Source organism: Allomuricauda sp. F6463D, assembly GCF_023015965.1.
Taxonomy (GTDB): domain Bacteria; phylum Bacteroidota; class Bacteroidia; order Flavobacteriales; family Flavobacteriaceae; genus Flagellimonas.
On sequence record NZ_JALKAN010000004.1, the window covers coordinates 1 to 57,671 of the forward strand.

Annotated in this window: 56 protein-coding genes and 1 rRNA gene (1 of these 57 running past the window's edge); 26 read left to right on the forward strand and 31 right to left on the reverse strand. The window is 39.3% G+C overall.

Translation table 11 applies throughout. The annotated features are described in order from the left end of the window. The first annotated feature begins 14 nt into the window (after positions 1–14). Both rrf and trhA read left to right on the forward strand, forming a co-directional pair. A 5S ribosomal RNA gene (rrf, locus tag MWU56_RS15010) occupies positions 15–126 on the forward strand. A gap of 75 nt (positions 127–201) precedes the next feature. Next, positions 202–840, forward strand: coding sequence for a PAQR family membrane homeostasis protein TrhA (gene trhA, locus MWU56_RS15015; RefSeq protein WP_247045764.1), 639 nt, complete (start codon positions 202–204; stop codon positions 838–840). 48 nt (positions 841–888) lie between these two features. Here the strand turns inward: trhA and MWU56_RS15020 are convergent, their stop codons facing one another. Continuing rightward, on the reverse strand, positions 889–1,575 hold the full coding sequence (locus MWU56_RS15020; RefSeq protein WP_247045766.1) for a ZIP family metal transporter: 687 nt from the start codon (positions 1,573–1,575) through the stop codon (positions 889–891). Between the two features lie 55 nt (positions 1,576–1,630). Between MWU56_RS15020 and MWU56_RS15025 the strand changes: the two genes are divergently transcribed. Next, positions 1,631–2,800, forward strand: coding sequence for a class I SAM-dependent RNA methyltransferase (locus MWU56_RS15025; RefSeq protein WP_247045768.1), 1,170 nt, complete (start codon positions 1,631–1,633; stop codon positions 2,798–2,800). A gap of 140 nt (positions 2,801–2,940) precedes the next feature. Here the strand turns inward: MWU56_RS15025 and MWU56_RS15030 are convergent, their stop codons facing one another. From MWU56_RS15030 to rlmD, 5 genes are read right to left on the reverse strand one after another with little or no spacing between them, the layout of a single operon-like run. After that, complete coding sequence (locus tag MWU56_RS15030; RefSeq protein ID WP_247045770.1) at positions 2,941–3,129, reverse strand: VOC family protein; 189 nt, start codon at positions 3,127–3,129, stop codon at positions 2,941–2,943. Then, positions 3,126–3,281 (reverse strand): hypothetical protein, encoded by a 156-nt coding sequence (locus tag MWU56_RS15035; protein ID WP_247045772.1) that lies wholly within the window; start codon positions 3,279–3,281, stop codon positions 3,126–3,128. The genes MWU56_RS15030 and MWU56_RS15035 overlap by 4 nt, the downstream gene beginning before the upstream one ends. Before the next feature lies 1 nt (position 3,282). Continuing rightward, complete coding sequence (locus MWU56_RS15040) at positions 3,283–4,038, reverse strand: DUF6048 family protein (RefSeq protein WP_247045774.1); 756 nt, start codon at positions 4,036–4,038, stop codon at positions 3,283–3,285. Next, on the reverse strand, positions 4,019–4,537 hold the full coding sequence (locus MWU56_RS15045) for a DUF6452 family protein (protein WP_247045776.1): 519 nt from the start codon (positions 4,535–4,537) through the stop codon (positions 4,019–4,021). Before MWU56_RS15045 ends, MWU56_RS15040 begins: the two co-directional genes overlap by 20 nt. 28 nt (positions 4,538–4,565) lie before the next feature. After that, the gene (rlmD, locus tag MWU56_RS15050) at positions 4,566–5,978 is read right to left on the reverse strand and encodes a 23S rRNA (uracil(1939)-C(5))-methyltransferase RlmD (protein WP_247045778.1); all 1,413 of its coding nucleotides are present in this window, start codon (positions 5,976–5,978) and stop codon (positions 4,566–4,568) included. A gap of 234 nt (positions 5,979–6,212) precedes the next feature. On the opposite strand from rlmD, the gene rocD reads away from it, so the two are divergent. Next, complete coding sequence (gene rocD, locus MWU56_RS15055; RefSeq protein ID WP_247045780.1) at positions 6,213–7,463, forward strand: ornithine--oxo-acid transaminase; 1,251 nt, start codon at positions 6,213–6,215, stop codon at positions 7,461–7,463. 38 nt (positions 7,464–7,501) lie between these two features. Here the strand turns inward: rocD and MWU56_RS15060 are convergent, their stop codons facing one another. The 5 genes from MWU56_RS15060 to MWU56_RS15080 form a co-directional block, all read right to left on the reverse strand. Next, positions 7,502–8,578 (reverse strand): trypsin-like peptidase domain-containing protein, encoded by a 1,077-nt coding sequence (locus tag MWU56_RS15060; protein WP_247045782.1) that lies wholly within the window; start codon positions 8,576–8,578, stop codon positions 7,502–7,504. Between the two features lie 14 nt (positions 8,579–8,592). Further along, positions 8,593–9,756 carry a YbjN domain-containing protein gene (locus MWU56_RS15065; protein ID WP_247045784.1) on the reverse strand — a complete coding sequence of 388 codons (1,164 nt, stop codon included), beginning with the start codon at positions 9,754–9,756 and terminating at the stop codon, positions 8,593–8,595. Between the two features lie 166 nt (positions 9,757–9,922). Then, complete coding sequence (locus MWU56_RS15070; protein WP_247045786.1) at positions 9,923–10,975, reverse strand: LD-carboxypeptidase; 1,053 nt, start codon at positions 10,973–10,975, stop codon at positions 9,923–9,925. Between the two features lie 61 nt (positions 10,976–11,036). Next, positions 11,037–12,356 carry a carboxypeptidase-like regulatory domain-containing protein gene (locus MWU56_RS15075; protein ID WP_247045789.1) on the reverse strand — a complete coding sequence of 440 codons (1,320 nt, stop codon included), beginning with the start codon at positions 12,354–12,356 and terminating at the stop codon, positions 11,037–11,039. Between the two features lie 105 nt (positions 12,357–12,461). Then, positions 12,462–14,909, reverse strand: coding sequence for a M14 family metallopeptidase (locus MWU56_RS15080; protein WP_247045791.1), 2,448 nt, complete (start codon positions 14,907–14,909; stop codon positions 12,462–12,464). A 159-nt stretch (positions 14,910–15,068) separates the two neighbouring features. On the opposite strand from MWU56_RS15080, the gene bshC reads away from it, so the two are divergent. Continuing rightward, positions 15,069–16,670 (forward strand): bacillithiol biosynthesis cysteine-adding enzyme BshC, encoded by a 1,602-nt coding sequence (gene bshC, locus MWU56_RS15085; protein ID WP_247045793.1) that lies wholly within the window; start codon positions 15,069–15,071, stop codon positions 16,668–16,670. A 225-nt stretch (positions 16,671–16,895) separates the two neighbouring features. On the opposite strand, the gene pgmB is transcribed toward bshC, so the two are convergent. Next, on the reverse strand, positions 16,896–17,555 hold the full coding sequence (pgmB, locus tag MWU56_RS15090; RefSeq protein ID WP_247045795.1) for a beta-phosphoglucomutase: 660 nt from the start codon (positions 17,553–17,555) through the stop codon (positions 16,896–16,898). Between the two features lie 206 nt (positions 17,556–17,761). Here pgmB and guaA point away from each other — a divergent pair, with 206 nt between their 5' ends. From guaA to MWU56_RS15110, 4 genes are read left to right on the forward strand one after another with little or no spacing between them, the layout of a single operon-like run. Beyond that, the gene (gene guaA / locus MWU56_RS15095; protein ID WP_247045797.1) at positions 17,762–19,294 is read left to right on the forward strand and encodes a glutamine-hydrolyzing GMP synthase; all 1,533 of its coding nucleotides are present in this window, start codon (positions 17,762–17,764) and stop codon (positions 19,292–19,294) included. Beyond that, entirely contained in the window at positions 19,291–21,471 is a 2,181-nt protein-coding gene (locus tag MWU56_RS15100) for a LysM peptidoglycan-binding domain-containing protein (protein ID WP_247045798.1), read from the forward strand. Before guaA ends, MWU56_RS15100 begins: the two co-directional genes overlap by 4 nt. Next, entirely contained in the window at positions 21,449–21,853 is a 405-nt protein-coding gene (locus MWU56_RS15105; RefSeq protein WP_247045800.1) for an OsmC family protein, read from the forward strand. The genes MWU56_RS15100 and MWU56_RS15105 overlap by 23 nt, the downstream gene beginning before the upstream one ends. Then, the gene (locus tag MWU56_RS15110) at positions 21,841–22,380 is read left to right on the forward strand and encodes a DUF922 domain-containing protein (RefSeq protein ID WP_247045802.1); all 540 of its coding nucleotides are present in this window, start codon (positions 21,841–21,843) and stop codon (positions 22,378–22,380) included. The genes MWU56_RS15105 and MWU56_RS15110 overlap by 13 nt, the downstream gene beginning before the upstream one ends. 70 nt (positions 22,381–22,450) lie before the next feature. On the opposite strand, the gene MWU56_RS15115 is transcribed toward MWU56_RS15110, so the two are convergent. Beyond that, positions 22,451–23,314 (reverse strand): hydroxypyruvate isomerase family protein, encoded by an 864-nt coding sequence (locus MWU56_RS15115; protein WP_247045804.1) that lies wholly within the window; start codon positions 23,312–23,314, stop codon positions 22,451–22,453. 43 nt (positions 23,315–23,357) lie between these two features. Between MWU56_RS15115 and MWU56_RS15120 the strand changes: the two genes are divergently transcribed. The 3 genes from MWU56_RS15120 to yidC all read left to right on the forward strand — a co-directional run bounded on the left by MWU56_RS15120 (position 23,358) and on the right by yidC (position 27,219). After that, complete coding sequence (locus tag MWU56_RS15120) at positions 23,358–23,600, forward strand: DUF3820 family protein (RefSeq protein ID WP_247046039.1); 243 nt, start codon at positions 23,358–23,360, stop codon at positions 23,598–23,600. A gap of 49 nt (positions 23,601–23,649) precedes the next feature. After that, positions 23,650–25,284 carry a CTP synthase gene (locus MWU56_RS15125; protein WP_247045806.1) on the forward strand — a complete coding sequence of 545 codons (1,635 nt, stop codon included), beginning with the start codon at positions 23,650–23,652 and terminating at the stop codon, positions 25,282–25,284. Positions 25,285–25,350: 66 nt separating this feature from the next. Next, entirely contained in the window at positions 25,351–27,219 is a 1,869-nt protein-coding gene (gene yidC / locus MWU56_RS15130; protein ID WP_247045808.1) for a membrane protein insertase YidC, read from the forward strand. A gap of 273 nt (positions 27,220–27,492) precedes the next feature. On the opposite strand, the gene MWU56_RS15135 is transcribed toward yidC, so the two are convergent. Beyond that, positions 27,493–29,364, reverse strand: coding sequence for a fasciclin domain-containing protein (locus MWU56_RS15135; protein ID WP_247045810.1), 1,872 nt, complete (start codon positions 29,362–29,364; stop codon positions 27,493–27,495). A gap of 203 nt (positions 29,365–29,567) precedes the next feature. Here MWU56_RS15135 and mnmA point away from each other — a divergent pair, with 203 nt between their 5' ends. From mnmA to MWU56_RS15150, 3 genes are all read left to right on the forward strand, one after another. Then, a complete protein-coding gene (mnmA, locus tag MWU56_RS15140) occupies positions 29,568–30,758 on the forward strand; it encodes a tRNA 2-thiouridine(34) synthase MnmA (protein ID WP_247045812.1) in 1,191 nt (396 codons plus the stop codon). Positions 30,759–30,819: 61 nt separating this feature from the next. Then, complete coding sequence (locus MWU56_RS15145) at positions 30,820–31,761, forward strand: NAD(P)H-dependent flavin oxidoreductase (protein WP_247045814.1); 942 nt, start codon at positions 30,820–30,822, stop codon at positions 31,759–31,761. 50 nt (positions 31,762–31,811) lie between these two features. Then, positions 31,812–32,285, forward strand: a complete 474-nt coding sequence (locus MWU56_RS15150; protein ID WP_247045816.1) for a hypothetical protein — start codon at positions 31,812–31,814, stop codon at positions 32,283–32,285. Here MWU56_RS15150 and MWU56_RS15155 read toward each other — a convergent pair. The 6 genes from MWU56_RS15155 to MWU56_RS15180 are packed head-to-tail and all read right to left on the reverse strand — an operon-like array spanning position 32,278 to position 38,372. Beyond that, a complete protein-coding gene (locus MWU56_RS15155; protein ID WP_247045817.1) occupies positions 32,278–33,609 on the reverse strand; it encodes a DUF58 domain-containing protein in 1,332 nt (443 codons plus the stop codon). The genes MWU56_RS15150 and MWU56_RS15155 overlap by 8 nt on opposite strands. Positions 33,610–33,611: 2 nt before the next feature. Continuing rightward, positions 33,612–34,595, reverse strand: coding sequence for an AAA family ATPase (locus MWU56_RS15160; protein WP_247045819.1), 984 nt, complete (start codon positions 34,593–34,595; stop codon positions 33,612–33,614). Beyond that, positions 34,585–35,802: a DUF4350 domain-containing protein gene (locus MWU56_RS15165; RefSeq protein ID WP_247045821.1), complete on the reverse strand. Its 1,218-nt coding sequence runs from the start codon at positions 35,800–35,802 to the stop codon at positions 34,585–34,587. The genes MWU56_RS15160 and MWU56_RS15165 overlap by 11 nt, the downstream gene beginning before the upstream one ends. Continuing rightward, positions 35,795–36,508, reverse strand: a complete 714-nt coding sequence (locus tag MWU56_RS15170) for a DUF4129 domain-containing protein (protein ID WP_247045822.1) — start codon at positions 36,506–36,508, stop codon at positions 35,795–35,797. The genes MWU56_RS15165 and MWU56_RS15170 overlap by 8 nt, the downstream gene beginning before the upstream one ends. Positions 36,509–36,526: 18 nt before the next feature. Then, positions 36,527–37,417 (reverse strand): hypothetical protein, encoded by an 891-nt coding sequence (locus MWU56_RS15175; RefSeq protein ID WP_247045824.1) that lies wholly within the window; start codon positions 37,415–37,417, stop codon positions 36,527–36,529. After that, a complete protein-coding gene (locus MWU56_RS15180; RefSeq protein WP_247045826.1) occupies positions 37,401–38,372 on the reverse strand; it encodes a stage II sporulation protein M in 972 nt (323 codons plus the stop codon). Before MWU56_RS15180 ends, MWU56_RS15175 begins: the two co-directional genes overlap by 17 nt. A gap of 35 nt (positions 38,373–38,407) precedes the next feature. Here MWU56_RS15180 and MWU56_RS15185 point away from each other — a divergent pair, with 35 nt between their 5' ends. Beyond that, positions 38,408–39,124, forward strand: coding sequence for an RDD family protein (locus tag MWU56_RS15185; protein WP_247045827.1), 717 nt, complete (start codon positions 38,408–38,410; stop codon positions 39,122–39,124). 2 nt (positions 39,125–39,126) lie between these two features. Further along, entirely contained in the window at positions 39,127–39,738 is a 612-nt protein-coding gene (locus tag MWU56_RS15190; protein WP_247045829.1) for a trimeric intracellular cation channel family protein, read from the forward strand. 186 nt (positions 39,739–39,924) lie between these two features. Here the strand turns inward: MWU56_RS15190 and MWU56_RS15195 are convergent, their stop codons facing one another. After that, positions 39,925–40,644 carry a peptidylprolyl isomerase gene (locus MWU56_RS15195; protein WP_247045831.1) on the reverse strand — a complete coding sequence of 240 codons (720 nt, stop codon included), beginning with the start codon at positions 40,642–40,644 and terminating at the stop codon, positions 39,925–39,927. A 4-nt stretch (positions 40,645–40,648) separates the two neighbouring features. On the opposite strand from MWU56_RS15195, the gene MWU56_RS15200 reads away from it, so the two are divergent. After that, a complete protein-coding gene (locus MWU56_RS15200) occupies positions 40,649–41,290 on the forward strand; it encodes an NUDIX hydrolase (protein WP_247045833.1) in 642 nt (213 codons plus the stop codon). Between the two features lie 41 nt (positions 41,291–41,331). Further along, entirely contained in the window at positions 41,332–42,153 is an 822-nt protein-coding gene (locus MWU56_RS15205; protein ID WP_247045834.1) for a lysophospholipid acyltransferase family protein, read from the forward strand. On the opposite strand, the gene MWU56_RS15210 is transcribed toward MWU56_RS15205, so the two are convergent. From MWU56_RS15210 to MWU56_RS15220, 3 genes are all read right to left on the reverse strand, one after another. Continuing rightward, complete coding sequence (locus tag MWU56_RS15210; RefSeq protein WP_410548948.1) at positions 42,150–42,791, reverse strand: hypothetical protein; 642 nt, start codon at positions 42,789–42,791, stop codon at positions 42,150–42,152. The two genes, MWU56_RS15205 and MWU56_RS15210, sit on opposite strands and share 4 nt — an antisense overlap. Positions 42,792–42,796: 5 nt before the next feature. After that, on the reverse strand, positions 42,797–43,291 hold the full coding sequence (locus MWU56_RS15215; protein WP_247045838.1) for an RNA polymerase sigma factor: 495 nt from the start codon (positions 43,289–43,291) through the stop codon (positions 42,797–42,799). A gap of 74 nt (positions 43,292–43,365) precedes the next feature. After that, the gene (locus tag MWU56_RS15220) at positions 43,366–44,793 is read right to left on the reverse strand and encodes an amidohydrolase (protein WP_247045840.1); all 1,428 of its coding nucleotides are present in this window, start codon (positions 44,791–44,793) and stop codon (positions 43,366–43,368) included. A gap of 101 nt (positions 44,794–44,894) precedes the next feature. Here MWU56_RS15220 and MWU56_RS15225 point away from each other — a divergent pair, with 101 nt between their 5' ends. Next, positions 44,895–46,202: an NAD(P)/FAD-dependent oxidoreductase gene (locus MWU56_RS15225; protein ID WP_247046041.1), complete on the forward strand. Its 1,308-nt coding sequence runs from the start codon at positions 44,895–44,897 to the stop codon at positions 46,200–46,202. Here MWU56_RS15225 and xerD read toward each other — a convergent pair. Beyond that, complete coding sequence (gene xerD / locus MWU56_RS15230) at positions 46,199–47,104, reverse strand: site-specific tyrosine recombinase XerD (protein ID WP_247045841.1); 906 nt, start codon at positions 47,102–47,104, stop codon at positions 46,199–46,201. The genes MWU56_RS15225 and xerD overlap by 4 nt on opposite strands. A 228-nt stretch (positions 47,105–47,332) precedes the next feature. On the opposite strand from xerD, the gene MWU56_RS15235 reads away from it, so the two are divergent. The 3 genes from MWU56_RS15235 to aroQ all read left to right on the forward strand — a co-directional run bounded on the left by MWU56_RS15235 (position 47,333) and on the right by aroQ (position 48,884). Beyond that, on the forward strand, positions 47,333–47,857 hold the full coding sequence (locus MWU56_RS15235) for a hypothetical protein (protein WP_247045843.1): 525 nt from the start codon (positions 47,333–47,335) through the stop codon (positions 47,855–47,857). Positions 47,858–47,934: 77 nt separating this feature from the next. Continuing rightward, positions 47,935–48,399 (forward strand): hypothetical protein, encoded by a 465-nt coding sequence (locus MWU56_RS15240; RefSeq protein WP_247045845.1) that lies wholly within the window; start codon positions 47,935–47,937, stop codon positions 48,397–48,399. 68 nt (positions 48,400–48,467) lie between these two features. Further along, on the forward strand, positions 48,468–48,884 hold the full coding sequence (aroQ, locus tag MWU56_RS15245; RefSeq protein ID WP_247045847.1) for a type II 3-dehydroquinate dehydratase: 417 nt from the start codon (positions 48,468–48,470) through the stop codon (positions 48,882–48,884). Here the strand turns inward: aroQ and MWU56_RS15250 are convergent. The 6 genes from MWU56_RS15250 to MWU56_RS15275 form a co-directional block, all read right to left on the reverse strand. Beyond that, positions 48,876–49,157 carry a DUF3817 domain-containing protein gene (locus MWU56_RS15250; protein WP_247045849.1) on the reverse strand — a complete coding sequence of 94 codons (282 nt, stop codon included), beginning with the start codon at positions 49,155–49,157 and terminating at the stop codon, positions 48,876–48,878. The genes aroQ and MWU56_RS15250 overlap by 9 nt on opposite strands. A 6-nt stretch (positions 49,158–49,163) precedes the next feature. Continuing rightward, entirely contained in the window at positions 49,164–50,555 is a 1,392-nt protein-coding gene (gene lpdA / locus MWU56_RS15255; protein WP_247045851.1) for a dihydrolipoyl dehydrogenase, read from the reverse strand. A gap of 117 nt (positions 50,556–50,672) precedes the next feature. Then, on the reverse strand, positions 50,673–51,209 hold the full coding sequence (locus MWU56_RS15260; RefSeq protein ID WP_247045853.1) for a DUF1572 family protein: 537 nt from the start codon (positions 51,207–51,209) through the stop codon (positions 50,673–50,675). Further along, on the reverse strand, positions 51,210–51,614 hold the full coding sequence (gene msrB / locus MWU56_RS15265; protein ID WP_247045855.1) for a peptide-methionine (R)-S-oxide reductase MsrB: 405 nt from the start codon (positions 51,612–51,614) through the stop codon (positions 51,210–51,212). Positions 51,615–51,630: 16 nt separating this feature from the next. Continuing rightward, a complete protein-coding gene (gene msrB / locus MWU56_RS15270) occupies positions 51,631–52,116 on the reverse strand; it encodes a peptide-methionine (R)-S-oxide reductase MsrB (protein WP_247045857.1) in 486 nt (161 codons plus the stop codon). 109 nt (positions 52,117–52,225) lie between these two features. Continuing rightward, the gene (locus tag MWU56_RS15275) at positions 52,226–52,804 is read right to left on the reverse strand and encodes a collagen-like protein (RefSeq protein ID WP_247045859.1); all 579 of its coding nucleotides are present in this window, start codon (positions 52,802–52,804) and stop codon (positions 52,226–52,228) included. A gap of 160 nt (positions 52,805–52,964) precedes the next feature. Between MWU56_RS15275 and glgB the strand changes: the two genes are divergently transcribed. From glgB to MWU56_RS15290, 3 genes are all read left to right on the forward strand, one after another. Continuing rightward, positions 52,965–54,860, forward strand: coding sequence for a 1,4-alpha-glucan branching protein GlgB (glgB, locus tag MWU56_RS15280; RefSeq protein ID WP_247045861.1), 1,896 nt, complete (start codon positions 52,965–52,967; stop codon positions 54,858–54,860). Between the two features lie 96 nt (positions 54,861–54,956). Then, positions 54,957–57,356 (forward strand): glycoside hydrolase family 31 protein, encoded by a 2,400-nt coding sequence (locus MWU56_RS15285; protein ID WP_247045863.1) that lies wholly within the window; start codon positions 54,957–54,959, stop codon positions 57,354–57,356. Between the two features lie 39 nt (positions 57,357–57,395). Next, positions 57,396–57,671, forward strand: the beginning of a protein-coding gene (locus MWU56_RS15290; protein WP_247045866.1) for a M48 family metallopeptidase. 534 nt of this gene lie beyond the right edge of the window; only the first 276 of its 810 coding nucleotides appear in the window; its start codon is at positions 57,396–57,398; its stop codon lies beyond the right edge, outside the window.

Genomic DNA, 57,671 nt, shown 5'->3' on the forward strand with positions numbered 1-57,671 from the left:
CTCGGCATAAAAATCTAGGTGGCCATGGCGACGGGGCCCACCCCTTTCCATTCCGAACAGGGAAGTTAAGCCCGTTTGCGCCGATGGTACTGCCACACCAGGTGGGAGAGTAGGTCGCCGCCTTCCTTGAAGCCCTTCACAAAAGTGAAGGGCTTTTTTTGTTTAAAGACTTTATCTTTACACACTTTAATATTAATTACTTTGGATACCAAATCTGAAAATGTTTTGCTTCAAGAAAAGCTAAATGCATATTCCCATGCCTTAGGAATTTTATTGGCAGTAATAGGCACTATAGTTCTTTTTCAAAATGATTTGGACAATTTACCCTACATGAAAGGAAGTGTCACTGGTTATGCTATTTCTTTGATAGTATTGTTTACCGCTTCTACTGTGTATCATGCGGTTGAAAACCCAAAAGTCAAAAAGAGATTAAGGGTTCTAGACCATATCAGTATTTATTATCTTATTGCAGGAACGTATACACCTGTTTGCTTATCCATACTATTATCATCAAAGGGATGGTTGTTGTTCTACTTAGTATGGGGAATTGCTTTTTTCGGGACAATCCTTAAAATATTTTTTACAGGTAGGTTTGAAACATTCTCTTTGGTGTTATATGGTGTTATGGGTTGGCTCATTGTAATTGATTTGTCCTATTTAATGGAGCATATGACCTCATCTGGATTAGTATATCTTGCTTCTGGGGGAGCTTTCTATACCATTGGTATTCTTTTCTATGCAGTAAAAAAAATACCATATAATCATTTAATATGGCATTTTTTTGTCCTTGGTGGTGCTATATGTCATTGGTTGATGATCAATGAATTATTGCAAATTTGATGTATAATCAAATCAGACACTTATATCAATATTGAGTGTTTAATTACCTTATACCAAATAAGCAATCCCGATACCCAAAATAATCACAATTAGTTTCCTTAGATTAAATGCATGACCCTGGGCACTTTCAAACAAAATGATGGTGGAAATATGTAAAAACACTCCTATAGCCAAGGAGGTTAGCAGATGTCCATACTTTTCCATACTTGGAGATGTGGAAATATAACTTCCCAAAGGAGTCATCAAAGAAAATGCACCAATGAACAATAGAGTAGAACTTAACTTCATTCTTGAATTGACCAAAAAGATACTCAGAATGATAGCAATTGGAATTTTATGGATGATGATGCCGTACAAAATGGAATCGTTTCCATGAATAGGAACTCCTTCTACCAATGCATGTATGGAAAGGCTCCAAAACAAAAGCGTAGGGAACTTACTTTTCTCTAGGTGATAGTGCATATGTCCATGTTCTGCTCCTTTAGAGAAAAACTCCAAAAATACCTGTAGCAAAATTCCACCTAAAATGTAAAGTGCTATGGTTTTAGGATTGTGACCGTTGTACACATCGGGCAATAGCTTGAAAAAGGTAAGTGATAAAAGAAATGCTCCACTAAAAGCAAGCAAGAGTTTAATATTATCGTTATTTTTTGGTTTTGTAAACCAAACAAATCCAAATCCGGCCCAAACAGCCAAAATTGGAATAATATAAATAATAAGGGACGGAAAATCCATAGGTGGAATTAAGGTGCAAAAATAGCCTATTTTTGCGTAAAGTTTTAAAGATAGTATGGCAGGGAATTATAAAATGATGGCTAAGACTCTTTACGGATTTGAGCCTATTTTGGCAAAGGAACTTCGTAATTTGGGTGCTGGACATGTGGAAGAAGGAGTTCGAAATGTAACCTTTGAAGGAGATATCGGTTTTATGTACAAGGCAAATCTTTGCCTTAGAACGGCGCTAAAAGTATTTAAGCCCATCAAAACATTCCGGGTTTTTAATGAAAAAGATCTCTATCGTAACATTTATGAGCTGGATTGGCCCGAATTTTTTGATGTGGAGAAAACCTTTGCCATTGACAGTATTGCCAATACCGATGTTTTTGACAATTCCATGTTTGTTTCCCTGAAAGCCAAAGATGCCATTGTGGATAAGTTTAGGGAGGTTGTACGCGAACGACCCAATGTGAAAACCCAAGACCCTGACATTAGAATAAATATCCATATTTATAAAAATACATGTACAGTTTCCTTGGATAGCTCAGGCAATTCCCTTCACCAACGTGGATATCGTATTTTGACCAATATTGCACCGATTAACGAGGTGCTTGCTGCTGGTTTGTTGCTTAATAGTGGTTGGGATGGTAAGACTGATTTTATGGATCCCATGTGCGGAAGTGGTACTTTTTTGATTGAGGCTGCTATGATCGCATGTAATATTCCAGCGAACATCAATAGAGCGTCTTATGCATTTATGCATTGGAACGATTATGATGAGGAGCTACATAATAAGATAGTTGATGCGAGTTTGAAAAAGGTCCGAGAGTTTCATCATAAAATCATAGGTTATGACAAAGCACCTTCTGCCGTAAGGAAAACACAGGAAAATGTAGATCATGCAAACCTATCGGATTATATTAGTGTAGAACGAAAGGACTTCTTTAGAACAGAAAAGCCAGTTGAAGATAAACTACATATGGTATTCAACCCTCCATATGGTGAACGATTGCCCATAGACGTTGAGGCCTTTTACGGTAAAATAGGTGATACCTTAAAACAAAACTACCCTGGAACATATGCTTGGTTGATTACTTCAAATCTTGAAGCCTTGAAATGTGTGGGATTACGGCCTTCTAAAAAAATAAAAACCTTTAACGGAAAACTGGAAGCTAGGCTCGTAAAATATGATATATATGAAGGAAGTAAAAAAGCGAAACACCAAAACGAAAATGGGGATTAGTTTATTTAACAAAAAAAGGACTTCTCGTTAGTAAAGTAGTTTGTGATAAAGCAAAAGATATTTTAGATTTGGAATGTTGTTTAACACGCAACTAACTAACTCAACCAAATTTTATAAAAGGAGCCCCAACCAGGCTCCTTTTATTTTTCGGACCAAATGGCAAGTTCATTACCTGATGGGTCTGTAAAATGAAAACGCTTTCCTCCTGGAAAGCCAAAAACATCCCTTACGATCAATCCTCCTGAAATGATTATTTTATTCTTTATTTCATCTAAGTCTTTATGGTAGAGAACAACAAGCGCACCATTTGAGATGGGTTGTTCCGTCAATTAAACCCTCCCGCTATACCACTTGTGGTAAATGACGTATACGTGGGGCCATAATCGGTAAATTCCCATCCAAAAGTTTGTGCGTAAAACGTCTTGGTTTTAACAAGGTCTCCTGACTTGAACTCTATATAGTCTATAGAAGTGGCACCCATATTACTGACCGTTTTCTTCTTCCTTCTTTTTTGATTTTTTGTACAATGGGATAAAGTAGCTGATGGAATAGTTGTAGTTCACACCAAAGTTACTTCCATCTGTGACTTTATTGAATCCGGGAATCCACAGATTGGGGAAGTTTTCATTTTCCGTATTTGTAATTAAAAATCCCAAGCGAGCGCTCATTCCAACAAAAATATTAGCAAAAAGCTCAACTTTGGCTCCCACAACAAATTCGAGCCATGATGCGGATAGACCCTCATATTCTCTATTGGGGTTTGCGCCGGGCAAAAATGTTGAATTGAAAAACTGTTCGGTATCGTATAGGCTATAGTCGTTCAAGGTTTGGCTGAAACTGGCCACAGCATATCGTCCACCAATGGTTATGGCATTGTTCATTCCATACCAGTTTTCATAAGTATTCAGATCAACGCCGGCTTTAATATAGCTCCCAGAGGTTTCGTAATCATATAAAACAGTGTTGTTCAAATTTTCGTCCTGGCGTTTAGTTTCATTCCCTATTTCGGCAGCCAGATACAATCTATGCGTAAGCCGGTAATCTCCGACCAGTTCAAGCCCGGTATAATCCTCATCCATAAAAGACAACACCAGCTTGCTAATGTCCGCACCAACACGTAGGCCATACTGATCCTTATATTCAACGGTATCTTTTTGTTGGAGATTTATGGATTCCTCTTGCGCATTTGCCAATACAGGGAGCAAGCCAATTAAAATACTAATGAAATATTTTGACATGGATGTTATCTGTGTTTTCAATGGTTTGTTGAACAACGGCTATATCTTGGATCCAGTTATCATCATCTTCAGTCAAGGAAACAGCCAATTCGTTGTAAATGGTAATAAAGCCACATGCCCTGGATATAAACGATTCACTGGTGACATAGGTTATGGTCAAGGTATCTCTATTGCCTGTTTCCAATTCGGTATCATCATCATCTTCGGAATTAGAAATAATCTCGTACATGGTGGTCACGGCATTGCTTCTTAACGGGACTGACAATGAATCAGGAGAATCTGTTCTGTCACTAAAAGAATCGTTTTCCAATACACTATCAATATCAATATTTCTTATACGTATGGAGGATACTTCCTTTGTTTCAGTGGTGTCTTCCATATCATTAAAACCGATGACCAACAGAGGTGTATCTCCATCAATACAGATATCGTCCTTTTCACAGGAAGATGCGTAATAGAGCAATGAGGTTATAAGTAGGATGGAGATTATTTTTTTCATTCCGGTTACATGTGGGTTTTAATAAAAACTACACCCGTTTTTCCAAAAGTACAACATTTTCGACGTGGTGCGTTTGTGGGAACATATCTACGGGTTGAACCTTGGTAATTTTATATTTCTCATTCATGAGAGCTAAATCCCTTGCTTGGGTAGCGCTGTTACAGCTAACGTATACGATTTTGGCCGGTGCTACCGACAATAGCTGTTCCACCACTTGTTTATGCATACCGTCTCGTGGTGGGTCTGTCACAATAACATCTGGTTGACCATGTTCAGCAATGAAGGCGTCATTAAAAACATTTTTCATATCACCAACAAAAAAATCCACATTGGAGATGTTGTTGTGCTTGGCATTTGACTTAGCATCTTCGATAGCTTCGGGAACAGACTCCACACCAACAACTTTTTTCGCATTTTTAGCTATAAACTGGGCTATTGTGCCTGTTCCGGTATATAGGTCATATACCAATTCGTTTCCGGAAAGTCCGGCAAAATCTCTTGTAATTTTGTAAAGCTCGTAGGCTTGTGCCGAATTGGTCTGATAAAATGATTTTGCGTTGATCTTAAAATGAAGATCTTCCATTTCCTCAAAAATATGATCGCGCCCTGCGAAACAAACTATTTCTTGATCATATATGGTATCGTTTCCTTTAGTATTGACCACATAGAGTAGGGCAGTTATCTCAGGAAATGTTTCCTGTAAGTGATTCAGGAGTAATTCTCGATGCGCTTCATTGTTTTCATAAAATTGGACGAGAACCATAATTTCTCCCGTGGATGATGTTCTGATCATTAAGGTACGTAAAAGTCCTTTTTGTTTTCGAGGGTTAAAAAAAGTAAGGCCATTTTCGTTTGCAAAATTTTTGGTTTCCAATCGAATTGCATTGGAAGGGTCTTGCTGTAAATGACACTTTTTAATATCCAGAATCTTGTCCCACATGCCAGGAATGTGGAACCCTAAAGCGTTTCTGTCCTCTATTTCATTGTCAGAATTGATCTCTTCCTGGGTTAACCATCGGCTATCAGAAAAGGAGAACTCCATTTTGTTTCTATAAAAATAGTGCTCCTTGGAACCTAAAATTGGGGTTATTCCTGGTAGTTCCACGTTGCCGATACGTTTTAAATTGTTTTCGACTTCTTTTTGCTTAAAATATAGTTGGTGCTCGTAGCCCATGTGCTGCCATTTACATCCACCACAGACCCCGAAGTGTTCACAAACAGGTTCGGTTCTTTTATCAGAAAATTTGTGAAAGTTGGTTGCAACGCCTTCAAAATAAGCTTTTCGCTTTTTAGTGGTCATAACATCAACTACATCGCCAGGTACGGCATTGGTAAGGAAAATTACCCGTCCATCAGGGGCTTTGCCAACGGATTTTCCTTTTGCTCCGGCATCTATGACTTCTACGTTTTCAAACGTTTTTCTTTTGGTTTTTTTACGCATGCCGCAAAAGTAAGTTCTTTTTGTTATTTGAAAGAAGACAGGTTCTTAAATTGCGTGTAAACTTTTGGTTGTACCGAAAGGAATCACTTTGGTAAAATTATATTTTCGTCAATTAATTTGTAATTTGCGGACGCTACCAGGGATGATTTCTCTCCCACGCTGCTTTTTCGAGACTTCGAAAGAATAAAGGTACAGTAGGAATGGTTATTTTATCAATTTTAATCATTTAATGAAATGGCTGTTTTAGAACATTTGACATCGCAACAAGCGATAGATTTAGAAAATAAATACGGAGCACACAATTACCACCCACTCCCAGTAGTGTTGAGCAAAGGTAAGGGTGTTTATGTTTGGGATGTGGAAGGAAAAAAGTATTACGATTTTCTATCTGCGTATTCCGCAGTGAACCAAGGGCATTGTCATCCAAAAATTATTGGTGCAATGGAAGAACAAGCAAAAAGATTGACCTTGACTTCTCGTGCGTTTTATAACGATATGCTTGGCAAATATGAAAAATATGCTACCGAGACGTTTGGTTTTGACAAGTTGTTGCCCATGAACACGGGAGCTGAAGCTGTTGAGACCGCCTTGAAAATATGTAGGCGATGGGCATACCAGAAAAAGGGTATTCCGGAGAACCAAGCTCAAATAATAGTGTGTGAAAATAACTTTCATGGAAGAACAACTACGATAATTTCCTTTTCCAATGATAATGTGGCGCGAGAAAACTATGGTCCTTACACCGAAGGGTTCGTGAAAATTGAGTATGATAATTTAACAGCTTTGGAAAATGCATTGGAGAGTAACCCGCATGTTGCTGGATTCCTAGTGGAACCGATACAGGGAGAAGCAGGGGTTTATGTACCATCGGAAGGATATTTAAAATCGGCCAAGGCACTTTGTGAAAAATACAACGTACTTTTTATTGCCGACGAGGTGCAAACAGGTGTGGCCAGAACAGGTAAAATGTTGGCTGTGGACCACGAAAATGTTAAGCCTGACATTTTGATATTGGGCAAGGCCCTTTCCGGAGGAGTTTACCCAGTTTCAGGTGTTTTAGCAAACGATGGGATTATGGAAGTCATTACCCCAGGAAGTCATGGAAGTACTTTTGGCGGGAATCCTGTTGCTGCCGCAGTTAGTACTGCTGCTCTGGAGGTTATAAAAGATGAGAATTTGGCAGAAAATGCCCAAGTATTGGGGGAATTGTTCCGTGATGAGTTGAACAAGTTTATTCCAACCTGCGATTTGGTGGTGAAAGTAAGGGGTAAGGGATTGCTCAACGCCATTTTAATCAATGATACCGAAGATAGTTCCACTGCTTGGGATATTTGTATGGCCTTAAAGGAAAATGGTTTATTGGCGAAACCTACTCATGGCAACATTATCCGGTTTGCGCCACCTTTGGTGATGACTAAGGAGGAATTGATGGATTGCGTTTCTATTATTATAAAAACCTTAGAGAGCTTTAAAGCAAACGGTTGAATAAAAACTGGGGCAATTGCCCCAGTTAGTTTTTTAGATTAAAAGTCTTCTTTTGATTCTATAGACATTTCACATCCGAAATTATCGGCAAAATAATTATCTAAATCATCAGCCTTTAAAGCTAAATTTTTGATATTGTTTTTGATGGTGTCAGCATGGTCGGTAAATATGTCCGAAAGATGGATCCTATATGAGAGATAGATTTGGTTCTTGTGAATGCCCAAGTAGTAGGGTTCCATGTTTTTTTCCAATAAATGTGTCAACAGCTCTTCGATATTTTGTTTTGGAAGGCTGTTCATGGGAGATGTCGATATCAAATAATCCCTTTTGAAGACAAATATTCGAATAAGTGCGCTCCCTTGGTGAAATTCCCAAAAATCTCTGCCGGCCCTTCCCAAAATAGGATTGAGGCCCAAATCCGTGATTGCACTTTCAACAAACTGGGCGAAATGACTTTTTTCAAATTCTTCCCATATTGAAATATCCATATTGTTTCCGCAATTGGAGCAAAATTCAGCTTCTTCTTCTATGTAAAAATCACAAGAGCTACATTTTACACTAAAAGATGTTCTTTCGATTTTGGCAAAATCGTTCAACTCTTTGATAAGATCGGAGTGTTTTATGCCAAAACCAACATTATCGGCGTTGTTGAACTTGGAGGTAGTTACCCCTACCACAACACCAGCTTCATTCAGCATAGGGCCACCAGAGTTCCCCGGATTAACGGCGGCATCAGTTTGGATATAGTTTCTACTGCCCATTGGTTGACTTGTAGAGGATACAATTCCTTCCGTAATGGTGTAGGGCAAACCAAAAGGATATCCATTTATAAATATTTTTTGCGTGTTTGTAATCACAATTTCTTGTTGAATTGTAATATCGTTCTGTGTATTCTCAAATCCATCGATACATAGAAAAGCAAGGTCTACTTCTGGATTGACCATGACTACATTGGCAACAAACCTATCTTTTTTATAATCTTCAACAGCAACTATTTTTTCTCCTTTAACTACATGATAGTTTGTAATGATATGATTGTGTCCGCTTGCAATGAAACCACTTCCTGTTCCAGAAGCCGTAACAATTTTAAAAACTGATTTTCTTATATTTTCCATCTTTTTGTTTCTGGTTAACTGAATAGTTTAGAGAAAAAACTTTTTTTAGTATTCGTAATGCCTACTTTTCCATCTAAAAATGAATTAAATGTATTTAGTAATATGGGGGCTGCTTCGTGCAGTTCCTTGCCCGTTACTTTTTCAAGCACATCGTAAATGGCATCTTTGTGTAGCTCTTCTAAATTGTAGTCGTATATAATTTTTAAAAAGGAGTATTGTAAATAATAGCAGAGCATTAAGTTGTTGTTCTCCTTTAGGTATTTGTTTACATAATTTTCCATGTTTTTAACATGATTCTGAAGCACTTCAGTTGAACTTCTCCATTTTAAGGAAATTAATGCTTCGGCATGATAGATATCTTGAAAAAACTCTTCTTTTGGCATATTAAGAAGTTTTTGCATAAAATTCACTCCTTTATCAATTCTATAGTTAAAATCAATTTGACCATTGAATAGATTACCTATATATTCCTCCAATTTGGTTCTTAATGTTCCGTGTACACAGGAGATGTTGACGATTTTTAATAAAGAAATTACTATGATGTCCCATTGAAAATCATTCCATCTTTTTTCTTTAAATAATTGGCTGTACTTTGTATAGTCTTCCAATATAGTACTGATCTGTTGCCATACTTGTTCCTGCTCATCTTTGGATAAGGCGGTAATTATGGGCTCGGTAAAAAAGTCAGTTTTGTATTTGTCGATGAACTCATCATCATAACTATCGGCATATACACTGATTTCTCGCAATACATCGTAAACTTTGTTGGGTTGGCAAAGTGTAATTGGCATTTTATATTCAAACCAAAGAGCTTCTCCTTTGAGATGTATTTGGGCTAAAGTCAATGGATTAAGATTAATTTCCGCTACTCTTCTAAACAGTGCCACTTTGTTGGTGCTTTCTGTTATCTTTACAAAAGGTGCCTTGACCTTAAACGTGTCCTGTGTGATGGAAATGCGGATTTCAGCCGAACCTTGTCCTTGTACAATTTCAATATCATCATCCAAGGAATGACCGTTTAATATATTTGAATTGATGTAGTTTATGGTTTCAATCAATGCCTCTCTATAATTTTTAGCATTATAGGCATCCATTGCTTTGCTCCAGTAAGCAACGTCCATGCGTGGGTCGTTCTTACTTTTAATAGGTCTGTTAAACCTAGGAAGTACATGTTTCATTATTTATAGGTTAAGATTTACAAATCAGATTTGGGTGAGGTTGATTTGCTGTCTTTGAGGAGGTTGCGATAAAACAGTTGGGCTAATATCGTATTTTTTTTACAAGAACCTAGTAAAAACTAAATTGATTTAAGCTTAATCGGTTTTCAGGAAAAAAATAATCAAGTTAACGAACAGCAGTCTCTTCCAAACGCAACTGTTTTTTGTAGGCATTTAAGGTGGCTTCAATGCCGATGGGTAGTGTAGAGTTCTGTGGTATATGCCCAAAGCTCATACCATAGACTGCAGGCATCCCCAATGGAGCAATTCTGTCTAGAATCACTTCTCTTAGGGTGAAGTTTTCGGTTGTTCTTTTACGGTCACAGCCTTTGCAAACACCAAAGATTATCCCCTTAGCTTTTGAAAGTGTGTCCACTTGTGTAAGTTGGGTAAGCATACGGTCCATGCGATATGGTGCTTCTTCAACGTCCTCCAAAAAAACGAGTTTATCCGTAAAATCGATTTCATACGGTGTACCTATCATGGCAGTTACCAAGGATAAACTACCTCCGGCAAGTTCACCTTGACCTACGCCCTTGGTAATGGTATACCTGTAATATTCACTGTTTCGGTATTGTCTTGGGTCTTTTAAAATTGCATTTTTGATGGGAAGGTTTTCCATAGGTTCCATCAAAACTTTTTTGAAATATGATTTGCTATATTCATCATCAAGTGTTGTACCCACGGGGCCATGAAAACAAACCAATCCTGTTTTATCATAAATGGTATTGATCAAGGCCGTAATATCGCTAAAGCCAATCAATATTTTCGGGTTGTTTTGGATTGCTTCATAATCCAATAAATCCAATATACGGGTACATCCATACCCACCACGTGCGCAAAGTATAGCATCAATTTCAGGGTTTGCAAACATTTCATTTAAATCTGCTGCTCGTTCTTTATCGGTATTGCTGAAATACCCATAATTACCTTTTATCCGTTCAGTGTGATAGGTATTAAACCCCATTTTCTCCAAAGTTTCCAAGGTGAGGTAAAGTGCTTCGGGTTTTACTGCAAATCCAGGTGCCACCACGCCAATGGTGTTTCCTAACTTTAACTTTTTGGGTTTTATTTTTGATGTTGTTGGGGGCTGTGGCTCATGTCCCCAACTGGTTTGGTGCAAAAGGGTTGCAGCACCAAGAACTGTTGCCGATTTTATAAAGCTTCTTCTTTTGGTCATTTAATTTGAATTAAACAGGGCAGCATAGATAAAAATCCACAAATTTAGAGGAAAATATTAACTAATCACTGTTTCTTTCGTCTCTTCGTAGCTGTCGTTGAATTTTCTTAATGGCTGACTCTATTGACTTTTCGGGCTCTATAATATTGTATTCACCCCAAAAATTAGGGTCCGAAAAACCTGAAGCTTCATCACTAAGGATTATGGATTTTTTTATACGCTCACGGTACCGAGGTACTTCCCCGGTTAAATTTTTTTCCCAATCTGTAACGGCCATTTCCGCGGTCATGCTATACATTGAATTGAACCACTTATCTTCCCAGTCCACTTTAAACTCCATGAACACGCTACTATAACCATAATACCACTTTCCATCTTTTTCACGGTAATCAACTCGATAGGATACCTCTGTGGGCCAAACATCAACTTTTGCTGGTTTTCTCCGTACAAATAATTGGGCCGCTTTGTTTCTGTCGGTAATGTTCAAAGAAAAGGTAGCGTTTGTTAAAATCTTATTTTCAACATCGATGTAAAGTTCGCCTTGATAAAGCTGTTCAATGATGCCTTCGAGTTGATCAAATCTGATGACGTAAATCAATCTATCGTTAGTTCGAGTTGATCTATTAAAAGTGAATTTATAGTTGGTCAAGGACTCTTCAGAAAATATATATTCTGGATACTTCATCATATCCACATATAGTGTGTTATAAGGACCGCCTTGAAGTTTTAGTGCAACAGTGTCCAATTTGCTGTAATCTGTGCTTTTTCTGGCTTTGTAGAGTTCAACGGCATCGCTTTTGGCAGAGTTGTACGGTGTTTTATATATGTTGACCACAGCTTCTGCCAAAGAAACGTTTCTTCGTCTCCGTTTTATGGTTTCCCGATAAAAAGCCGTCATTAAAGTTGGGTCTTCAAAATAATTGTCATCCCTATTCCTTAAAGTCTCTTTTACCAAGGCCAATGCATCTTTTGGTGCATTGATGTTAATTTCTGAAAGTTGAGTTACGGATATTTGTAAAGTTATTTCGTTTTGTTCTGTTTCAAGGTTGGCTATGGGCACCCTTTTTGTTTTATAGCCCAAAAACGAGATTACAAGGTTTTTGGAGGTATGTTCTTTGGGTACCTTTAAGAGAAAACTGCCTTCTGTATTGGTTATAGTGCTGATATTGGTGCCTTCTACTGCTAACGTTGCAAAAACCAAAGGTTTATTGCTCGACTCCTCTGTCACCTCGCCGCTATATTGGTTAAAATCAACAGTTGCATTATCATCTTGGAACCCCATTGTTTCATTCGGAAACAACATTAGTAGAGAACATGCTGAAAACAATAGCAGTACCTGATATTTTTTATTTAAAATGGATAACAAGGTTCTTAGTGACATATCCGCAATTTTTCTTTTATTAAAAATACGAAATTTAGAGATATGACACTATACAGCTTTCTTTTAAAAACTGAATAATTTCCTTAAAATCAGCGAAAAACCTTTTTAATCTACCATAAAAAGTGCATTGGCAAAAAATAATTTTCCGTTTTCCCAAAACCCTCTGAACAACGGATTGTCGACCATGTAAATTACTTGTCCTCTACCAAAGTCCTCCACTCCGTATACCAAAGATTCGGAAATCTTTTTCTGTGCTTCGCTTCCAGCAAAACCTGAAAATGGCATGGTATTTTGCTCTAGGTAGACGGCGTTTCCGTTGTCTAGGTACTCATATGTGTTGCTCCCCAGTTTTAAAGAGAAGTAATCAGAACCATACCCGTAGGCCAATGGGTTGGAGTTATCTACTTTGGTTTTGAAGATTGCGCCGGTAATTGCACTTTTGATTCGTTCCCGTTCTCCGTCTTCATAAGGTAGGGGAATATTGGTATTGCTGCCATTTTCTATTTCTTTCTTTTTTATACCAAATCCTTTTTCGCCATCAAGGGCATCTATGGAACCTCCCATGGAAATGATTTTTCCACCTTGTCTTACCCATGTTTTTAGCTTGGTCAGCTCTTTTTCATTAAAATGATCTCCATATCTACCATCAGGTAACACTAGGATGTTGTAATCATTTAGATCTACCCTATTTGCATAATCATCATCTATTACGGTAAGTGGGTAATGTAATTGTTGTTCAAAAAAGTGCCATATTTCTCCAAATCGAAGGGTAGAAGTTGGTCCTCCGGACAGAACGGCAATTTTCGGCTTGGTAATCATTTTAATAGAGGAAGAGCCAAAATCTTTCCCTGCATCCACAAATCCAGTAGAGGTAGGGGTGATATCTTTCTGGTGCTTCTTGGCAATGGATTGTAGCGTTTGGATAAAGTCTTCCTTGTTTTCGTTATCACCCTTGGTGATGATCAAAGTTCCGCGATCAAAAGATTTACCTTGAACAGTAAATGGATGGTCTGCCTTACGAACACGAATTCCTTGATTGAGGAGTTCGGCTAAAAAACGGGCATCCTCCATACTGTTCCAGTCCGTTAGGTAAGCATAGCTTTGGCCGTTGATGTTTGGAGAAACCATTGTTTCCTCTGCATTTTGCGATGATACTGCGGAAGTAGATGCAATGGCTTCCAAACCGTAGGCGTAGGGTAACGACCATGCGGTAATATCGTATGTCAATGAATCCGAAAGTTTTGCATTTGGCTCAAATAATACTTTTACCAATGTACCTTTGGATTGATTTGTAGAAACGACCATTCCATTTTTATTGATGGAAATACTACCATTGTTCCCGGTGCTGTAACTGTGCCCTCTGTACGAACCACTTGAAAGGTCGCCATATTCAATGTCATGTTTTTTCAGGAGAGATTTAAGAGCATTCAATTTGTCTTTATCTCCTTTCAAAACATAGCTTTTGTACTTAAAATCTTTATTTTGATGGAATTTCCTAAATTCCTCATTTAATTTATCTGCGTTCTGGGAAGAAACTTCCACTGTGGAAAGTCCAGTAGTAAAATGGTGGGCTATTCTGTCTTTTAAAGTGAGTGTATCTCCAATGGCGGTAATGACACCTAGTCCGGCTCTTCCGCTACCACCTTGCTCATAAGTCATTCCAATAGACCCGTTGTATATGGGATAGGTGTCCCCGTAACTTGGATAAAGCAGGTCAAAAACTTCTTTGGTAAAATAGAACCAACCGTTGGCGTCAAAATATTTTGCATGGTTTCTGCCCAATGTAACCTGAAAATCACGTTGAAAGTCGGTTATCACTTCGTGATATGGTTCTGCTGCAGGCGCAAAGTAGTATGGATTGTTTACCCCTTGTTCATGAAAATCTACATGAACGTGAGGCAACCATTGGTTGAACATTTTTAATCTTTGCTGGCTTTCCACCTGGGTCAGCCATGCCCAATCGCGGTTCAGGTCGAACATATAGTGGTTACTACGTCCATTCCACCAGCCTTCGTGGTGCTCTTTACTGTTGGGATCCACTTGGTATGGTGTATTTTTATATTGGTTGTACCAATTACTATACCTGTCCCTTCCATCTGGATTGATACAAGGATCCATAAGTACCACCGTATTTTCCAAATAAGAACTTTTATTGGTCAACAATTCATAAATGGTCTTCATGGACGCTTCGGTACTCACACTTTCGTTACCGTGTACATTGTAGCTTAGCCAAACAATGGCCTTGGAAGAATTTCCGGTCCCCTCTGTGTTCTTTAAGTGTTCTTGCCTAATGGTTTCCAGATTGGCAAGGTTTTCTGCAGATGATACATAGGCCAAGATCAAAGGTCTACGTTCGTTGGTTTTACCATAAACGGTTAGCTTTACCCTATCTGGATCGGATGCTGCCAAATATTCGTAATAATCCACCACCTCATGATGACGGGTAAATTGCGTGCCAAGCTCATATCCTAAAAATTCGGATGGGGATTTAAGCTGTTGTGCTGATACGGAAATTGATACTAAAAGGATGAGAATAAATAAAAAACGGGTCATACTTGGGTTAATTAATTTAATCAAATCTACTAATAATTTGATGTAGATTCATAATTTTAATAGTTATGACCTCTCAAAATTTTTAAAAATTCAATTAACGTATTTTTAGGACGAGAAAAAAAGTAGAAACTTATCTTTGAACACCTCATTGCAATTTGAATGGAAGTAGAATGTATACCTTTTAAGGAGACCGGTTATTTTTCCCAACTTATTTGTGACTATGTAAATCAAAAAAAAGAACTGTCCCACTTTTTTAATAGATACCCAATCCCGGAAAATTTCGGTGCTCAAATAAAGGAGAAAGCTGCAAACTACCCACAGGCCAATAGAACTGTCTTAGTGGACTCTTTACGGGAACAGTACATAAATGTTGAAGTTTCCAAAGCCACACAAGTAAATATTGATGCTTTGGCATCGGAAAACACTTTTACCGTGACTACGGGACATCAGTTGAATCTCTTTACGGGACCACTCTATTTTCTATACAAAATCGTTTGCACGATTAACTTGGCCAAAAAACTCAATGAGAAACATTCTGACAGTCACTTTGTGCCAGTATATTGGATGGCAACAGAGGATCACGATTTTGATGAGATCAATTATTTCAATCTGCACGGAAAAAAAGTGCATTGGAACAAAAAGGCTTCTGGTGCGGTTGGTAGGCTGTCAACTGAGGGATTACAGGATGTTTATGAAATCTTTGCGTCCGAACTCGGTAATTTAGGCCTAACGGAAAACTTGAAAGAACTCTTTGAAAAGGCATACATAGAGCATCAAACACTTACAGAAGCTACGAGATATTTGGCGAATTCTTTATTTGGTGATCAAGGGTTAGTCATTGTGGATGGTGACGATGTGAAATTAAAGGAGTTGTTGGTGCCTTTTGCCAAAAAGGATATTCTAGATCATACACCGTATCAAAAAATATCAGAGACAATTGAAACCTTGGGCAATCTTTCAACAGATTACAATATTCAAGTGAACCCAAGGGAAATCAATTTCTTCTATTTAAAAGAAGGTCTTCGGGAGCGGATTGTTATCAAAAAAGGAAAATACCATATAATTAATACCGATATCAATTTTTCCAAAGAAGAACTTTTGGAAGAACTGGAAGCTCACCCGGAACGTTTTTCGCCCAACGTGGTGGCACGTCCTTTATATCAAGAAATAATTTTACCAAATCTTTGCTACATTGGTGGAGGAGGGGAACTTGCCTATTGGTTGGAACTTAAATCCTATTTTGATGAAGTGGGGGTAACCTTTCCAATGTTGATGTTACGTAATTCAGTATTGATGATTACGGAAAAACAAGCTAATAAAATGGAAAGAATGGGATTGAAAATTTCTCATTTGTTCATGAAACAGCATTCCCTTATCAATAAAAAGATACGTGACATTTCTAATATTGATATTGATTTCACTGCCCAGAAACAATTGCTGGAAGCGCAATTTAAGGATATGTACCAATTGGCGGAGCAAACCGACAAAAGCTTTTTGGGAGCGGTAAAAGCACAAGAAGTAAAACAGAAAAAGGGCTTGGAGCATCTTGAGAAACGATTGTTAAAAGCCCAAAAGCGAAAGTTAAAAGATCATGTGGTTCGCTTAACAGAATTGCAAAATGAGTTGTTTCCCAATCAATCGCTACAGGAAAGGCAACTCAATTTTTCCGAAATGTACTTGGAAATGGGCGATACCCTTATTCCGCTACTGCTAGAAACACTAGATCCCTTTTCTGGAGCGTTCACAGTTGTAAAGCATTGATTGTTTGTTTCTGTTGACTCTGGAAGCCTTTAAAATCTGCACTTTTATAAAAAAAACAAAATTAAGGTAGGGTATTCTTTTTTTGGATTGTTCCTTATATATAAATAGCTATGAAAATTTAAATTTTGAGTTGGTTAACTCATATGTTTAGGTTGGTTTTGATTTTATTGAAAAGCCCCGGAGTGGTTCCCGGGGCTTTTTGTATTTATATATTTTTACGACTAGTTAGAACAGTTCCTTGAAATAGGATTTTACTTCAAACAATGTTGCCTCTTTCATAGTGTCGAACCTTACATCTGCATGGCCCACACGTTCTGCCGGGCCAATTCCAACACTGTGAAATTTTCCGGCATTTGCTGCATCTATACCTTTTTCAGCATCTTCAAAAACAATGCAATTTTCAGGAGGTAGCCCCAATTTTTCTGAAGCATATAAAAAAATATCTGGAGCAGGTTTGCTTTTGGTTACACTGTTTCCATCCCCTATTACATCAAAATAGTGCGTGGCATTAAGTTGCTTTAATACTTTTTCGGCATTTTTACTCGCACTGCCCAAAGCTACACTAAACCCTTCAGACCGTAGATGTGTTAAAAGTTCCCTGGCCCCTGGTAAATAATCCTCTTGGGTTATGCTGTTCAAACTTTTTACGTAAAAGTCGTTTTTTTTGGTTGCAAAATCCACTATGGACTTCTCATCTAAGGAAATATTGTTGTAGTCCATAATCACTTTAATAGAATCCATTCTGGAAATCCCCCTCAACTTTTCGTTTAATTCTCGGTCAAATTCCCAGCCCATATCATCGGCCAATTCTTTCCAAGCAGCGTAATGCAGTTCTGCTGTATCCGTAATTACGCCATCCAAATCAAAAATGAATCCCTTAATCATGATCAATGCTTTTTATTGCGCAAATAAATAATGAAATCAATTAAGAAAAAAACTATATAAGACTATGTTATCTTAAATAAAATAGTAAAAGAACCCGAAAACTAATTAGTTGTTGATAACCTATGGTAATTACTTAAGTTAAAAACTTGTCTTAAATATCCTTTAAAAGATACTTTTGCAACTAAAGCAAATTGCTATTTTTGCCCATGCATAACAACGTACTTATCCTAGACTTTGGTTCCCAGTATACACAACTGATCGCAAGACGCGTTAGGGAACTCAACATTTATTCAGAAATTAAACCCTATAATAAACTGCCAGAAGACCTATCGGAGTATAAGGCTGTTATACTTTCTGGTTCGCCATCATCAGTGCGTTCGGAAAAGGCTCCTCATCCCGATTTGTCCGAAATAAAGGGTAAAATACCTTTATTGGGAATCTGCTATGGTGCACAATATTTGTCCCATTTTCATGGTGGGAATGTGGCGCCATCTGCAACTCGTGAATATGGTAGGGCCAATTTATCCTATGCAAATTCAGAAGATAATTTTTTACAGGGCATTGATGAGGGAAGTCAAGTGTGGATGAGCCATAGCGATACTATTAAGGAACTTCCCGAAGGTGGCATTCGATTGGCAAGCACTCACGATGTGGAGAACGCAGCCTATAAAATAGATGGTGAGACCACTTACGGTATTCAGTTTCACCCTGAGGTGTACCATACAAAAGATGGTAAAAAACTGTTGGAAAACTTTTTGGTGAACATTGCTGGTTTGGAACAAGATTGGACCCCAGATGCCTTTGTAGAAACCACAGTGGAGGAGCTTAGAGAAGAAATTGGTGACGAAAAGGTAATATTAGGTTTGTCCGGCGGGGTGGATTCCAGTGTAGCGGCAATGTTGTTGCATAAAGCCATTGGTGAGCACCTGTACTGTATATTCGTAAACAACGGGCTTTTGCGTAAAAATGAGTTCGAAAGTGTTTTGGACCAATACGAGCATATGGGACTTAATGTAAAAGGTGTTGATGCTTCGGCACGTTTTTTGGATGCCTTGAAAGGTGAATCAGATCCAGAAAAAAAACGAAAGATAATAGGAAGGGTATTTATAGAGGTTTTTGACGATGAATCCCATAAAGTGGAAAACGCAAAATGGTTGGCTCAGGGAACTATTTACCCCGACCGAATTGAATCTGTTTCAGCGAGTGGGGGACCATCAGCGGTAATTAAAAGCCATCATAATGTAGGTGGTTTGCCCGACTATATGAAGCTGAAAGTAGTGGAACCCTTGAAAATGTTGTTCAAGGATGAGGTGAGAAGGGTAGGAGCTAGTATGGGAATGTCGGAATCTATTCTTGGTAGACATCCATTTCCAGGTCCTGGCTTGGGAATCCGGATTTTGGGTGATATTACCCCGGAAAAAGTCGCTATTTTACAAGAAGTGGATGCCATTTTCATTGATGGACTTAAAAAATGGGGACTTTATGATAAGGTTTGGCAGGCCGGAGCCATGCTTTTGCCCGTAGATAGTGTAGGGGTTATGGGAGATGAGCGTACCTACGAAAAATGTGTAGCGCTCAGGGCTGTTGAAAGTACCGATGGAATGACGGCCGACTGGGTGAATTTGCCCTACGAGTTCCTTCAAAAGACCTCGAACGATATAATAAATAAGGTTAAAGGCGTTAATAGAGTGGTGTACGACATTAGTTCAAAACCACCAGCAACTATAGAATGGGAATGAAAAAACATATGTTACAACTGGTTTTTACCATGGTCTTTTTGATGGCCATGGTACCGGTTTCTGCACAAAACTACGCAACACACGCTGTAAAAGAGGGGGAAACCTTAAAGAGTATCTCTCAAAAATATATGGTTACGCCTTACAGTATATTGCAGGCTAATAAGGAGATTAAAAGTGCTTCCGACGTTAGGGAAAACACAATGCTTATAATCCCGTTGAATGGAAATCCTGTTGAGAACAAGACAGAAACCAAGCAAGAAAAACAAGAAGAGGAACAAGTAAAACCAATCCGTTTTATTCGCCATAGGGTAAAAAGAAAGGAAACTATCTTTGGTCTTACACAGAAATATGATATCACCGAAGAACAACTTAAAAGATACAATACCCGATTATATTCTGAAACACTAGAACGCAAAATGGTGCTTCAAATCCCTGTGTTTCCTGAGGTCGACCCCAATGAGGAAAAAGAGATAGACTTTGAAATCTATACGGTACAGCCCAAAGAGACCCGATGGAGTATTGCCCATAAATATGGTATTAGCGTAGATAGCCTGTTGATTCTAAACCCGGAATTGGACAAGAACACAAATTACCTAGCGTCCGGAGAAGAATTAAAATTGCCGCGACCTAAAGGTGATAGCCTTAAGGAGCAAAAAACGGAAATCTTTACTTCCTATACGGTACCACCAAAAATGACGCTTTACAGTTTGGGAAGAGCATATGGGATTCCTACAGATTCCATTGTTAGGCTCAATCCAGAGATTGTGAAAGAAGGTGGCCTTAAGGAGGGTATGGTGGTGCGCTTACCAAAAAAGAAGGACCAAGACAGTGTGGTTAACACCGATAATTATGTTTTTTATGAGGTAAAGCCTAAACAAAATATTTTCAGGATTACACAAAACCTCAAAATCACAAGAGATGAATTATTCCGTTTGAACCCCGATTTGGAAAACGGACTAAAAGCTGGAATGGTTCTAAAATTGCCCAAAGAAAAGGCAGCGGAATTGGAGGTGAAAAATGCATTGGTCTTGGATAAGTTCAAGTTGATAGACAGTATTAATGTTGAAAATAGACCTAAATTGGTTTTCATGCTTCCTTTCCGGTTGGATAGGGTAAATGTAAATGACCCGAAAAAAGCAGAAGAATTGATTAGGAGCAGAAGGGACCTTGCACTGAGCCTTGGGTTTTATACAGGTGCTATGGTGGCTTTGGATTCCATTAAAAAATTAGGCATTTCGGTAGATGTTAAAACCTACGATACCCAACTAGATCAGGCTAAGGTAAAAGAGATACTTTTTAGGGAAAATTTAGCAGGAGTCGATGCTGTTATCGGTCCTTTGGCCGAAGGTCCTTTAGATGAAGTAGCCGTGCAAGCTGCGGCAAAGAACATTCCGGTAATCGCCCCTATTTCTTCCAACAGCAAATTAAGTCACAGAAATGTGTTCTTCTCCGTACCGGGCGATGTTGTACTTCGAGATAAGCTTTTGTCCTACATGGAAAAGAAACATAAGGATGAAAATATCATAATAATAGCGGACTCTACCCATCAGGAAGCATATGATTCTATATTGAGTAGATTTCCTACAGCCCAAATAGCTAAGGTGATTGACAATAAATCATTGCATTTAGATCAATTTTTAATCCAACTTTCCGAAGAGAAAGAAAACTGGGTGTTTTTGGAAACGGACCAACCCAATATGGTCGCTAGTATCACTTCTATATTGAACTCGTCCAACACCACTTCCATGCTACAAACGGATGAAAACAAAGAGATAAAGGTGCGGATGTTCACGACAAGTTTTAATGCAGCTTTTGAAAATGAAGCAGTGTCCAAGACCCATTTGTCCAACCTTAACTTTACTTACCCATCGTTTTACAGGGAATCTGGAAATGACACCTTCACAAAAGCATACAGCCAAAAATATAATGGGAACCTCCCTGATAGGTATGCAATCCGTGGTTTTGATGTGACCATGGATGTGCTGTTGAAATTAGCTTACAAAAAGAACCTCTTTGAAACTTCAAAATATATCGGTTTAACCGAGTACGCAGCAAATGGTTTTGATTATATTAATGATTGGAGTTCCGGTTATTTTAATCGTGCCTGCTATATTTTGGAATACGATAACCTTAGAATTAAAGAAGTAGAGCCAAATGACAGCAAAAGTAACTTATAACGGAAATCTTCGTACCACTTGTGTACACCTGCGTTCCGGAAGCGAGTACATTACTGACGCCCCACTTGATAACAATGGTAAAGGTGAAGCATTTTCACCAACGGATACCGTGGCAACCGGATTGGCTAATTGTATGATGACCATGATGGGAATAAAGGCACGCGATATGGATGTGGATTTATCGGGGTCTACTGCTGAGGTAACCAAACATATGGCCGCAAACCCAAGAAGGATTTCCAAAATTGAAGTTAAGCTGGAATTGCCATCGTCGGTTTCTGAAAAGCACCGAAAAATTTTGGTGCATACGGCCAATACGTGCCCAGTGCATTATAGTTTGCACCCGGATATTGAAAAAGTAATCGATTTTAATTGGATAAAATAATCTTCATAGGGTGTATTCTTTTTTCTGGTTTTTTGGGTTATACACAAGAAATCGAGGAGGGGGTCCTATGGGAAAAGAGCAAGCGGCTCACTTGGGCCGATTTTAAGGGAAAGGTGCCGCCGGCCGCAGAATCAGCAGCAATTACAGCAAGTGGTATCAGTTATTCTTATTCTGCCAATCTATTGCATCACGAAGTACATCTGGATTTTGAGGTAAACGCTTATTTCTATCCCAATGAATCCTGGTATAGGCCGGAACTGTGTAATGATAATATCCTGGCCCACGAACAACTTCATTTTGATATTACGGAACTTTTTGCAAGAAAAATGAGGGAAAAATTACGACGAACTTCCTTTTCAGATGATGTTAAATCGGAGGTTCGTAAAATCTACAAGGACATTCTGGTGGAGCTTCAAAAATATCAGGAGCAATATGATTGGGAGACCAATTTCTCCAGAAATCGTGAAAAACAAATCGAATGGAACTATAAGATTGCAGAAAGTCTAACCAATCGAATCAGGGGATAATCTTTATTCCTCCAAACAGGCTCGTTTTTAAAGCATTTTTAAACCTACCTTTTTTCAATAGATATAAGTATCAAATATCACATCGCATAAACCCATCTTTTAAAGCCTCTATTTTATCTTCCCAAGAAACAATGAACTCTTGGGCTACATAACCTGTAAAACCAGTTTCATGTATTGCTTTTATAATGGCGGGGTAGTAGAGCTCTTGGGTCTCATCAATCTCATGTCTGCCCGGTACACCGGCCGTATGATAGTGCCCAAAATAGGGGTGATAGTTCTGAATGCTTCGGATAATATCACCCTCCTGAATTTGCATATGGTATATATCAAACAATAATTTAAAATTATCACTTCCCAAATGTTTGCAAAGTTCTATGCCCCATAGGGAATTGTCGCACATATAGTCGGGATGGTTTACTTGGTTAAAAAGTTCCATTTGAATGACCACGCCGTGCTTTTCGGCCAAGGGGATAATTTGTGAAAGCCCGTCCACACAATTTTGAAGACCTACGTAATCGTTCATGCCATTGCGGTTACCACTAAAGCAGATAAGGTTTGTGTATCCTGCTTCGGCAACCTTGGGAATCATTTCAGTATAGTTTTTTATAAGTTGCTCATGGAATTTAGGGTTGTTCCATCCTTCGGTCAAACTAATTTCCGCACCATTGCACATGGAGCAATGAATATCATATTTTTTAAGTGTTGGCCAGTCTTTCGGTCCCACTAAATCAATAGCCTTGATTCCTAATTGGTTCAACGTTTTTAAAAAATCTTCCAATGGTATATCATTAAAACACCACTGGCATACACTGTGGTTGATGTTGTGTTTTAATTTAAACGCTTTGGACTGGCCTTTACTAGCAGCCAATACAGGCACGGAAGCCAAACCTGCGGAGCCAACTGCGGCTGCGGCAATAAAATTTCTACGCTTCATTTTGAGGATTTGTTATGGGAAAGATAGTATTTTAGGCCTACAAATGGAAATACGCCCCGATTCAAAACAGTTGTTGGAGCTGGCACATTATAGAATGCCCTTTGGTAAGTTCAAAGGACGTTACTTGGTGGATTTGCCACTCCCATATTTAGTCTGGTTCCGACAAAAAGGATTTCCTAAAGGGAAGCTGGGTGACTACTTAAATACCATGCTTACTGTTAAGGATAACAACCTGGAACCCATGATCAGAAAATTGCAAAAAGATTTTCCTCGAAAATCTACCTGATTTTTATCCTGCAATTAGTAACTTTACGCCCCGTAATAGAATGATCAATATGTCAGATACCAAGTACATTTTCGTTACGGGAGGCGTTACTTCTTCATTAGGAAAGGGAATTATTGCCGCATCCTTGGCCAAACTACTGCAAGCCAGGGGATACCGTACCACCATACAGAAATTAGATCCATACATCAACGTTGACCCAGGAACGCTGAACCCTTATGAGCATGGCGAATGTTATGTAACCGATGATGGTGCAGAAACCGACTTGGATCTTGGACATTACGAGCGTTTTTTGAACGTGCGTACATCGCAGGCTAACAATGTGACTACAGGTAGGATTTACCAAAGTGTAATCGAAAAAGAACGTAGGGGGGAATTTTTAGGTAAAACGGTACAAGTTGTGCCACATATTACCAACGAGATAAAGGAGCGTATCCAAATTTTGGGAAAAAGTGGTGATTACGATATCGTTATTACCGAAATAGGTGGTACTGTAGGCGATATTGAATCCTTGCCCTATATAGAATCTGTAAGACAACTGCTTTGGGAACTAGGTGAACATAATGGTATTGTAATACATCTTACCTTGGTTCCTTTTTTATCTGCAGCAGGTGAGTTGAAAACGAAGCCGACCCAACACTCGGTCAAAACTTTGATGGAGAGCGGTATAAAGGCAGATATTCTAGTTTGTAGGACCGAGCATAATATTTCAGAAGATATTAAGGAAAAATTGGCCCTTTTTTGTAATGTGAGAAAAGAAGCAGTAATCCAATCCATTGATGCATCTACCATTTATGATGTTCCATTATTGATGCAAGAAGAAGGACTGGATACAGTTACTTTGGAAAAATTGGCCTTGCCGAATAACACGGAACCGAACCTAGATCAATGGAAAGAATTTTTGCAACGGCACAAAAACCCAAAGGATAAAGTTGTGATCGGACTGATAGGAAAGTATGTGGAACTTCCCGACTCCTATAAATCTATACAAGAATCCTTTATCCATGCAGGTGCCGCCAATGAGGTCGAGATAGAAGTAAGATCAGTCCATTCAGAACACCTTACTGGAGTTAATATCGAAAAACAACTAAAAGACTTGGACGGTATTTTGGTAGCGCCCGGTTTTGGTGAACGTGGCATAGAAGGGAAGGTCGCTGCCGTTAGGTTTGCCCGGGAAAACAATATACCATTTTTAGGCATTTGTTTAGGGATGCAAATGGCGGTTATCGAATTTGCACGTACTGTACTTGGACTAGAGAAAGCCAATTCCACTGAAATGGATAAAGAGACACCTGATCCTGTAATAAGTTTGATGGAAGAACAAAAATCCATTACCGATATGGGAGGCACTATGCGCTTGGGAGCATGGGACTGTCACTTATTAGAGGGTAGTTTGGTCAATAAAGTGTATGGTGCATCGGACATAGAGGAGCGCCATAGGCACCGGTACGAATTCAACAATAAATACAAGGAGCAAATGGAAGCGGCCGGATTGGTAGCTTCTGGGCTAAACCCTAAAACCGGACTGGTGGAAGTCGTGGAGATTCCTTCACACCCATGGTTTGTAGGGGTTCAGTACCACCCAGAGTATAAAAGCACGGTAGCCAACCCGCATCCGTTATTTGTTGGGTTTGTAAAAGCAGTATTGATTCAAAAGCAGAAACAAAACAATGCCAGTTTGGCATAAAATGGGGTTTTGGGCATATATTTGCCATCTGGAATACCAATAAAATATTTCTACTAAATAATTTTCATGGAAGAAAAGAAGCTGGATATTAAATCCATTGTTGGATTTGTACTGATTTTTGGGATACTTGTTTACATGTTCTATCAAAATCAACCCACACCGGAAGAATTAGAGGCTCAAAAAGCGGAACAAGAGCTGGTTGAAGCTCAGAAAAAAGTGGTTGAGGAAGAAGTCAAAAAAGTACCTGTCCAAGAAACCAAAGCTATCGATCCCAACGATTCTATCGCAGTGGCACAATATAAAAGCACTGTCGGGGCATTTGGTTTTACCCAAACTACAGATGGAACCACTATCCTTGAGAATGAAGTACTTAAGCTTGAGGTCTCCAATAAAGGAGGACAGATTGTTGAAGCCAAAATGAAGAATTTTGTAACCTACGATTCTGTTCCTGTATATTTGGTGAAGGATGGAAATGCAAACTTTGCATTGAACTTTACGACTACCGACAATAGAGTGCTCAGTACGGCAGATTTGTTTTTTGAGCCTTCACTTACCCAAAGTGGGGACAATCATGTACTTTCCATGAAGGCCAAAGTGGCCAACAACCAGTTTTTGGAGTACCGCTATGAAATGAAGCCCAATGAATATTTGGTGGATTTTACGGTCCGTTCACAAGGGTTGAGTGGAATTTTTAACACGAGCAATCCGGTTGTGTTGGAGTGGGACCTAAAGGGTATACGTCATAACAAAAGTGTACAGTACGAAAATCGCTATACCCGTTTAACCTATAATCACGATGATGGTAATATCAGTAAGCTTTCAGAAAGCAGTGACTTTGATGAGGAAACGGAAGTGGATATAAAGTGGTTGTCTTATAGACAGCACTTTTTTAGTACCATTCTGGCAACGGATAATCATTTTAAAACGGCTGATTTAACTTCTGCCAATTTAGTTGAGGAAGAAAGTAAAGAATTGCATTTTACAAAGGAATACAGCACGCGCGCTCCTTTAGATTTTCAAGGCGGTGAATTGTCACAAAGTATGTATTGGTATTATGGACCAACCGATGTAAAAGTGTTGGAGGATTATAAAGATTTAGGGTTGGCGGATTCCATTCCCTTTGGATGGGGAATCTTCGGCTGGATCAATAGATATGTATTTACACCATTTTATACGTTTTTAAGTTCATTTTTGCCCTATGGTATTGCCATTGTTATCATGACTATTTTGGTTCGATTGGCACTTTCTCCCGTAACCTATAAATCATATTTGTCCCAGGCCAAGATGAAGGTGTTAAAGCCAGAAATTTCGGAAATAAGCGAAAAGTACAAGGATAATGCGATGAAAAAACAGCAGGAAACCATGAAGGTTTACAATAAGGCTGGAGTCAGTCCCATGAGTGGCTGTGTGCCGGCATTATTACAGCTGCCCATTTTCTATTCCCTGTTCATGTTCTTCCCTACCTCATTTGCATTGCGACAGAAACCGTTTTTATGGGCCGAAGACCTATCCTCTTACGATACTATTTTTGAGTTGCCATTTACAATACCGTTCTATGGAGACCACGTATCCCTGTTTCCGATATTGGCATCGGTAGCCATATTCTTTTATATGCAGATGACAACGGGTCAAAGTATGCAGATGCAACAGCAGCCGGGTATGCCGAACATGAAATTTATAATGTACCTATCGCCCATTATGATGTTGTTCTTCTTTAACAACTACGCCAGTGGGTTGAGTTTGTACTATTTTGTTTCTAATTTGATCACCATTTTTATCATGTTGGCAATTAAAAACTACATTTTGAATGAGGATAAAATCCATGCCCAGATTCAAGAGAATAAGAAAAAGCCCAAAAAGGAAAACAAGTTCCAGCGTAAAATGCGTGAGATGATGGAACAAGCAGAAGAGCAAAAGAAATCAGGTAAAAGATAATCCTGAAAAAAAATACTTTTGGGTAAAAAAAAAAGCTCCTCCAAGATTTCTTGGGGGAGCTACCATTTACAGGTTTAGTTTGATAAGATTTGGGACTCCAAAGATGGGACATTACCTGACTTCAAAAAATTAATAGTTGTAAAACAGTCTGTTTTTGTTGGTAAATGAACGCATGTTGATGTGTCATCGATAAACGGTAAATATCGCTCGATAAAAAGCCCCTTCAAAATTAATTTTGAAGGGGCTTTCGGTTCAATTTTTATGAATTTAAACTTAGTTTGTGGTATCCGGTATAAGAACGGTATCTATTACATGTATAACACCATTGATGGCCTGTACATCAACAGCATCAATTCCAATTCCGTTGTTGCCGGCACCATCCGTTATGTCTGCAATATTGTCTCCAGTGCCTGGAAGATTAATGGTAATATCATCTCCTTCCAAAGTGGTAGCTGAAATACCATCGGTTAAATCTCCAGAACGTATGTTGGCATTGGCTACAACATGGTGTTGCAAAATTGGAATCAAATCGGCCTCTGCAGGAATACTTGCAAGGGCATCAAATGCGGTATTGGTAGGGGCGAACACGGTAAATGGATCGCTTCCTGCACCATTTTGGGCAGACAATACGTCTACAAAATCTGTACTTGGTGTCAGGTCGGTCAAGGCCTGTACCAACGTTGAGAAATTTGGATCAGCTGTAGCAAAGGTCACTACCGTTGGGAGGTCGATAACCGTATCAACAGTGTGTATTACTCCGTTACTTGCTACAATATCCGCGGTTGCCACATTACTTATTCCGTTTAAAGTTACACCGTCATCTACATTAATGTAAAGGCTTACGTTTTCATCATCTGCAAACTCAGCGGCAGTATTTATATAGGAGTTGGTCAAGCCTGAAGAAAATGCTGCTGCACCCACTACTACATGGTTGGAAAGGATGACATTTATATCATTGGAATTTGGATTTGTAAATGCACTGAACGCATCGTTACCTGGGGCAAATACTGTAAAAGTTTCTTCTTCATTGGAAAGTAAATCGGTAAATGTTGTATTACCGCCATCGGTCAAGGCTCCTACGAGAGATGAAAGTCCAGGGTTGGCAACCGCATGGTCAACAATATTTGGTATATTGATTACCGCATCTACAACATGTACAATGCCGTTTAATGCAAGTACATCTGGAGTTACAACAGATGATACACCATTAAAGCTAACACCATTAGTGGTATCGAAGAACAAACTTACGTTCTGATCGCCCGCTCCTGTAGCCAAAGTGCTAGTGTATCCCGAACCAAGTCCAGTTAAATCGGTAGAAGAAACTTCCCCGCTGATTACGTGGTTCAACAATACATTGGTAAGTATATCAACTGGAATATCCGATAGTTCAGCGCCATCCAAAAAGGTTTCAAACGCATCATCAGTTGGGGCCAGAACCGTAAAAGGTCCATCGCCACGTAATACCGTTGGCAAATCCCCATCTGCTGCTACAAGTGCAGCAACCAAATTTTGTAAGTTTTCATTTCCTATGGCCAAATCTGTAATGGGTACCAAAATAATGTCAGCCAATTCGTCCAATATAGTCTGAGGCAATAAAACCTTATCTATAATATGTACAACACCATTGGAAACTTCAATGTCTGCGGTGGTTACTTGTGCATCAACCGTTGTAGCATCATCAATGAAAACGCCACCTTGTGTGGATACTTCCAAGGTTGATCCCTGTAGCGTGGTTATTGTCTGTCCATCGTTTAGATCTGAAGATAGAACGGCGGCATCCGCTACCACATGATAGGTTAGAATTACGGCAAGTAGATCTTGTAATTGTTGGGAACTAAAATCATCCAACGAATCAAACCCATTAAGTTGTGCGAGTAAATCATTAAATGCTTGATTTGTTGGAGCAAAAACGGTAAACGTTCCTTCACTGCTTAAAGCAGCTACCAGGTCATTGTTTGCGCTTTCGTCCGCTTTGATCAATGCGCTTACCAATGTACTCAATTCTGTGGTTGCCTGAGCGGCTTCAACAATGTTCAACTCTTCCTCTGTAGGATCCATGGTAACGTCATCGTCATCGGAACAAGCGGTAAAGGAAACCATCAATAAAAGTAATGTCAGTTTGCTAAAAAATTTAAGTGCTTTCATGTTTGTGCTATTTTTTTGTTTAACGAAGTAAATATATTCTTAAACAAAGTATCGTCAATAATGTTTAACATTTTATCGTAAAACTTTAACAAAAAATACATTGTAGATGAACTTGAGGTTATCTAAGGCGTCATTTTCGTTTATGAGATCTTTAATATTTTAATGGCCTTCAATTTGTATTTTTGTACTCCAAAATAAGTATCATGAAAAAGGTTGTTGTTGGACTTTCGGGAGGGGTGGATTCGAGTGTTGCTGCATATCTTCTTAAAGAACAGGGGTATGAGGTGATTGGCTTGTTCATGAAGAACTGGCATGATGATTCGGTGACCATCTCTGAGGAATGCCCTTGGTTGGAGGATAGTAACGATGCTTTGATTGTTGCCGAAAAGTTAGGTATACCATTTCAAACGGTAGATTTAAGTGCAGAATATAAGGAGCGTATTGTTGATTATATGTTCAATGAGTACGAAAGGGGGAGGACCCCCAATCCAGATGTGTTGTGCAACCGTGAAATCAAGTTTGATGTGTTCCTTAAAATCGCTTTGCAGTTGGGAGCCGATTATGTGGCAACGGGACACTACTGTAGAAAAGGAACCATCGAAAATGAAGACGGTACCGAAACCTATCAATTGTTATCGGGGAAAGACCCGAACAAAGACCAATCTTATTTTCTTTGTCAACTCTCACAACAGCAGTTGTCCAAAACACTTTTTCCCATTGGTGAGCTTTTAAAGTCGGAAGTACGGGAGATAGCGGCAAAAAACAGTTTGATCACCGCCGATAAAAAGGATTCCCAAGGATTATGCTTTATAGGAAAGGTGCATTTGCCCGAATTTCTTCAACAGAAATTAAAACCCAAAAAAGGTATTATCGTTGAGGTTCCTAGCGATGCAGACCAGTTTTCTACCACAATCCCAGAATTTCAAAATGAAAGGGAAAAATTGGTGTTCCAAGCGGAAAAGCCCGTGTATTCCAAAGAGGATGGGAAAGTGGTAGGCGAGCACCAAGGCGCCCATTATTTCACTATTGGGCAACGTAAAGGGTTGAACGTGGGCGGTACCAAAGAGCCTTTGTTCGTCATTGAAACCGATGTAAATAAAAATATTATTTACACTGGGCAGGGCAAATCACATCCTGGATTATTGCGAAACACCTTGTTTATAAAACAGGATGAGCTGCATTGGGTGCGTCCCGATTTAGCTTTGGAGGTAGATGAAACCATGGAGGTCATGGCAAGAATTCGATATCGCCAACCCTTGCAAGCAGCAACGCTATATAAAGTTGAGAATGGCCTATATGTAGATTTCAAGGAAAAGCAATCCGCTATTACAGAAGGACAGTTTGCCGCTTGGTACCTTGATGATGAGTTGGTGGGGTCAGGAGTGATTTCCTAGGGCAGGTCTCTTGACCATTTTGTTTATATTATTGTCATTTAAACTGAAGCACAACACGTTTATGCAAAATAAAATCACACAGCTTTTTGGAATAAAATACCCCATAATACAGGGCGGAATGGTCTGGGCCAGTGGTTGGCGATTGGCCTCCGCGGTTTCCAATGCAGGTGGACTGGGTTTGTTAGGGGCCGGAAGTATGTATCCCGAAGTATTGGAGGAACATATTATAAAATGTAAAGGGGCGACCGATAAGCCTTTCGGGGTCAATATTCCCATGTTGTACCCCGACATTGAAAAATTGATGGACATTATCGTTGAGCAAGGCGTAAAAATCGTGTTCACTTCGGCGGGAAACCCTAAAACATGGACAAAATTTCTTCAAGAGAAAGGAGTTACTGTAGTGCATGTGGTCAGTAGCGTTAAGTTTGCCTTAAAGGCACAAGAAGCCGGCGTAGATGCTATTGTTGCCGAAGGTTTTGAAGCCGGGGGACATAATGGTCGGGATGAGACCACCACGATGGTACTGATTCCTTCCGTTAAAGAAAAAATAACAGTACCCTTAATTGCAGCTGGCGGTATTGCCACGGGCAGGGCCATGCTGGCCGCCATGGTGTTGGGTGCCGATGGGGTACAAGTTGGGAGCAGGTTTGTAGCCTCTCCAGAGGCATCATCCCACGAACTTTTCAAGAAAAAGGTGGTAGACGCCAAAGAAGGGGGTACACAGCTCACCTTAAAAGAACTGGCACCTGTACGATTACTGAAAAACAAGTTCTTTCAAGATGTACAAAATGCCTATTCGAAAGGTGCTTCTTCAGAGGAGCTAAAAGTATTATTGGGAAGGGCAAGGGCCAAACGTGGTATGTTCGAGGGTGATATGGAAGAAGGTGAACTGGAGATTGGCCAAGTTTCCGGATTGATTCATAATATAAAGCCCGCAGCGGATATTGTGACCGATTTAATGGTTGAATTCAATAAAGCAAAAGCCGAAGTTCAGGACTATTGAAATGTTGTGGGTAAGAGTTTAATAAACTTTTAATACATTTATGCCGCGCAATGAGAACACTAATCCCAACACTACTCTTTTTTGTGCTCGCTTCACATTGCTACGGCCAAGTGGAACGGGACAAAGCACTTCATTTTTTAGGAGGTAACCTTTTTGGCCTTGCAGGGGCCGGAATTGCCAAGCAAGCCTCAGACGGGAATAGAATATGGACCTTCGTGGGTTCCGTGGCAGGAAGTACCCTTATTGGGTTGGGAAAAGAAGCTGTTGATGCCGGACAACGCGAAAATGGATGGGACAATGATGATTTGGCAGCCACAATTCTAGGAGGTGTCACAGTAGGGGTGACCATAGATTTGTTCTCAAAAAAGGATGACCAAAAAAGACTGCGAGGTCGTTATTCCAATCTGAACTTGAAAAAACAAAAGCAGTTTCTTCATTCGCATACTGAATTTGTTGTGTTGGAAGGCAAGCTCCCATCTTTGCATACCTTGGGAATATCCAACCAGCAGCTTTCCGTTAAATAATACCCCTAGCTTTTATTTCCAGGTACTTATTGATGGTGTTCACTGTCAGTTCTTCAGGTCTCGTCAAAATGGTTTGGATACCATATTTTTGGAGTTCTTTCTGCATCAGCCGTTTTTCCAAAGAAAATTTCTCCGCAATGGTTTTGTGATAGATCGCTTGTAGATCTTCCACTTCTTCAGCAATAAGGGATTCCAATTCCGTGTTTTCAAAGAAAATAACCACCAAAACATGTTTTTTGGCCATGGCCAAGATGTATGGTAGTTGACGTTTTAACCCTGAAATATGCTCAAAATTGGTATATAGGAGCAATAGACTTCGTTGGTTCACCTTGCGCTTTACCTGGGCATATAACAGTCCAAAATCGGAATCCGAAAAGGTTGTGGAGATGTTGTACAAATTCTCCATAATGGTGTTGAGGTGCGTGATTTTCTGAATGGCGGGCACAAAGGTTTCAATCTTTTTGGAGAAGGTGAGTAACCCCGTTTTATCGTTTCTTTTTAGTGCCACATTGGAAAAAGCCAATGCCGAATTGATGGCGTAATCCAACAGGCTCAAACCATTAAAGGGCATTTTCATGACCCTGCCGGTATCAATTATGGAATATATAGGCTGCGACCTTTCATCTTGGTATTGGTTTACCATCAATTGGTTCTTTTTAGCAGTGGCTTTCCAATTTATGGTGCGGACATCATCCCCTTTTATATATTCTTTTATTTGTTCAAATTCTTGGGTATGGCCTATGCGCCTAATTTTTTTCAGTCCAAATTCTGTAAGTCGATTGCTTGTTGCCAAAAAATCATATTGCTGCATTTGAATGATGGAGGGATACACGGGTACCATTTGGTCTTTTTGGAACACAAACTTCCTTTTGACGATGCGCAGGGGAGAGGAGGCAAAAACAATCAGGTTGCCAAAAACATATTCGCCACGTTCCACCGGCCGTACGGAATATTCAAAAAAATGTGGCTCACCTTTTTTTAGATGGGCGTTGTGTTCAAAATCCCTTTTTTGGAATTGAACGGGTAACTCTTCAATTACGGAAACTTCTGTTTTAAAAGGATATTTGGAATCCAGATGTACCGATAAGATATTCTGATCGCTATTGGATAGTTTTTGGGGCAAGTTTCGATGCGCTTTGATGGCCTTTGGTGTGGCATACAACAAGTAGAGGTCAAAAAAGAAAAGTGCCCCTAGGACATACACCAATAACCACGCTATGGGATACAACAACGGCACCCAATAGGAAATCACAAAGCATGCCGATAGCACGGCGATGTACTTAAAGAAAACATTGTGTATGTACAGCGATTGGAGGAATGCCATGTTTATCGGGGAATTTCAACAGACTCTACAATCATGGAAACTACATTTTCGGTGGTCATTCCTTCCATTTCTCTTTCCGGGGTCAATATCACTCTATGGTTCAGTACAGGGACCAATGCTTTTTTTACATCCTCAGGTATTACAAAATCCCGTCCGGATATGGCGGCAAATGCCTTGGCCGCTGTGAGTGTTGCAATCGATGCCCTTGGAGAGGCACCCAAGTACAAATGGGGATGGTTTCTTGTTTGGTTGATGATGTTGGCGATGTAGTCCAGTAATTTTTGTTCCACCACCACTTCATGAATGTTCTTTTTGTATTCCAATAGTTTTTTAGGCGTGAGTACCGCCTTAATTTGGTCTTGGGGTTTTTCTCCTTTGCGCTCGTGATGGTTTTGTAGAATAACAACCTCTTCTTCAACCGAGGGGTAATCTACTTTGATTTTAAATAGGAAACGGTCCAGTTGTGCTTCAGGGAGTGCATAAGTGCCCTCTTGCTCAATGGGGTTTTGCGTGGCCAATACCATGAACGGTTCCCCCATTTTGTATGTGGTGCCATCTACTGTGGCCTGGCGTTCTTCCATAGTCTCAAAAAGGGCGGACTGCGTTTTGGCAGGCGCACGGTTAATCTCATCTATCAAAATAATATTGGAAAAGATGGGACCTTTTTGAAACTCAAACGCTGTAGTCTTGGTGTTGAAAACGGATGTTCCCAATATGTCGCTGGGCATTAGATCAGGCGTAAATTGGATACGGCTGAACTCTGTTTTGAGTGTTTTGGCAAAAAGTTTGGCGGTCACTGTCTTTGCAATACCGGGAACACCTTCAATCAATGCATGCCCATCTGCTAAAATGGATATGATCAATAGTTCTATAAAATCCTTTTGTCCCACGATTATAGTGGAGAGTTCTTTTTTTATCTGTTCCACGGTGTCCCGTAATTCATCCAAGGGAACTCTATTGTCAAAGTTCAAGTCGTTATTTTCCATCAACGTTTGCTTTAAATGCTTGTATTTTTTTATTCAGATTCTTCAATTCTATTTCAGACACATTTGGTTTGGTCTTTAGTTTTCCGATCAATCCCATCAAGTTTTTTACTTCTTCCAGTTCGGTGTTGCTGCGCATGGCCAGATTTCTCAAAAATGTTTCATCTTCCAGATTTTGTGTGGCGATATGTAGTTTGGAACGGAGATACTCCAAAAAGTAATCAATTTTATGTTTTGTTATCAATTGTAGTTCTCCTTTTTCAAAATACATATCAGCAATGGTCTGTGTAAATGCCATGGACTGATTTTTTAATGGGGTTACCACCGGAATGGCGCGCTGTTTTCTTTTTCCTTCAAAAATGATATAAATGAGCGATCCAATGAGGATAAGGTAATAGGCCCATTTGAATTCCTTGGTGTTTAAAAAGAGGTACATGGGGGAAGTGTAAAAGGATTTCCCCGATTTGTGGAAGTTGTCCATATAAATATTGCCATCTCTATCCAAATAGGACAATAGACCTGAGGTATACTCCAAATTGTTGTCCTTCAGTATAAAGTAATTAGTAAATGCCTTTGGAAAAGAAGTTAGGACAATTTCACCTTTCCCAAAAGGTTGTTTTATGGCGTTTACATGTTTTTTAATGGTTTCAGTACTATCCCCGGGCGTGTAAACTTGGCCAAGAACCGTGGTCCTAACCGTATCTATTTGGTCAAAAGCTGTGGTGTAATAATCTTTGGTGAATTCGACCCTATTATGGTTGATTTTTGGGTTTACAAGCTTATAATAAAAAAGAGGCTCCAATTGACCATTGTTGTAGACATTTTGTTGGTTCAAATTCAGGGTGTCCAATAATTTTCTTTCAAAAGAATTGGAAGCCACATACATCTTGTTGCCTTGGTGTACCCAATCTAACAAGGCATTAAGTTCAGCTTCTTCAAAGGAAACAGATTCGTTCACAAAAAAATAGGCACCTTTTATGGAGTCGGTTCGGGTTAGGAATTCAAAAGGGGGTTTTTGAATCTGTTGTACCTTGTTTGGAAAGTACTTTTCCATTAAATCGTTCAATACATAAGTGCCGTACGGTATTTTATGATGGGCTACAAAAGAGGGATACCAGTTTATTTTATTTGGTTTGTTGTATTCCATGGCCAATATAATGGCAAGGGTCAAAGCACCGATCGCTATGTAAATCCATCCTTTTTTAGACATTGGTCAATGTGTTTTTTAAGGATTCAAATACAACTTCCGCTTGTTGGTAGCGTTCCCTGTCAATTTCAAATTCACCGTACCAAACATAATCATAGAGCAAGGTGGTTTTTCCAAAAGCATTTTTTAGGTTACTTTCTGAGAGTTCCTCAAGGTAATCATCATTGGTTTTTTGTTGTTGCCAGTCTATCAGTTCTTTTTCCGATAATAATTGTAGGATGAAGAGGTAATAATATCTTATGGCAAGACGATAATTCTTATCATTCAATGCGTTCTTGATCAACTGTTGGATATCCTCATTTTTGATGATGTGCTCGTCTTCGGATAGCGAAACTACATTCGGATTCTTCTTGTTTTTCCCAACACCTTGCATATTGGATTTTACAAAGAAGCGAATCACCAAATAAAGGAAAAGTGCAAGGAGCAGATACGGGAGAATCTCCAAAAAAACGGCCAAATACCCTTCCGCATTCCCCACGCCAAAAATCCATTCAAAAAAACGGCGTACTATATTGTAGAACCAGTTGGTGATATCCGTCCACCAGTTGTTTTCCACTTTAACCTCTTCGTAATTGAATGCACTATCACTGTTGTAGTTGCCTAAATCTTCTTTTGTGAACCCGATGGGGGTAACGTCCGACTCATCATACTTGACAATAGTATCATTTTGGGCAAAAAGGATTGTCCAAGAAAAAAGTAGGTATGACAAGATCAGTTTTTTGCGCATCTATCCCTCTGAAGATTTCCCAAGATTATCGATACGTTCAAAAATACCGGTAAAATTTTTCTTTTCGTTGAGATTGAAAAATATCAAGGAAGTGGCCACCAAAAAAATAATGTTCATTAAGAATTGTACCAAAGTGCCCAAAATGTTCAGTATCAGATATATTGGGTCATTAAAAATATTGAAGTTTTCCGCATCCATCTCTCCAGAAAATATCCCCATTTTAATCCACATATAAATTACACCGGGCAAACTAAATGCATAGGAAGCTACGGCCACAATAATATAGATAACAAAAAGGGTAACGAATGTGATCCACCAATTCTCCTTGATTAAGTTAAAACTGTATTGATAGGATTCCAATACATCCTTTTTAAGGAAGACTAAAATTGCAAAGGAAATGGATAGTGGAACAGCAAGGTAAACACCAGGTATTACACAAAAGAATATACCCATCATTACCGATAAGCCCACTAAAATGCCCAAGCCGATAAGGGACCAGAAGGAACCGTAAACGCCTTTATGGATTTCGTCATAATCTGTGGTTCCTTTGTTGTTGATGTATGATTTTATATAATTTAGCACTGTGCCCTGTGCAAGCACATAGGCCGCTATAGAGCTTATCATTAGTGCAACTACGGCCAAAACCATTATAATTGGGGAATATGTGGACCCCGTAGTGGTACCAATGGTACTTAAATTAAAAATGTCACCAATGGTATACATATAAAACCCCATGGAGATCAACATGACCAAGATATAGGGGCCTACTATTTTTAAAACCGTCCTAAAAAAAGGTTTGAACTCATTCCGGATAAAGGCAAATGAATCGGAAAGCACATCTCCCAATTCGCGCTGCTTTTTAAATTCTATATATTTATTGGATGTCTGCATGAGTGGTTTTTCTATAGATTTGGTTAGGATAAATAATATAATAGTATATAATCAATGTCAATGAGGCCAATATGATGAAAATTGCCAGCCAATCGGGCATTTCTGTGTGACGGGTAACAAAACCTTCCAAAAAGCCTGCGATGATAAAGAAAGGTACGGTACTTACCATTATTTTAAGGCCGTTTTTCACACCTCTTTTAAAAGATTCCAATCGGGTATAGGTGCCGGGAAAAAGAATGCCGTTGGCCAAAACCAACCCTGCGCAGCCCGCAATAATGATTACGGATATTTCGATAGTTCCATGGATCCAGATGGTCCGAGCAGATTCCCATAGAAGTCCTTTTTCATAAAAGAAGTACTGGAAACTCCCAAGCATAATTCCATTTTGAAGCAAGATATAAAGCGTACCTACTCCTAAAAAAATTCCAAAGGCAAATGCATATATGGCCACTTTAATATTATTAATGGTTATACCCAAGAACATATTAAAAGCTCCTTGCTCTTTGTAAACAGCCATAGGGTCTCCTTTTTCAATATTTTCCAAGGTCATATTTACATAACCATTGCCCAAAATGGAGCGTACAAAATCCCCTTCGTTGGCAGAGGAGAATGCACCGACCATCACAAAAAAAGCAAAGACCAAGAATGAAATCAACAGTTCACGATGATGATTTTTGAACATCGTCGGAAATTCGGTTTTCCAAAAATGGACAATACGGTTTTTGGACTCTCGTTTGGTCTTATAGATCTTCTGATGTGCTTGGGAGGCAAGTGAATTTAGGTACATTTGTGTGTTGCTCCCGGGGTAAAATGTTTTTGCATAACTCAGGTGATCGGTGATCTCAATGTAAAGATCCGAAAGTTGATCAGGGTGAAGTTGCCCTTTATGGAGCAGGGCATTTTCAAAAGCGGCCCATTTATCCTTATTTTGCCTAACAAAAGCGGCCTCGCGCATTAACTAGAATGGTTTGTAAGTAAAGAAACTAAAATATGGAACAATTTCAAATAGAAACGGCCCAAAATATAACCATCAACCAAAATACATCTCACCTTGGTGAGCGCATGGTTGCATATATTATTGATGGTTTTGTCATTTTCTGCTATACTATTTTAATGATTGTTTTTTTAATATCGCTGGATATTGATCTAGAAGATCAATGGGCTTTTTATTTGATACTTTCTTTACCCGCTTTTTTTTACTATCTGCTTTTAGAAACACTCATGGACGGGAAGACGATCGGTAAAAGTGCGATGAACCTTCGGGTGGTGAAATTGGATGGTTCCAAACCTAATTTTGGCAATTATTTTGTTCGTTGGGCATTGCGAATCATTGATGTGGGCCTAACCTCAGGAGGTGCTGCGGTACTAACGATTCTAATTCGGGGAAAAGGACAGCGCATTGGAGACATTGCAGCAGGTACCACTGTAATCAGTGAAAAGAAGCGAGTATCGTTAAAAGATACACTGTTGCGCGAATTGTCTGAAGAATACAAACCTATCTTTCCACAGGTAACCCTTTTTAAGGACCAAGAGATGCAAACCATCAAAGAATTGTACGATACAGCTAAACTGAATGGAAACCATAAAATTATTGTTTCTTTGGACAAACGGATAAAAGAGGTTTTGGACGTGCAAACCACCTTGCAGCCCATTGAATTTGTGGATGTGATCATAAAGGATTATAACTACTACACGCAAAAAATGTAAGCATGTTGTATCAAACTATTGATATTTTAGGAACCGTTGCCTTTGCAATTTCTGGAGTTTTAGTGGCCATGGAAAAACGTCTGGATTTATTCGGAGTGTTTATTATTGCTTTCGTCACTGCTATTGGAGGTGGTACCCTCAGGGATTTGCTTATTGGTAACACACCGGTCGGTTGGATGCAAGATTTAACCTATGTGATTACTATTTTTATTTCAGTAGTCTTTGCCATCATTTTTGTAAATAAGCTCAAGTATCTCAGAAAGTCATTGTTCTTATTTGACACCATTGGGATTGGACTCTATACCATGGTCGGGGTGGAGAAAGGACTGGAAGCAGAATTGTTGCCCGTTATGTGTGTTTTTTTGGGAACCATGACGGCTTGTTTTGGTGGCGTAACACGTGATATTCTCTGCAATGAGATTCCTGTTATTTTTAGAAAGGAGATTTATGCCACTGCATGCCTAATGGGCGGAACAAGTTATTTTTTATTTATGAAATTTCCAGTTAAAGAGGGCTATGCCTATGTTGCAGCTGTTTTAGTGGTCATTGTGCTCAGGTTGATTGCCGTGAAGTTTGATGTGCGTCTGCCCGGTATCTACAAAAAGATTAATTAAAGCTTTTGTTCCTAAATTTCTTCAATATTGATTAAATGCGGTGTCTTCACTGTACGTTGTTTCCGTTACCAAAGGGATGCAAGTTTCCCATACGAAGGTTGCGCGTGCCAGAAGTGAAACAGTTTAATGGTTGAGAACTCTTTTAAAAAGCTATGATGACAAGTTGTGGACCTAATTGAGATAAGCCTACAATACTTCTGCCTTAAGAATATAGACACTTTTCCAAGGCCAATCACCATCGCCTACCGGAACATCATTGATTGCATCTACCACATTCATACCTTCCACCACACGTCCAAATGGGGTGTAAGACCCATCAAGATGGTATGACCCTGGGTTGGTTACCACAATAAAAAACTCGTAAGGCGAAGCTAATTTGTGTGGGTTGTTTCTTTCGCTACTGGGCATGGAAATAGTTCCTCTGTGGTGTTTATATCCTTTTTTAGCATCAGGAGGAAGCAAATAACGTCCTATTTTTCCACGTTTGCGAGCGGTATTACGGTCATCGGAATTGCCTCCTTGTATAATAAAGTCCTTTACCACCCTGTGAAATTGTGTGCTGTCAAAATATTTTTGTTTTGCCAGATAAATAAAATTGGCTTTGTGGTAGGGTACATCATCATATAATTGAATCTTGAAGCTTCCCATGTTAGTGGTAATCTTCACCTTGTTTTTCTTTAAGGATTTTGCATAATCAAAAAAGAAGTCAATCGCATTTTCCTCAGTAAGCTTAAATGGTTCTTCTTCCTCTTCTTTTTCCACAGTGGAGGAATCCACTTCAATTTTAGCAATGGTGTCCAAGTTTGCAATATTTTCCTCAACTTTGTCATTCCCTTTTTTGGGGGATTCTCCGCAGGAAACCAATGAAAGAAATAGTATACTTATAGTTAAAGTCGATTGTCTCAACAGTATGGATTTTAATGATTTTTCTCAACTAGCCCTAAAATTAAAAAATCTCCCTCTTCCAGGAGAAGATTCCCATAATAAAATGTCTCCTGAACTTCGTATTGAATGGTTAAAAAAAAATAGGGTTCAGAATCTGCATCCAAGAAAAGCAGGAGTTATGGCATTGTTCTATCCAGATGTAGACCGCGAAACTCGATTATTGTTGATCCTAAGAAAAGTGTATCAAGGGGTGCACTCCAATCAAATTGGATTTCCGGGCGGAAAGGTGGAAAAGGTAGATAGGGATTTAATGGATACGGCTTTGCGGGAAACCTATGAAGAAGTTGGCGTGCAGCCAAAAGAAATTAAGGTAATCAAAGAACTTAGTGAAGTTTACATTCCGCCAAGCAATTTTTTGGTTAGACCCTACATTGGAATCTATCCAAATCCCCGACCATTTGTAAAGCAGGAAAGTGAGGTGGAGAGTCTAGTTGAGGTATATCTTAGAGATTTCTTGGATGATTCCAACCATATTCAAGAAATTTTAAGCACATCCTATGCGAAAAATATAAATGTACCAGCCTTTAAATTAAATGGTTATACGGTATGGGGAGCCACGGCAATGATGTTGAGCGAGATCAAAGAGCTTTTGAGACAAGTGCTTTGATGGCTATTTTGTAAATTTGCAATCACTAATTAACATAGTACATGGGTCTGTTTAAGAAAAATCCTTTTGGACATATATTATTTTTTAAACGATGGCTGATTCGTATTGCTGGTATGATGACACACCAACGATACAAGGGATTTAATACTCTCGAGATCGAGGGATCTCAAATTATTAGGGAACTTCCTGATAAAAATGTCCTTTTTGTAAGTAATCATCAAACCTATTTTGCAGACGTAGTGGCTATGTTTCATGTGTTCAATGCCAGTTTAAAGGGAAGGGACGATACCATAAAGAATTTAGCTTATCTCTGGAACCCAAAGCTGAATATTTACTACGTAGCGGCCAAGGAAACCATGAAAAAAAGTCTGCTCACAAAAATTTTGGCCTACGCAGGTTCCATTAGTATTGAAAGGACTTGGAGAGCCAGCGGACAAAATGTAAACCGACAAGTAAAGTTTAGTGATATTTCCAATATAGGAAAAGCTCTGGATGATGGTTGGGTAATTACTTTTCCCCAAGGAACCACGACTCCTTGGAAACCGTTGCGAAAAGGTACGGCCCACATTATTAAAAAATATAAGCCAGTTGTGGTTCCCGTGGTTATCGATGGATTTCGACGTTCATTTGATAAAAAAGGTCTTCGTGTTAAAAAGAAAGGAATTCTTCAGTCCATGCATATAAAAGAACCTTTGGATATTGATTACGATAATGAATCTATTGATGCCATATTGGAAAAGTTAGAATATGCCATTGAACAACACCCCTCTTTCCTAAAAGTAATTCCACAAAAAGAGCTTTTGGCCTACGAAGAGGAAAATCAAAAAAGACGTTACAGCTATAAAGGTAAATTGGATACTTAAACTTCCAATCTTTTTAGTTCGTTGTAGTTCTTTCTAAGACTTTTCAGTAAAATACCGTAAAGAAGTTTGTAGAATAACCAAATTACAAATAAAACTATACCTGTAATGGCTATGGATGTAATGATGATCAGTGCCCAAAACGCAACACTTTTACCATCTTGGGATGCAGTGGTTACTATTTCCTGCCCTTCGGGGGTATATAACAAAACACCGTAGGAATATATAATAGCGCTAATCGTAAATATGATAAGGTTGAACCATACATATTGGGTAACTGTTCTCTTCACTTTTAATATGGCCTTCATCAAATTTTTGGAAGAATCGGTGAAAGATATTTTTCTATAATTGGTGTAAAATTTATAGATAAAATAAAAGATGATTACATAATTGATGACATTTAAAGCCATGACTACCTTATAAATATGCATGGCTTTGAGTTCTTCCATGGTCTCCGGGCCACTAAAGATAATATTGACTCCTGCCCAAAATATAAACTCTATAATGCTGATGTAAAAAATCCATTTTACTATGGACGATGATTTTTTCTTGATCATCGGATAGATTTCCTCATAGGACAGTTTGGGGAGGCTTGCCTCCCGTTTCTGCCAATCTTTTTTCAAGAGCTCCAGTTCATCCAACATAGTTAGGGATTTAAAATGGTTCTTAATTTAGTTTTTACCCTGCTCATCTTCACTCTCGCGTTTACTTCAGAAATACCCAAAGTTTCGGCTATCTCGGAATAATTCTTGTCTTCCAGATAGAGAAATACCAAAGCTTTGTCAATATCGCCAAGTTGTTTTACGGCATCGTACATCAGCTTTAATTGCCGTTCCTCCGTATCATCATAATCCGTGGTCTTGATTTTATAGAGGACCGAATCAAAATCTTGGGTCTTTACCCTTTTTTTTGATTTTCTATACAAGGTTATGGCCGTATTCAATGCCACACGGTACATCCAAGTACTAAACTTGGCATCTCCCCGAAACTTTGGGTATGCTTTCCATAGTTGTATAGTGATTTCTTGGAACAGATCGTTATGGGAATCTTTGTCGTTGGTATATAGACTGCAGACTTTGTGGACAATGTTTTGATTGTCCTCAAGTTCCGTCACAAAACGATGTTCCAGTTCTTTCTTCACTAAACGGTTGGTAAGTTTGCTCGGTATATATGTATACCTTGAGCGGCTTTTGTTACAGTTGTTTTAGTAAAATTTTATTTGCGGTAGTCCAAAGCTGGAGGTCTGTTGCCCAACATTGGTACATATTTAAAATCTTTTCCTCTTCTTTCCTCCAATTCTTTCTTAGCCGCTTCTACCGTTTTTGTACTGTTAAAAAGATCCATGGCAGTAAGTGCCAAAGTCTTTGCTGCAACCATCATTCCTTTGGAGCCAATGCTCATTCCCCCAGCAGCTACGGCTTGCCAGCTGTGTGCAGGTGTTCCAGGAACCCATGTTGCTGCTCCCATACCGGCTGTTGGCACTGTAAAACTAACATCCCCTACATCAGTAGAACCGAAAGCCCGTGCAGTTTCTCTATAAGGTTGCACAGTTTCCGCAATTGTTGCGTCGAGGTTTTCTTTACCCAAGCTCTTTGAAATTTTTTCAGCAAAGGCCATTTCTTCATCATTATAGGTTATACCCCCTACTTTTTCCAAATTATCGTACATAACTTTTTGTACTGTAAGATTGGGTAGGAGTTCATGGGTTCCCCCGATCATTTCGTATTCCATGGTCGTTCCGGTTCCCAAAGCAGCTCCCTCAGCAGCTTTTACGATTCTATCAAAAATGTCAACGACCACATCCCTTGTATTATGTCTGGCATAGTAGTACACTTCAGCAAAATCTGGCACTACGTTTGGAGCCTTTCCTCCATCGGTAATTACGTAATGTATTCTGGCTTCTTGTGGAATATGTTCTCTCATCATGTTCACCATAGCGTTCATGGCTTCAATCCCATCCAAGGCTGAGCGTCCCATTTGGGGAGCGGCTGCGGCGTGGGCAGAAATACCGTGGAACCTAAATTTTGCAGATTTATTGGCCAATGCGGCTCCTGCACTTGCAGCATTTGCAGAACTTGGATGCCAATGTAGGGCTACATCAACGTCATCAAAAACCCCTTCACGAACCATATAAACTTTACCGGACCCTCCTTCTTCCGCAGGGCATCCGTAGAACCGAATGGTTCCTTTAATATTGTTGGCTTCCATCCAATCTTTTACAGAAATGGCAGCTGCACTTGAAGCGGTACCAAAAAGATGATGCCCGCAAGCATGTCCTGCAGCTCCACCAGCGGATTGTTTTACAGGTACGGCTTCTTGGGAAAGCCCGGGCAAGGCATCATATTCACCTAAAATGGCAATAACGGGATAACCTGAGCCATATTCTGCTTTAAAGGCCGTGGGAATGCCTGCAATTCCATTGTCAATGGTAAATCCGGCACTGGAAAGTGTTTCCTGCAAAAGAGCGGAACTTTGCTCTTCCAAATAACCCATTTCAGCAAGGTTCCAGATTTCATGGGCAATTTCACTGTATTTTTCAGATTTCGAATCCAAATCCTTGATCACATCATCTTTCTTTTTTTGGGCATGAATACCCATGGTGCATAATAGAAATAAGGCACCAAACGGAAGAAATTTTCTCATTAGTTGAAGTTTTTTTGAATTAGATTTTAAAGATACAAAAAAACCAACCTTGATATCTCTTGTGGAAGAATGGAATACTTAAATTTGCTGGTATGTCAAGAATGAATATTCCTCAATCCAGTTACCCAAGGGTCGTGATTATCGGCGGCGGTTTTGGTGGTATTGCATTAGCCAAAAAATTGAGCAAAAAAGAAGCTCAAGTAGTGTTGTTGGACAAGCACAATTACCATAATTTTCAACCATTGCTTTATCAAGTGTCTACCGGAGGGCTGGAACCGGATTCCATAGCATACCCTATTCGTAAGGTGTTGCAGGGATACCCCAATTTCTATTTTAGATTGGCACAGGTGCAAGAGATAAAACCCACAACGAAAAGGATCAAAACCAATATTGGGGAAATTTTCTACGATTATTTAGTGGTTGCAACCGGATCTGAAACTAATTTTTTTGGTAATAAGGGTATCGAGAACAAGGGGATGGCAATGAAAACTATTCCACAATCCTTGAACTTGCGCAGCTTGATTCTGGAGAATTTTGAACAAGCACTCTTAACGGACGACCTCCATGAAAGGGACGCCTTGATGAACTTTGTTATTGTTGGTGGAGGACCTACGGGAGTTGAACTTGCAGGGGCTTTGGCTGAGATTAAAAAGGGAATATTGCCAAAGGACTACCCCGATTTGGACACCCGAAGAGCACAGATAAACTTGGTGCAGGGAAGTGACAGAATTTTGCCTGCAATGAGTGAAATAGCTTCGGAAAAAGCTGAAAAGTTTTTAGAGGAACTCGGTGTTTATGTTTGGAAAAATATCCGAGTAACGGATTACGATGGTAAACGGGTTACGACGAATACCAAAACAATTTTTGAAGCTGAAACATTGGTGTGGGCTGCTGGAGTAAAAGCTGTGAGCTTAAAGGGGTTGGATGCAGGACAATTTCTTTGTAGAGGTAATAGGCTCAAGGTAAATGAATTTCATCAAATCGTAGGACTCGAAGATGTCTTTGCCATTGGTGATGTGGCACAAATGGAGACCGATGAGTTTCCACATGGGCATCCTATGATGGCCCAACCAGCTATTCAGCAGGGACGAAACCTTGGGGATAATTTAGTCCGAATGATCGATGGGAAACCCATGAGGTCATTTGTGTATAAAGACAAAGGAAGTATGGCCACTGTGGGTAGGAACAAAGCCGTTGTGGATATGCCCAAGTTTAAATTTCAGGGAGTTTTTGCTTGGTTTGTCTGGATGTTCGTTCATTTGTATTTCCTTATCGGTTTTAGGAACAGGGTAGTGGTATTTATCAATTGGGTATATAATTATGTTCGATTCGACCGTGAGGCACGCTTGATTATCAGACCTTTCAAAAAGCAGAACCGTGTAGAACGAGATACGTTGATGCGAGATTAAAATTCCGTTGTTCTCGGATGGAATTCCTTCAATACTTTAGTCAAATGGGTGCGGTTTACGTGCATATAAACTTCGGTGGTTGTGATACTCTCATGCCCCAACATTTGTTGAATTGCTCTAAGGTCAGCACCATTTTCCAAAAGATGCGTGGCAAAGGAATGCCTAAACGTGTGCGGACTGATATTTTTTTTCAAACTTATTTTCTCTGCCAATCGCTTTGTAATTGTAAAAATCATGGCTCGTGTCAATTGTTTGCCTCTACGATTTAAAAAGACATAATCTTCGTGTTCCTTCTGTATAGGTAGGTGTACCCTTACTTGTTTTCGATAAATGTTGATGTATTTTTGGTTCACGTCGCTAATGGGAACAAAACGCTGCTTATTTCCCTTACCGGTCACTTTTATAAAATCTTCATCAAAATAAAGGTCAGACAATTTAAGTGTGATAAGTTCGGATACTCGAAGACCGCAACCGTACAAGGTCTCCAGAATAGCTCGATTACGTTCACCTTCTGGTTTGGATAGGTCAATGGCATTAATCAAGCTGTTTATTTCTTCTTCAGAAAGAGTATCCGGTAACTTTCTACCAATTTTTGGGGTTTCAATCAAATCCATAGGATTGTCCTCCCGGTAATCTTCAAAAACCAAGTAGTTGAAGAATCCTTTTAACCCCGAAATAATACGGGCTTGTGTTCGAGGATTCACCATTTTAGCAATATCATAAATAAACTGTTGAACTGTATCTTGTTTTATGCTAATTGGGTTTTCAGTAATGGAATGCTCTTCAAGATAACTGGCGAGTTTCTGTAGATCTAGACTATAATTTGAAATAGAATTTTGTGAAAGCCCACGCTCTATCTTCAAATAATTTTTATAGTCTTTTATTGCTTGCTGCCAGTTCATGCGTTCAAATATAGTGACATTACCTATCTAATATTGAACATTATGGGCTATTGGTCAATTCATAATGCCCTTTGGTCAAATGATAGGTTTAAAAAACCAAAGGTTTCAATATTTTTCCACTTGAAATAAGCTTCCAACAAAAATGGGTGTTTTAATTTGTAGGAAAAAACATATGCATAAGTACTTTTTTTGTAACGATTACGTTTCATTGTTAATAAAATTTTAACAATGAAAAAAAAGACATATGTATTGGTGGTCATAGCATTGGTTACCATTAGTTTTTCGTCCATGGCTCAAAGAGTAGATCGAACAAGTTTCAAAGCAGGAGTTCATGCGGGTGTGCCTTTTGGTGATATTTCTGATTATTCAAATTTTGAGATAGGACTGGATTTGGGATATCATTGGGCACTATCGGAATTGGTTGATGCTGGAGTGGCAACTGGATTTATGAATGCTTTTGTAAATAATGATACTGTTGATATAGGTCCATTTGTTGTGGAGGGTGATTTTCCAAACATTCAGTATGTCCCCATGGCAGCCGCATTTAGACTTTACCCTACCTATGATTTTAAATTAGGTGCTGATGTAGGTTATGCGGTCGGTGTCAATGAAGGGAACACAGGAGGTTTTTATTTCCGACCAATAATAGGTGTCAATGTAAGTGATACTACGGAGTTAAATATTTCCTATGTAAAAGTGAGTGATGATTACGACTTCTCAATGGCAGCATTGGGGGTCTTGTTTTTGTTTTAAAATGAAGAAATAGCTGTTTTAACCCCAAATTTTGCAGTTTAAACTATGAATATTAACCAATTAATTACATTTTCAAAATGAAAAGATTACTATTAGTATTTGCATTAGTTATGCTGGGCAATTTAGCCGTAATGGCTCAAGCCAATTATAGAGCGGCATTGGGTTTGGGTATCGATCTTTATGATCAAGCTACTTTTTTTGGAGCCTCTGGAAAATATTTCTTTTCCGATAACCACGTAGGGCAAGCGGTTTTAGGGTTTGAGGACAATGCTACTATGGCCACATTTCTCTATTCCTTTCACAAAGGATTTTTTAGAGCACCGGGATTACGATGGTATGCCGGGGTGGGACCAAGTATAATTTTTATCAAAAATTCAGATAATATTTTTGCCCTTCGTCCGCATATGGGTCTCGATTTTAAGGTGGATGGTATCCCGTTTGTGCTTAATTTTGATTGGCGGCCTTCAGTTGTATTAAGTAATGTTGGCGATAACGAAGTTGCTGCATTTGGCTTTGGTCTCCAATTTGCCATTAATAACTAGTCAAGAAAAATAAATGATATTTAGGACGGGTTATCCCGTCCTTTTCTTTTTATTGTATTTTTGATTGCATGAAACTAATGATCATCAACGGACCCAATCTTAATCTATTGGGAAAACGCGAACCCGAAGTTTACGGGAACACTACTTTTGAGGACTACTTCAAAACGCTACAAAAAAAATTTCCTCAAATAGAACTCGAGTATTATCAATCCAATATTGAAGGAGAGCTTATTGGTAAAATACAAGAGGTGGGTTTTGGTTATGATGGTATCATATTAAATGCCGCTGCATACACTCATACATCTGTTGGTATTGGGGATGCGGTAAAAGCGGTTGAAACACCGGTTATAGAAGTGCATATTTCTAATACACACCAACGTGAGGAATATAGGCATGTTTCCTACATATCTCCTGGAGCCAAGGGGGTAATTTTAGGTTTTGGATTGCAAAGCTATGAGTTAGCTATACAAAGCTTTTTAGGCTAAATTTTTCAAATATTTTTTATCGGCGTAAAACGTTCCGAAGGGTAGGAGGGATGCTATAAAGAGAATTAAAAATCTTTTGAGCTTCCATTTTCGTTCCCAACAAAAGGCTATTGCCACTGCCACATATAATATAAACAGTATTCCATGTGCCATACCCACCACTTGATTGGGTTCTGGAATATCTGCCCAATGCTTTAACGGCATGGTCATTCCAAAAAGGAGTACATAGGAAATACCTTCTAAAATAGCAGTGGCCCTAAAAATTTTAAGCATATATTATTATAAATGGATTACTTCATCATAAGCATCTGCAACGGCTTCCATTACCGCTTCGCTCATGGTTGGGTGTGGGTGAACAGCTTTTAGTACTTCGTGACCTGTGGTCTCCAACTTTCTGGCAACAACGGCTTCAGCGATCATATCGGTCACACCAACACCGATCATATGGCAACCTAACCATTCACCATATTTGGCATCAAAAATAACTTTCACAAAACCATCTGGGGTGCCGGCAGCTTTTGCCTTACCACTCGCAGAGAAAGGAAACTTACCAATTTTAAGGTCGTATCCTTTTTCCTTGGCTTGCTTTTCAGTCAGGCCGACCGAAGCAATTTCAGGGATGCAATAGGTACAACCTGGAATGTTTCCGTAATCCAAGGCTTCCACGTGCATACCTGCCAGTTTTTCCACACAAAGGATGCCTTCTGCGGAGGCAACGTGAGCCAAAGCTTGTCCTGGAGTTACATCACCAATGGCGTAATAACCAGGAATATTGGTCTGGTAGTAATCGTTTACCAAGATTTTATCTCTGTCGGTTGCGATTCCAACATCTTCCAATCCTATATTTTCAATATTGGTTTTGATTCCAACAGCGGATAGGACAATATCAGCTTCCAGTACTTCTTCACCTTTTTTGGTCTTAACAGTGGCTTTTACACCATCTCCAGATGTATCAACTTTGGTAACTTCTGCGGAGGTTTTTATTTTAACTCCCGTTTTTTTGAAGCTACGCTCCAATTGCTTGGAAATATCCTCATCTTCAACAGGAACAATATTCGGCATGTATTCCACTACGGTAACTTCTGTGCCCATGGAATGATAGAAATAAGCGAACTCCATGCCAATGGCACCACTACCTACCACAATCATTTTCTTTGGTTGTTCTTTCAATGACATGGCCTCGCGGTAACCGATTACCTTTTTTCCATCTTGTGGAAGGCTTGGCAACTCACGGCTACGAGCTCCAGTGGCTATAATGATATGGTCTGCGGAGTACTCCGTAGTGTCACCGCTTTCTGTTTTCACCGTAACTTTTTTGCCCGGTTTCACTTTTCCATATCCCTTGATTACCTCAATTTTATTCTTCTTCATCAAGAATTGGACACCTTTGCTCATTCCTTCGGCAACGCCACGACTTCTTTTAACAACAGCATCAAAATCTCGGTCTACATCTTTAGCACTCAAACCATAATCTTCGGCATGCTTTAAATATTCAAATACCTGAGCTGATTTTAGAAGGGCCTTGGTAGGGATACAACCCCAGTTAAGACATACACCTCCTAAACTTTCTTTTTCTATAATGGCTGTTTTGAACCCTAATTGTGAAGCCCTGATGGCAGTAACATATCCACCTGGACCACTTCCCAAAACAATTATATCGAACTTGCTCATTAGATTTTGATTTTAGTTGTTAGATTGAAAACCTGCCGTTTCGGCAAGTGCAAAAGTACGGAAATCAATCTCCAATTCCCAAGTGGAAAAATGGCAAATGTGGGTTTGTTTGTGAAATCAGGGCTTACCTTTCCCGAACATGGTTTGGTTGTAGCTTTTGGACCCTCCTTTAGGTATGGACAAAGAATTCCAATCTTTGCCTTTTATCATTTTGCCTACAAATACAATTTGGCCTACATGACTTGCATAATGTGCCAATTGGCGGTTGATGGCTTTGGCAATACTGTGTTCTTCGCCTCTAATTTTAATAGTGTTTTGGAAATTGGATTCATCTATGTGGGAAAGGGCATCAAATAAACAATCCCAACCTTTTTCCCAAGCGGAAATCATTTCAGTTTTGGTTACAAAAGGCTCTTCGAATTCCATATCGCGCGTGCGCCATGGTTTTTCCCCATCTTCGGTTAAAAAATTGGTCCATCGGCTCAACATGTTTCCAACCATATGTTTTACGATATTGGCAATGGAATTATCGGTGTCGGTAAATTTCCAATGAATATCGGCATCGGAAATTTGGGCAAAGGTTTTGTCACCCATTGCTTTGTAACGCTGAAACTCAAATGTTACACTGGCTATATAACCTTTTTGGAAGTCCATTTATGTTTCAGGGTCAAAATCAATGCTAACGGAATTGATACAGTACCGTTGTCCTGTGGTCTCCTTGGGCCCATCATTAAAAACATGTCCCAAATGACTTCCACAGTTGGCACAGATGGTCTCGGTTCTAATCATACCGTGTGAAGTGTCCCTAATATATTCAATGGCACCCTCCACCGCTTGGTCAAAAGAGGGCCAACCACAACCACTATCAAATTTATGCTCACTTTCAAATAGCTTGGCATTGCAAGCCTTACAATGGTAATCGCCATTTTCAAAATGCATATCTAACTTACCTGTGTAGGGTCTTTCTGTGCCCTTTTGTCTTAAGACATAGTATTCTTCAGGAGAAAGTTGTTGTTTCCATTCTTCTTCGGTTTTATGTAAGTCATATTTTTTGTTCATATCGTTTAGAAACTGTTTAGTTGTTGTCCGGTATAAACTTAAGTGCGGCTCCGTTGATGCAATGTCTTTTACCCGTTGTGTTCCTTGGCCCATCATTAAAAACATGTCCTAAATGCCCTTTACAAACAGCACAATGTTCTTCGGTCCGGGGTACACCAATTTTATAATCGGTATCGAACGCTACATTACCTTCGATCTCTCTATCAAAACTGGGCCATCCGGTACCAGATTTAAATTTATGTTCACTTTTGAACAATGGTGTGCTACAGCCGGCACAAACATAGGTGCCTTTTTGCTTATTGTCCAATAGCTCGCTAGAAAATGCTCTCTCGGTACCGGCTTTTCTAAGGACATAGTACTCCATGTCCGTAAGTTCGGCCCGCCATTCGGCATCCGTTTTATTTATGTTTAAGGCGGTTTTATTGGTATTTTCTTCTTCTTGTGAAGTGCCCTTGCATCCAGCAAGTATGACAAGAGCAACTAAAAGCAATTTTTTTCCCATTGTTTCTTTTTTTATTTGGACGAAATTTAATAGTTGTCCTTTCAAATAATATACAAAAAAAGTCCCATTGTTTGGCAATGGGACTTTGGCTATATGTTTTAGTGGATATCTAGTTGATTTCCATTTTTGTAATATTTTCTTCTCCTATATTTAAGGTGGACATTACCTGTTCAATATTTGATGCGTCAAAATCAGGGGATTCGGCATATTCGCTAGGAACAAACACAATTCTGAAAAGCTGATTATCCGTAAAATCTGTACCCAATATGGATAAGTCGAAATTTCCATCGATAAAAAGCTCCAAATCCACAAAGGTGTGGGCAAAAACGTACTGTATGGTACCTTCATCCAGAAAAAAGTTCTGAGGAATTTGGGTCCATGCATCCGCTGTTGAACCATCGGATAGGTCAATAACACCATCATGTCTGTACACCAAAACAGCATCTGATTCAAAAACTTCGAAATTGGTAACATCGGAAAAAGTGATCAAGGTGCTAAAAAGGTTGGCGCCGGCATCATACCCAAAGTTTACGCCTTCAACCTCAACAACCTGCCCTTGGATACCATCCAATCCGTCAAGACCATCCAGTCCGTCAAGACCATCGTATCCTGGAGGACCTTGTGGGCCTTCGCATGCTGCGAAAACCAAAACAATAATTGCGCTTAAAAATGTAGTAAATTTATTCATGATCTTAAATTTTTGATTTGTGTTTGTTTCGTCTTTCATGCAATAAAATCAAAAAGCGTTCCATTTTTAAAAAAATGTTGTTACTATTTTCAAACCTGTTGTCATAATCGTATTCTTGATTAAAGATCCGTATTATTGTATAAGTACTAAACCCTCAAATATGTCCAAGGTAGTTCCACATAGTTTTTTTACAGAATTCGATACCGATCTTTTTAAAGCGGGAAAGCACTTTCGACTATATAATAAGTTAGGTTCGCACTTAACAGAAGTGGATGGGGTAAAAGGAACGTATTTTGCCGTTTGGGCACCATCTGCTAAATCGGTCAGCGTTATTGGCGATTTCAATTATTGGACGGCAGGTGAGCATAAGTTGAATGTACGGTGGGACCATAGTGGTATTTGGGAAGGATTTATTCCAGGAGTGGACAAGGGTACCAAGTATAAATACAAGATACATTCCAACAATAACGATATATGGACCGAAAAAGCCGACCCATTTGCTAGGTATTGTGAGCAGCCTCCACAAACAGCGTCCCTGGTTTGGGATGATACCCATGAATGGAAAGACAAAAATTGGATGGATACCCGTGACACGAAGAATGGTTTGGATAGACCATATTCAGTCTACGAGGTGCACCTGGGGTCTTGGAGAAAGAAAAACGGTTGGGAATCCCTCAGTTATCTAGAGATGGCAGATCAACTTGCTGACTACGTGGAGGAGATGGGCTTTACCCATGTGGAGTTTATGCCTGTAATGGAATATCCCTACGATCCTTCTTGGGGTTATCAAATAACAGGATATTTTGCGCCTACTTCCCGTTTTGGCAAGCCAGAGGATTTTAAAATACTTGTAGAGGCGATGCACAATCGGGGTATTGGTGTTATTTTGGATTGGGTACCTTCACATTTTCCGGAAGACGCACACGGGCTTGGCTTTTTTGATGGGTCCAACCTTTACGAGCACCCGGACAAACGAAGAGGTTACCATCCCGATTGGAAAAGTCTCATTTTTAATTATGGAAGAAATGAAGTGAGAGCATTTTTGATCAGTAATGCCATTTTTTGGCTCGATCAATACCATGTGGATGGTTTACGAGTGGATGCAGTGGCCTCCATGATTTATTTGGATTATTCTAGGGAAGATGGGGAATGGGAACCCAATATATATGGAAATAACGAGAACTTGGAAGCTCTTTCTTTTTTAAGGGAGATGAACCAGGAGGTGTATGCCAGTTTCAAAGGTGTACAGACCATTGCTGAGGAATCCACCGCATTTTCGGGAGTTACAAAACCAGTAGATTATGGCGGGTTGGGCTTTGGCATGAAATGGATGATGGGTTGGATGCACGATACATTGGAATTTTTTAAAAAGGATCCTATTCATCGATCATACAATTTGAATGCAATAAGCTTTAGCTTGACCTATGCGTTTACAGAGAACTTTATGTTGCCTTTTTCGCACGATGAGGTAGTTTATGGTAAACAATCCCTATTATATCGGATGCCGGGAGATGAATGGCAACGATTTGCCAATCTTAGATTACTATTTGGTTATATGTTCACCCATCCTGGTGGTAATTTATTGTTTATGGGGGGGGAGTTTGGACAATCGTCCGAATGGAACTTTCAAGAGAGTCTCGAATGGCATTTAACCCAATACGGTTTCCATTCCGGAATACAAGAAGTGGTAAAAGACTTGAACAAAATGTACAAAAACAATCCAGCATTGTACCAAAAGCAGTTCAGTCCTGATGGTTTCCAGTGGATTGAATATAATGACCAAGAAAACACAGTTATATCATACATAAGAAAAGGTAATGATTCCAAGGATGATATGATCATTGTCTGTAACTTTACGCCCGTACCCCGGGAAAATTATAGGTTGGGAGTTCCAAAAACGTCCACCTTAAAACTGGTGTTCAATAGTGACGATAAAAAATATTCGGGAAGCGGTATTGGCAAAAAAACGATGAAGCCTACCAAAACCCCTTGGAACGGGCAAATGCAATCGGTATTAATGAATCTGCCCCCACTAGGTATCGTGGTTTACAAATAAATAAGCAGCTAAAACGTTATAGTTAATTGCTTTTCAAAACATATTTTTAATTATTCAGGCTTTTGTGTTTCTTTTGTGAGCCTCAATCAATTGTAGATGATAACCAATACGGAAATAGCTAAAACCGGGAACCAGTTTCCGAACCATATAGTCGATTTTAAGCAAGAAAACGACAAATTATACTTTACTACCCAAAATGGTGTAATACTTCAAATTACTATTTTAAGGGACAGTGTTGTTCGGTTTAGATATGGCATTGAGTATGTTTTTGAACCGGATTTTTCATACGCCCTTAGTGATGATGTTAACCTTGGTTACAACGAACTTACCATAGAGGATGAGATACCAGAATATGTTATAACTACTTCTAAGATAAAAATATACATCAACAAGACGAACCTTAAGGTGCAAATTGTTGATATGCACAACGTAATCCTGACGGAGGATGAACTTGGATTCCATTGGGAAGAAAATTTTGACTACGGCGGAAACATTGTGAAAATGAGTAAAGTTTGCCACTCTGGTGAAAGTTATTATGGAATGGGAGACAAAGCATCCCATACCAACCTCAAAGGCAAAAGAGTGAACAATTGGGTAACGGACTCCTACGCCTATGGAAAAGACCAAGAACCACTTTATAAATCAATTCCGTTTTATGTGGGACTTAAGGAAAACATTGCATATGGAATGTTTTTCGATAACTCTTTTAGCACGTATTTTGATTTTGCAGCAGAACGAAGGAACGTAACCAGTTTTTGGGCCGATGGAGGCGAGATGAACTATTATTTTTTCTATGGTCCCAAAATGTCGGATGTTGTGGAATCTTATACGGATTTGACCGGTGTCCCAGAATTACCACCACTTTGGGCTCTAGGTTTCCACCAATCGAAATGGAGCTATTTTCCAGAGAAAAAAGTTAGGGATATTGCATCGTCTTTTAGACAGTTGAACATTCCCTGCGATGCCATTTATCTCGATATCGATTATATGGATGGTTTTCGTTGTTTTACTTGGAACAACAACTATTTCCCCAATCCAAAAAAGATGATTGAGGAAATGGAGGACGAAGGTTTTAAGGTAATCACTATGATCGATCCAGGAATTAAGATTGATCGGGATTACTGGGTATATCAACAAGCCATGGATAATGGATATTTTTGTAGAAGAGCGGATGGGCCACATTTTAAGGGAAAAGTTTGGCCAGGCGAATGTAAATTTCCAGATTTCACTAACCCCGAAGTCAGAGACTGGTGGGCCGATCTTTATAAAGAAATGATAGCCGACCTTGGAGTCAGTGGGGTTTGGAACGATATGAACGAGCCTGCCATTATGGAAGTCCCGTCAAAAACTGCCAATTTAGATGTGCGTCACGATTACGAGGGGCATCCATGCAGTCACAGAAAGGCACATAATATATACGGTATGCAAATGGTACGCGCCACGTATGAAGGTGTTAAAAAATTTATGTACCCACGTAGACCTTTTGTGCTTACACGAGCAGCGTATTCAGGAACCCAACGTTATTGTGCTACTTGGACAGGTGACAATGTAGCAACATGGGAGCATTTGTGGATAGCCAACGTGCAAATGCAGCGCATGTGTATGAGTGGATATTCCTTCGTTGGCTCTGATATTGGTGGCTTTGCAGAGCAACCGAACGGGGAACTTTTTGCTCGCTGGATGCAGCTTGCCATTTTTCACCCTTTTTGTAGGGTACACTCCAGTGGTGATCACGGTGATCAGGAACCTTGGTCTTTCGGTGATGAAATTACCGACATTGTAAGAGAATTTATAGAGTTGAGGTATCAATTGTTACCATATCTCTATACCATGTTCTATAATTATATCAATAAAGGATTGCCTATGTTGCAATCCTTGGTGTTTTATGACCAAGAAGACCCACAGACCCATTTCCGTACGGATGAATTTATATTTGGAAAACAAATATTGGTATGTCCCGTCCAAGAACCAAATGCACAAGGCAGGAGAATGTATTTCCCCAAGGGGAGTTGGTATAATTATTGGAATGATGAATTAATTGGAGGAGGAGTTGAGCGTTGGGTGGCCGCAGAAATTAATCGGATACCTTTGTTTGTGAAAGCAGGGGCTATGATACCCAAATATCCTGTACAGCAATATGTGGGAGAAAAAGAAATAGATAAACTCGCAATAGATATCTACTTTAAGGAGGGTACGGAAAACTCTCAGGTATACGAAGATCAACAAGATGGGTACGATTATAAAAAAGGACGTTATAGCCTTAGGCGTTTCAAATTAACGGGCAAAAAGAACGAATTGATTATCCAACAATTCAAGGATGGTAACTTTATTACTCAATACAATAATTTCATATTGACATTCCATGGGCTGCCTTTTACAATAGAAAAGGTAGAATTGGATAATGTGGAGATTGATTTAAACGATATCATGTTACATGGAAACGACTCTATAGAAGTGGGGAAGGATTTCACTCAGATCCATATCCTTGGAAAATAAAATTTTGTAATTTACATAAGACAAAATACGATAAAGCAGATGAAAAAGATATTTTTAATTTTTTTGACCCTTTCTGTTGTGATTGCTTGCAAGACCAATCCCTTTACAGGAAAGAGTACATTGAATTTTTATAGCAACAGTCAAATGTTTCCAATGGCATTTGCACAGTATGATGAATTCTTAGGATCCAACAATGTAGTTACGGGAACCTCCGATGCAGAAATGATTACACGAGTAGGACAACGCATTGCTTCTGCTTCGGAACGCTGGTTGAACGCCAATGGATATCCAGGATATTTAAAAGATTATAAATGG

What these genes read in the sequence shown, in the direction of transcription:
- pgmB (WP_247045795.1), bottom strand. Translation starts at nt 17,555, where the DNA reads ATGATTAAGGGATTCATTTTTGATTTGGATGGCGTAATTACGGATACA.
- MWU56_RS15040 (WP_247045774.1), bottom strand. Translation starts at nt 4,038, where the DNA reads ATGTCAAAATATTTCATTAGTATTTTAATTGGCTTGCTCCCTGTATTG.
- MWU56_RS15060 (WP_247045782.1), bottom strand. Translation starts at nt 8,578, where the DNA reads ATGGAAAATATAAGAAAATCAGTTTTTAAAATTGTTACGGCTTCTGGA.
- MWU56_RS15260 (WP_247045853.1), bottom strand. Translation starts at nt 51,209, where the DNA reads ATGGACTTCCAAAAAGGTTATATAGCCAGTGTAACATTTGAGTTTCAG.
- msrB (WP_247045857.1), bottom strand. Translation starts at nt 52,116, where the DNA reads ATGGGAAAAAAATTGCTTTTAGTTGCTCTTGTCATACTTGCTGGATGC.
- MWU56_RS15135 (WP_247045810.1), bottom strand. Translation starts at nt 29,364, where the DNA reads ATGAAAGCACTTAAATTTTTTAGCAAACTGACATTACTTTTATTGATG.
- MWU56_RS15025 (WP_247045768.1), top strand. Translation starts at nt 1,631, where the DNA reads ATGGCAGGGAATTATAAAATGATGGCTAAGACTCTTTACGGATTTGAG.
- xerD (WP_247045841.1), bottom strand. Translation starts at nt 47,104, where the DNA reads ATGAACTGGCAGCAAGCAATAAAAGACTATAAAAATTATTTGAAGATA.
- MWU56_RS15285 (WP_247045863.1), top strand. Translation starts at nt 54,957, where the DNA reads ATGATAACCAATACGGAAATAGCTAAAACCGGGAACCAGTTTCCGAAC.
- MWU56_RS15145 (WP_247045814.1), top strand. Translation starts at nt 30,820, where the DNA reads ATGCAAAATAAAATCACACAGCTTTTTGGAATAAAATACCCCATAATA.
- MWU56_RS15190 (WP_247045829.1), top strand. Translation starts at nt 39,127, where the DNA reads ATGTTGTATCAAACTATTGATATTTTAGGAACCGTTGCCTTTGCAATT.
- MWU56_RS15200 (WP_247045833.1), top strand. Translation starts at nt 40,649, where the DNA reads ATGGATTTTAATGATTTTTCTCAACTAGCCCTAAAATTAAAAAATCTC.
- MWU56_RS15205 (WP_247045834.1), top strand. Translation starts at nt 41,332, where the DNA reads ATGGGTCTGTTTAAGAAAAATCCTTTTGGACATATATTATTTTTTAAA.
- MWU56_RS15150 (WP_247045816.1), top strand. Translation starts at nt 31,812, where the DNA reads ATGAGAACACTAATCCCAACACTACTCTTTTTTGTGCTCGCTTCACAT.
- MWU56_RS15045 (WP_247045776.1), bottom strand. Translation starts at nt 4,537, where the DNA reads ATGAAAAAAATAATCTCCATCCTACTTATAACCTCATTGCTCTATTAC.
- MWU56_RS15075 (WP_247045789.1), bottom strand. Translation starts at nt 12,356, where the DNA reads ATGTCACTAAGAACCTTGTTATCCATTTTAAATAAAAAATATCAGGTA.
- MWU56_RS15080 (WP_247045791.1), bottom strand. Translation starts at nt 14,909, where the DNA reads ATGACCCGTTTTTTATTTATTCTCATCCTTTTAGTATCAATTTCCGTA.
- MWU56_RS15115 (WP_247045804.1), bottom strand. Translation starts at nt 23,314, where the DNA reads ATGAAGCGTAGAAATTTTATTGCCGCAGCCGCAGTTGGCTCCGCAGGT.
- glgB (WP_247045861.1), top strand. Translation starts at nt 52,965, where the DNA reads ATGTCCAAGGTAGTTCCACATAGTTTTTTTACAGAATTCGATACCGAT.
- MWU56_RS15160 (WP_247045819.1), bottom strand. Translation starts at nt 34,595, where the DNA reads ATGGAAAATAACGACTTGAACTTTGACAATAGAGTTCCCTTGGATGAA.
- bshC (WP_247045793.1), top strand. Translation starts at nt 15,069, where the DNA reads ATGGAAGTAGAATGTATACCTTTTAAGGAGACCGGTTATTTTTCCCAA.
- rocD (WP_247045780.1), top strand. Translation starts at nt 6,213, where the DNA reads ATGGCTGTTTTAGAACATTTGACATCGCAACAAGCGATAGATTTAGAA.
- MWU56_RS15240 (WP_247045845.1), top strand. Translation starts at nt 47,935, where the DNA reads ATGAAAAGATTACTATTAGTATTTGCATTAGTTATGCTGGGCAATTTA.
- aroQ (WP_247045847.1), top strand. Translation starts at nt 48,468, where the DNA reads ATGAAACTAATGATCATCAACGGACCCAATCTTAATCTATTGGGAAAA.
- MWU56_RS15020 (WP_247045766.1), bottom strand. Translation starts at nt 1,575, where the DNA reads ATGGATTTTCCGTCCCTTATTATTTATATTATTCCAATTTTGGCTGTT.
- MWU56_RS15185 (WP_247045827.1), top strand. Translation starts at nt 38,408, where the DNA reads ATGGAACAATTTCAAATAGAAACGGCCCAAAATATAACCATCAACCAA.
- MWU56_RS15070 (WP_247045786.1), bottom strand. Translation starts at nt 10,975, where the DNA reads ATGACCAAAAGAAGAAGCTTTATAAAATCGGCAACAGTTCTTGGTGCT.
- rlmD (WP_247045778.1), bottom strand. Translation starts at nt 5,978, where the DNA reads ATGCGTAAAAAAACCAAAAGAAAAACGTTTGAAAACGTAGAAGTCATA.
- MWU56_RS15165 (WP_247045821.1), bottom strand. Translation starts at nt 35,802, where the DNA reads ATGTCTAAAAAAGGATGGATTTACATAGCGATCGGTGCTTTGACCCTT.
- MWU56_RS15180 (WP_247045826.1), bottom strand. Translation starts at nt 38,372, where the DNA reads ATGCGCGAGGCCGCTTTTGTTAGGCAAAATAAGGATAAATGGGCCGCT.
- yidC (WP_247045808.1), top strand. Translation starts at nt 25,351, where the DNA reads ATGGAAGAAAAGAAGCTGGATATTAAATCCATTGTTGGATTTGTACTG.
- mnmA (WP_247045812.1), top strand. Translation starts at nt 29,568, where the DNA reads ATGAAAAAGGTTGTTGTTGGACTTTCGGGAGGGGTGGATTCGAGTGTT.
- MWU56_RS15250 (WP_247045849.1), bottom strand. Translation starts at nt 49,157, where the DNA reads ATGCTTAAAATTTTTAGGGCCACTGCTATTTTAGAAGGTATTTCCTAT.
- MWU56_RS15275 (WP_247045859.1), bottom strand. Translation starts at nt 52,804, where the DNA reads ATGAATAAATTTACTACATTTTTAAGCGCAATTATTGTTTTGGTTTTC.
- MWU56_RS15105 (WP_247045800.1), top strand. Translation starts at nt 21,449, where the DNA reads ATGACAGCAAAAGTAACTTATAACGGAAATCTTCGTACCACTTGTGTA.
- MWU56_RS15065 (WP_247045784.1), bottom strand. Translation starts at nt 9,756, where the DNA reads ATGAAACATGTACTTCCTAGGTTTAACAGACCTATTAAAAGTAAGAAC.
- MWU56_RS15225 (WP_247046041.1), top strand. Translation starts at nt 44,895, where the DNA reads ATGAATATTCCTCAATCCAGTTACCCAAGGGTCGTGATTATCGGCGGC.
- lpdA (WP_247045851.1), bottom strand. Translation starts at nt 50,555, where the DNA reads ATGAGCAAGTTCGATATAATTGTTTTGGGAAGTGGTCCAGGTGGATAT.
- MWU56_RS15155 (WP_247045817.1), bottom strand. Translation starts at nt 33,609, where the DNA reads ATGGCATTCCTCCAATCGCTGTACATACACAATGTTTTCTTTAAGTAC.
- MWU56_RS15220 (WP_247045840.1), bottom strand. Translation starts at nt 44,793, where the DNA reads ATGAGAAAATTTCTTCCGTTTGGTGCCTTATTTCTATTATGCACCATG.
- msrB (WP_247045855.1), bottom strand. Translation starts at nt 51,614, where the DNA reads ATGAACAAAAAATATGACTTACATAAAACCGAAGAAGAATGGAAACAA.
- MWU56_RS15235 (WP_247045843.1), top strand. Translation starts at nt 47,333, where the DNA reads ATGAAAAAAAAGACATATGTATTGGTGGTCATAGCATTGGTTACCATT.
- MWU56_RS15035 (WP_247045772.1), bottom strand. Translation starts at nt 3,281, where the DNA reads ATGGGTGCCACTTCTATAGACTATATAGAGTTCAAGTCAGGAGACCTT.
- MWU56_RS15125 (WP_247045806.1), top strand. Translation starts at nt 23,650, where the DNA reads ATGTCAGATACCAAGTACATTTTCGTTACGGGAGGCGTTACTTCTTCA.
- MWU56_RS15100 (WP_247045798.1), top strand. Translation starts at nt 19,291, where the DNA reads ATGAAAAAACATATGTTACAACTGGTTTTTACCATGGTCTTTTTGATG.
- MWU56_RS15175 (WP_247045824.1), bottom strand. Translation starts at nt 37,417, where the DNA reads ATGCAGACATCCAATAAATATATAGAATTTAAAAAGCAGCGCGAATTG.
- guaA (WP_247045797.1), top strand. Translation starts at nt 17,762, where the DNA reads ATGCATAACAACGTACTTATCCTAGACTTTGGTTCCCAGTATACACAA.
- MWU56_RS15120 (WP_247046039.1), top strand. Translation starts at nt 23,358, where the DNA reads ATGGAAATACGCCCCGATTCAAAACAGTTGTTGGAGCTGGCACATTAT.